General features: G+C 71.0%; 53 protein-coding genes and 1 pseudogene (1 of these 54 running past the window's edge). 36 read left to right on the forward strand and 18 right to left on the reverse strand.

The genetic code is table 11. The features are described from left to right. Nucleotides 1-239: 239 nt before the first annotated feature. A complete protein-coding gene (locus tag QIT00_RS17375) occupies nt 240-971 on the forward strand; it encodes an FkbM family methyltransferase (protein ID WP_282536190.1) in 732 nt (243 codons plus the stop codon). A gap of 4 nt (nt 972-975) precedes the next feature. On the opposite strand, the gene QIT00_RS17380 is transcribed toward QIT00_RS17375, so the two are convergent. After that, nucleotides 976-1,731, reverse strand: a complete 756-nt coding sequence (locus tag QIT00_RS17380; RefSeq protein ID WP_282536191.1) for a glycosyltransferase family 2 protein — start codon at nt 1,729-1,731, stop codon at nt 976-978. Between the two features lie 269 nt (nt 1,732-2,000). Between QIT00_RS17380 and dnaK the strand changes: the two genes are divergently transcribed. The 5 genes from dnaK (at nt 2,001) to QIT00_RS17405 (ending at nt 7,576) form a co-directional block, all read left to right on the forward strand. After that, on the forward strand, nt 2,001-3,872 hold the full coding sequence (dnaK, locus tag QIT00_RS17385; protein WP_282536192.1) for a molecular chaperone DnaK: 1,872 nt from the start codon (nt 2,001-2,003) through the stop codon (nt 3,870-3,872). Further along, entirely contained in the window at nt 3,869-4,570 is a 702-nt protein-coding gene (gene grpE / locus QIT00_RS17390) for a nucleotide exchange factor GrpE (RefSeq protein ID WP_282536193.1), read from the forward strand. The genes dnaK and grpE overlap by 4 nt, the downstream gene beginning before the upstream one ends. A 33-nt stretch (nt 4,571-4,603) precedes the next feature. Next, nucleotides 4,604-5,785, forward strand: a complete 1,182-nt coding sequence (dnaJ, locus tag QIT00_RS17395) for a molecular chaperone DnaJ (RefSeq protein WP_282536194.1) — start codon at nt 4,604-4,606, stop codon at nt 5,783-5,785. Nucleotides 5,786-5,789: 4 nt separating this feature from the next. Further along, nucleotides 5,790-6,233, forward strand: coding sequence for a heat shock protein transcriptional repressor HspR (locus QIT00_RS17400; protein ID WP_282536195.1), 444 nt, complete (start codon nt 5,790-5,792; stop codon nt 6,231-6,233). 347 nt (nt 6,234-6,580) lie between these two features. Continuing rightward, on the forward strand, nt 6,581-7,576 hold the full coding sequence (locus tag QIT00_RS17405) for a helix-turn-helix transcriptional regulator (RefSeq protein WP_282536196.1): 996 nt from the start codon (nt 6,581-6,583) through the stop codon (nt 7,574-7,576). Here the strand turns inward: QIT00_RS17405 and QIT00_RS17410 are convergent. Next, complete coding sequence (locus tag QIT00_RS17410; RefSeq protein ID WP_282536197.1) at nt 7,545-8,528, reverse strand: helix-turn-helix transcriptional regulator; 984 nt, start codon at nt 8,526-8,528, stop codon at nt 7,545-7,547. The two genes, QIT00_RS17405 and QIT00_RS17410, sit on opposite strands and share 32 nt — an antisense overlap. Nucleotides 8,529-8,854: 326 nt before the next feature. Here QIT00_RS17410 and QIT00_RS17415 point away from each other — a divergent pair, with 326 nt between their 5' ends. Continuing rightward, nucleotides 8,855-9,175 (forward strand): (2Fe-2S)-binding protein, encoded by a 321-nt coding sequence (locus QIT00_RS17415; RefSeq protein ID WP_282536198.1) that lies wholly within the window; start codon nt 8,855-8,857, stop codon nt 9,173-9,175. A gap of 101 nt (nt 9,176-9,276) precedes the next feature. Here the strand turns inward: QIT00_RS17415 and QIT00_RS17420 are convergent, their stop codons facing one another. Continuing rightward, nucleotides 9,277-9,708: a pyridoxamine 5'-phosphate oxidase family protein gene (locus tag QIT00_RS17420; protein WP_282536199.1), complete on the reverse strand. Its 432-nt coding sequence runs from the start codon at nt 9,706-9,708 to the stop codon at nt 9,277-9,279. Nucleotides 9,709-9,868: 160 nt separating this feature from the next. On the opposite strand from QIT00_RS17420, the gene clpB reads away from it, so the two are divergent. Both clpB and QIT00_RS17430 read left to right on the forward strand, forming a co-directional pair. After that, nucleotides 9,869-12,475, forward strand: a complete 2,607-nt coding sequence (gene clpB / locus QIT00_RS17425) for an ATP-dependent chaperone ClpB (RefSeq protein WP_282536200.1) — start codon at nt 9,869-9,871, stop codon at nt 12,473-12,475. Nucleotides 12,476-12,608: 133 nt separating this feature from the next. Continuing rightward, complete coding sequence (locus tag QIT00_RS17430) at nt 12,609-13,145, forward strand: type III secretion system chaperone family protein (protein WP_282536201.1); 537 nt, start codon at nt 12,609-12,611, stop codon at nt 13,143-13,145. A gap of 188 nt (nt 13,146-13,333) precedes the next feature. Here the strand turns inward: QIT00_RS17430 and QIT00_RS17435 are convergent, their stop codons facing one another. Further along, complete coding sequence (locus QIT00_RS17435) at nt 13,334-14,494, reverse strand: pyridoxal phosphate-dependent aminotransferase (protein ID WP_282536202.1); 1,161 nt, start codon at nt 14,492-14,494, stop codon at nt 13,334-13,336. 130 nt (nt 14,495-14,624) lie between these two features. Between QIT00_RS17435 and QIT00_RS17440 the strand changes: the two genes are divergently transcribed. Further along, nucleotides 14,625-15,536: a nucleotidyltransferase family protein gene (locus QIT00_RS17440; protein WP_282536203.1), complete on the forward strand. Its 912-nt coding sequence runs from the start codon at nt 14,625-14,627 to the stop codon at nt 15,534-15,536. A gap of 132 nt (nt 15,537-15,668) precedes the next feature. After that, complete coding sequence (locus tag QIT00_RS17445) at nt 15,669-16,190, forward strand: Cap15 family cyclic dinucleotide receptor domain-containing protein (protein ID WP_456316488.1); 522 nt, start codon at nt 15,669-15,671, stop codon at nt 16,188-16,190. A gap of 157 nt (nt 16,191-16,347) precedes the next feature. Here QIT00_RS17445 and QIT00_RS17450 read toward each other — a convergent pair whose 3' ends face one another. The 4 genes and pseudogenes from QIT00_RS17450 to QIT00_RS17465 all read right to left on the reverse strand — a co-directional run. After that, nucleotides 16,348-17,631, reverse strand: coding sequence for a restriction endonuclease subunit S domain-containing protein (locus QIT00_RS17450; RefSeq protein ID WP_282536205.1), 1,284 nt, complete (start codon nt 17,629-17,631; stop codon nt 16,348-16,350). Next, the gene (locus tag QIT00_RS17455; RefSeq protein ID WP_349017184.1) at nt 17,631-18,821 is read right to left on the reverse strand and encodes an N-6 DNA methylase; all 1,191 of its coding nucleotides are present in this window, start codon (nt 18,819-18,821) and stop codon (nt 17,631-17,633) included. Before QIT00_RS17455 ends, QIT00_RS17450 begins: the two co-directional genes overlap by 1 nt. A gap of 305 nt (nt 18,822-19,126) precedes the next feature. Further along, complete coding sequence (locus tag QIT00_RS17460; protein WP_282536207.1) at nt 19,127-19,318, reverse strand: hypothetical protein; 192 nt, start codon at nt 19,316-19,318, stop codon at nt 19,127-19,129. A gap of 247 nt (nt 19,319-19,565) precedes the next feature. Then, a pseudogene (locus QIT00_RS17465) lies at nt 19,566-20,411 on the reverse strand (aminotransferase class I/II-fold pyridoxal phosphate-dependent enzyme); the annotation flags it as partial. A 172-nt stretch (nt 20,412-20,583) separates the two neighbouring features. Here QIT00_RS17465 and QIT00_RS17470 point away from each other — a divergent pair. The 18 genes from QIT00_RS17470 to QIT00_RS17555 all read left to right on the forward strand — a co-directional run bounded on the left by QIT00_RS17470 (nt 20,584) and on the right by QIT00_RS17555 (nt 38,598). Next, nucleotides 20,584-20,847 (forward strand): hypothetical protein, encoded by a 264-nt coding sequence (locus QIT00_RS17470; protein WP_282536208.1) that lies wholly within the window; start codon nt 20,584-20,586, stop codon nt 20,845-20,847. A gap of 368 nt (nt 20,848-21,215) precedes the next feature. Then, complete coding sequence (locus QIT00_RS17475) at nt 21,216-21,740, forward strand: DUF2617 family protein (protein ID WP_282536209.1); 525 nt, start codon at nt 21,216-21,218, stop codon at nt 21,738-21,740. Between the two features lie 263 nt (nt 21,741-22,003). Then, nucleotides 22,004-23,638, forward strand: coding sequence for a polyamine aminopropyltransferase (locus tag QIT00_RS17480; RefSeq protein WP_282536210.1), 1,635 nt, complete (start codon nt 22,004-22,006; stop codon nt 23,636-23,638). Nucleotides 23,639-23,732: 94 nt separating this feature from the next. Further along, nucleotides 23,733-24,764, forward strand: a complete 1,032-nt coding sequence (locus QIT00_RS17485; protein WP_349017185.1) for an SRPBCC domain-containing protein — start codon at nt 23,733-23,735, stop codon at nt 24,762-24,764. A gap of 24 nt (nt 24,765-24,788) precedes the next feature. Continuing rightward, complete coding sequence (locus QIT00_RS17490; protein WP_282536332.1) at nt 24,789-25,577, forward strand: aldose epimerase family protein; 789 nt, start codon at nt 24,789-24,791, stop codon at nt 25,575-25,577. Between the two features lie 317 nt (nt 25,578-25,894). Then, entirely contained in the window at nt 25,895-26,443 is a 549-nt protein-coding gene (gene pyrE / locus QIT00_RS17495) for an orotate phosphoribosyltransferase (protein ID WP_282536212.1), read from the forward strand. A gap of 143 nt (nt 26,444-26,586) precedes the next feature. Beyond that, nucleotides 26,587-27,609, forward strand: coding sequence for a class II fructose-bisphosphate aldolase (gene fbaA, locus QIT00_RS17500; RefSeq protein ID WP_282536213.1), 1,023 nt, complete (start codon nt 26,587-26,589; stop codon nt 27,607-27,609). A 192-nt stretch (nt 27,610-27,801) separates the two neighbouring features. Beyond that, the gene (locus QIT00_RS17505; protein WP_282536214.1) at nt 27,802-28,215 is read left to right on the forward strand and encodes a DUF3151 domain-containing protein; all 414 of its coding nucleotides are present in this window, start codon (nt 27,802-27,804) and stop codon (nt 28,213-28,215) included. A 160-nt stretch (nt 28,216-28,375) separates the two neighbouring features. Then, nucleotides 28,376-29,221: a tryptophan 2,3-dioxygenase family protein gene (locus QIT00_RS17510; protein ID WP_282536215.1), complete on the forward strand. Its 846-nt coding sequence runs from the start codon at nt 28,376-28,378 to the stop codon at nt 29,219-29,221. After that, nucleotides 29,214-30,425 carry a kynureninase gene (gene kynU, locus QIT00_RS17515; protein ID WP_282536216.1) on the forward strand — a complete coding sequence of 404 codons (1,212 nt, stop codon included), beginning with the start codon at nt 29,214-29,216 and terminating at the stop codon, nt 30,423-30,425. The genes QIT00_RS17510 and kynU overlap by 8 nt, the downstream gene beginning before the upstream one ends. A 172-nt stretch (nt 30,426-30,597) precedes the next feature. Then, nucleotides 30,598-31,479 (forward strand): alpha/beta hydrolase family protein, encoded by an 882-nt coding sequence (locus tag QIT00_RS17520; protein ID WP_282536217.1) that lies wholly within the window; start codon nt 30,598-30,600, stop codon nt 31,477-31,479. A 187-nt stretch (nt 31,480-31,666) separates the two neighbouring features. Then, nucleotides 31,667-32,647, forward strand: coding sequence for an alpha/beta hydrolase (locus tag QIT00_RS17525; RefSeq protein WP_282536218.1), 981 nt, complete (start codon nt 31,667-31,669; stop codon nt 32,645-32,647). Then, nucleotides 32,640-33,917, forward strand: a complete 1,278-nt coding sequence (locus tag QIT00_RS17530) for an acyltransferase family protein (protein ID WP_408909791.1) — start codon at nt 32,640-32,642, stop codon at nt 33,915-33,917. Before QIT00_RS17525 ends, QIT00_RS17530 begins: the two co-directional genes overlap by 8 nt. Next, nucleotides 33,910-35,190, forward strand: coding sequence for a sensor histidine kinase (locus tag QIT00_RS17535; RefSeq protein WP_282536219.1), 1,281 nt, complete (start codon nt 33,910-33,912; stop codon nt 35,188-35,190). Before QIT00_RS17530 ends, QIT00_RS17535 begins: the two co-directional genes overlap by 8 nt. A gap of 14 nt (nt 35,191-35,204) precedes the next feature. Next, nucleotides 35,205-35,867 carry a response regulator gene (locus QIT00_RS17540; protein ID WP_282536220.1) on the forward strand — a complete coding sequence of 221 codons (663 nt, stop codon included), beginning with the start codon at nt 35,205-35,207 and terminating at the stop codon, nt 35,865-35,867. A 336-nt stretch (nt 35,868-36,203) separates the two neighbouring features. Further along, nucleotides 36,204-36,809 carry a hypothetical protein gene (locus tag QIT00_RS17545; protein WP_282536221.1) on the forward strand — a complete coding sequence of 202 codons (606 nt, stop codon included), beginning with the start codon at nt 36,204-36,206 and terminating at the stop codon, nt 36,807-36,809. Continuing rightward, the gene (locus QIT00_RS17550) at nt 36,809-38,134 is read left to right on the forward strand and encodes a hypothetical protein (RefSeq protein ID WP_282536222.1); all 1,326 of its coding nucleotides are present in this window, start codon (nt 36,809-36,811) and stop codon (nt 38,132-38,134) included. Before QIT00_RS17545 ends, QIT00_RS17550 begins: the two co-directional genes overlap by 1 nt. Further along, entirely contained in the window at nt 38,122-38,598 is a 477-nt protein-coding gene (locus QIT00_RS17555; RefSeq protein ID WP_282536223.1) for a hypothetical protein, read from the forward strand. The genes QIT00_RS17550 and QIT00_RS17555 overlap by 13 nt, the downstream gene beginning before the upstream one ends. On the opposite strand, the gene QIT00_RS17560 is transcribed toward QIT00_RS17555, so the two are convergent. Continuing rightward, nucleotides 38,595-38,738, reverse strand: a complete 144-nt coding sequence (locus tag QIT00_RS17560; RefSeq protein WP_282536224.1) for a hypothetical protein — start codon at nt 38,736-38,738, stop codon at nt 38,595-38,597. The genes QIT00_RS17555 and QIT00_RS17560 overlap by 4 nt on opposite strands. Nucleotides 38,739-38,797: 59 nt before the next feature. On the opposite strand from QIT00_RS17560, the gene QIT00_RS17565 reads away from it, so the two are divergent. The 4 genes from QIT00_RS17565 (at nt 38,798) to QIT00_RS17580 (ending at nt 42,918) form a co-directional block, all read left to right on the forward strand. After that, nucleotides 38,798-40,006 carry a cytochrome P450 gene (locus QIT00_RS17565; protein ID WP_282536225.1) on the forward strand — a complete coding sequence of 403 codons (1,209 nt, stop codon included), beginning with the start codon at nt 38,798-38,800 and terminating at the stop codon, nt 40,004-40,006. A 107-nt stretch (nt 40,007-40,113) separates the two neighbouring features. After that, nucleotides 40,114-41,442, forward strand: coding sequence for a sensor histidine kinase (locus QIT00_RS17570; protein WP_282536226.1), 1,329 nt, complete (start codon nt 40,114-40,116; stop codon nt 41,440-41,442). Between the two features lie 59 nt (nt 41,443-41,501). Next, nucleotides 41,502-42,194 carry a response regulator gene (locus QIT00_RS17575; protein WP_282536334.1) on the forward strand — a complete coding sequence of 231 codons (693 nt, stop codon included), beginning with the start codon at nt 41,502-41,504 and terminating at the stop codon, nt 42,192-42,194. 127 nt (nt 42,195-42,321) lie between these two features. Beyond that, entirely contained in the window at nt 42,322-42,918 is a 597-nt protein-coding gene (locus tag QIT00_RS17580) for a Uma2 family endonuclease (RefSeq protein ID WP_282536227.1), read from the forward strand. Between the two features lie 62 nt (nt 42,919-42,980). On the opposite strand, the gene QIT00_RS17585 is transcribed toward QIT00_RS17580, so the two are convergent. Both QIT00_RS17585 and QIT00_RS17590 read right to left on the reverse strand, forming a co-directional pair. Then, nucleotides 42,981-44,597, reverse strand: a complete 1,617-nt coding sequence (locus tag QIT00_RS17585; protein WP_282536228.1) for an ABC transporter permease — start codon at nt 44,595-44,597, stop codon at nt 42,981-42,983. Further along, nucleotides 44,594-45,553 carry an ABC transporter ATP-binding protein gene (locus QIT00_RS17590; RefSeq protein WP_282536229.1) on the reverse strand — a complete coding sequence of 320 codons (960 nt, stop codon included), beginning with the start codon at nt 45,551-45,553 and terminating at the stop codon, nt 44,594-44,596. The genes QIT00_RS17585 and QIT00_RS17590 overlap by 4 nt, the downstream gene beginning before the upstream one ends. A 92-nt stretch (nt 45,554-45,645) precedes the next feature. Between QIT00_RS17590 and QIT00_RS17595 the strand changes: the two genes are divergently transcribed. Further along, nucleotides 45,646-46,143, forward strand: coding sequence for a GbsR/MarR family transcriptional regulator (locus QIT00_RS17595; protein ID WP_282536230.1), 498 nt, complete (start codon nt 45,646-45,648; stop codon nt 46,141-46,143). A 59-nt stretch (nt 46,144-46,202) separates the two neighbouring features. On the opposite strand, the gene QIT00_RS17600 is transcribed toward QIT00_RS17595, so the two are convergent. Next, a complete protein-coding gene (locus tag QIT00_RS17600) occupies nt 46,203-47,267 on the reverse strand; it encodes a diacylglycerol kinase family protein (protein ID WP_282536231.1) in 1,065 nt (354 codons plus the stop codon). A gap of 186 nt (nt 47,268-47,453) precedes the next feature. On the opposite strand from QIT00_RS17600, the gene QIT00_RS17605 reads away from it, so the two are divergent. Together QIT00_RS17605 and QIT00_RS17610 are read left to right on the forward strand one after the other, a co-directional pair. Then, the gene (locus QIT00_RS17605; RefSeq protein WP_282536232.1) at nt 47,454-48,737 is read left to right on the forward strand and encodes an adenylosuccinate synthase; all 1,284 of its coding nucleotides are present in this window, start codon (nt 47,454-47,456) and stop codon (nt 48,735-48,737) included. 108 nt (nt 48,738-48,845) lie between these two features. Then, the gene (locus QIT00_RS17610) at nt 48,846-49,421 is read left to right on the forward strand and encodes a Uma2 family endonuclease (RefSeq protein WP_282536233.1); all 576 of its coding nucleotides are present in this window, start codon (nt 48,846-48,848) and stop codon (nt 49,419-49,421) included. A 1-nt stretch (nt 49,422) separates the two neighbouring features. On the opposite strand, the gene QIT00_RS17615 is transcribed toward QIT00_RS17610, so the two are convergent. The 6 genes from QIT00_RS17615 to QIT00_RS17640 form a co-directional block, all read right to left on the reverse strand. Further along, nucleotides 49,423-51,150: a serine/threonine-protein kinase gene (locus QIT00_RS17615; RefSeq protein WP_282536234.1), complete on the reverse strand. Its 1,728-nt coding sequence runs from the start codon at nt 51,148-51,150 to the stop codon at nt 49,423-49,425. 129 nt (nt 51,151-51,279) lie between these two features. Then, a complete protein-coding gene (locus tag QIT00_RS17620) occupies nt 51,280-51,657 on the reverse strand; it encodes a hypothetical protein (protein ID WP_282536235.1) in 378 nt (125 codons plus the stop codon). Between the two features lie 143 nt (nt 51,658-51,800). Beyond that, nucleotides 51,801-53,342 (reverse strand): PstS family phosphate ABC transporter substrate-binding protein, encoded by a 1,542-nt coding sequence (locus tag QIT00_RS17625; protein WP_282536236.1) that lies wholly within the window; start codon nt 53,340-53,342, stop codon nt 51,801-51,803. A gap of 63 nt (nt 53,343-53,405) precedes the next feature. After that, complete coding sequence (locus tag QIT00_RS17630) at nt 53,406-55,208, reverse strand: serine/threonine-protein kinase (RefSeq protein WP_282536237.1); 1,803 nt, start codon at nt 55,206-55,208, stop codon at nt 53,406-53,408. A 103-nt stretch (nt 55,209-55,311) separates the two neighbouring features. After that, nucleotides 55,312-55,761 carry a MarR family winged helix-turn-helix transcriptional regulator gene (locus tag QIT00_RS17635; RefSeq protein ID WP_282536238.1) on the reverse strand — a complete coding sequence of 150 codons (450 nt, stop codon included), beginning with the start codon at nt 55,759-55,761 and terminating at the stop codon, nt 55,312-55,314. Next, nucleotides 55,758-55,985, reverse strand: the end of a protein-coding gene (locus tag QIT00_RS17640) for a DJ-1/PfpI family protein (protein ID WP_282536239.1). The gene runs 417 nt beyond the window's last position; 228 of the gene's 645 nt are visible here — the last part of the coding sequence; its start codon lies beyond the right edge, outside the window; it ends in the stop codon at nt 55,758-55,760. The genes QIT00_RS17635 and QIT00_RS17640 overlap by 4 nt, the downstream gene beginning before the upstream one ends.

A 55,985-nucleotide genomic window follows, 5' to 3' on the forward strand; every position in this document is an offset into this window, starting at 1 on the left:
GTGCGCGTGGCCCACCCGCGCAGCCCGCGGACCGCGTCCAGACGCACCCGTACCGCCGCGGTCCTGGCGCGCGGGCAGGCGACGGCGACCGCGAGCGGGCCCCGCCCGGCGCCCCGGCCGCCTCAGCCTCAGCCCCGGCCCCAGCCCCAGCCTCAGCCCCAGCCCCAGCCCCCGAGCCGACCCCAGGGCCAGGCCCGCACCCCCACTCGCACCCGTACCGCCGTTCCCGGAGCGCGCTCATGACCAGTCTTCTCGACCGAGTGCGGGGCACCGTGCAGCGCTTCGGCCGCGACGCCACGCGACGCTCCCCCGACCCCACCGCGTACGAGTCCCAACTGGTCCGGCTCATCGAGGAGTTCGAGGTCGACCTGGTGGTGGACGCGGGTGCGTACGACGGGCGGTACGCGGGCGCGCTCCGGCGGGCCGGGTACCGCGGGCGGATCGTGTCGTTCGAGCCGCTCGACGGGGCGCGCCGCAGGGCGGAGCGGGCGGCCGCGCAGGACGACGCGTGGAGCGTGCTGCCGTACGCGCTCGGCGAGGAGAGCGGCCGCGCGGTCCTGAACGTCGCGGGGGACGGCGGCGCCGCCAGCTCGGTCCTGCCGATGCTGCCCCGCCACCGCGAGGCCCACCCGGGCTCGGCGTACGTGGCCCGGCAGCCGGTCGAGATGCGGCGCCTGGACGAGCTGTGGGAGCAGGTCGTGGCGCCCGGCGAGCGGGTCTTCCTCAAGCTCGACGTGCGCGGCTCCGAGTCCCGGGTGCTGCGCGGCGCGGGCGAGCACGCCGACGACCTCACGGGACTCCAGCTGCGGACCTCGTTCGTACCGCAGTACGCGGACGGGCCGCTGTTCGCCGAGGCGCTCGACTTCGCGCGGGCGTCCCTCGGGCTGTCGCTGAAGTCCCTGGTGCCGGGGGCCGCCGACCCGCGCTCGGGCGAGCTGCTCCAGTGCGGCCTGGTCCTCTTCCGGGGCTGAGCCGTCAGCGGGCGGTCGCCCAGGCAAGCGCGAACCGGACGCGCAGGCAGTAGACGCGCAGGCAGTACACGCACCAGGCGGCGGCGGGGAGTTCGGGCGGGCGGGCCGGGGGCGGGGTGTCCGGGGCGGTGCCCACATGGTGCGGCGCCACATAGAGCGGGGCGCCGGCCTTGTGGGCGCGCAGCCCATGGTCGTGATCGCCGAGGCCGTACGGGAAGCGCCGGTCGATGTCGCCGACGCGGGCCCGCACGGCCCGCGGCAGCAGCACCGCGCCCCCGTCGTACGTGTCGCAGGGCTCGGCCCGACCGGTCGGTTCGACGAGGGCCAGGCGCCGGCCGCGGCGGCCGGAACGGGTGGTGCGGGTGCCGTCGGGGGAGCGGAGCGCGCCGGTGACGACGGCGTCCGGGTGCTCCTGAGCGACCGTCAGGAGGTGGCGTACGGCGTTCTCGTGGAGCTCGGTGTCGGGGTGGAGCCACAACTGGTGTGTGAACGGGGCGCTGTCGGCGCCGCGGCTGTTGCGGCTCGCGATGCGCATGCCGTGACCCCACGGGACCTCGGCGTCGAGACGCATCAGCCGCACCTTGGGGTGCGCGAACGCGACGGCCTCCGCGGTGCCGTCGGTGCTTCCCGCGTCGACGAAGTACGTGTGGAGTACGGCCTTTTCGGGGGAGGCGCGCTGGCGGTCGAGGGCGTCGAGGGCGCGGAGCACGGCGTCGCGGCGGTTGTGACCGGTCATCAGGACGGCGAGCTGAGGCTGCACCGCATCGGCTCCTCGGGTCGGTGGCGCCCCGGCCCGGGACCGTCGGTTGCACGTCCCTGGGGGTGGGGAGGGCGGTGGGGCAGGCGTCCGTGATGCCCTGGTTCGAGGGTCTACGGTGGTGGGTCGGGCCGCCACTCAAGGCGCAGGCGCATCACTGTTGCCCGTAAGGGCTGGATAAAAGTTGAGTCGGCCTGACTCAGGTCTGTTGACCGGTGCGGATCCGTCATGCATCCTTGAGCCTGTTCCACTCAAGTCATGGAGGAATTGAAATGGCACGTGCGGTCGGCATCGACCTGGGCACGACTAACTCCGTCGTCAGCGTTCTCGAAGGCGGCGAGCCCACCGTCATCACCAACGCCGAGGGCGCCAGGACCACGCCGTCCGTCGTCGCCTTCGCGAAGAACGGTGAGGTGCTCGTCGGCGAGGTCGCGAAGCGTCAGGCGGTCACGAACGTCGACAGGACCATCCGGTCGGTCAAGCGCCACATGGGCACTGACTGGAAGGTCACCATCGATGACAAGGACTTCAACCCGCAGCAGATGAGCGCCTTCATCCTGCAGAAGCTGAAGCGCGACGCGGAGTCCTACCTGGGCGAGAAGGTCCAGGACGCGGTCATCACCGTCCCCGCCTACTTCAACGACTCCGAGCGTCAGGCCACCAAGGAGGCCGGCGAGATCGCGGGCCTGAACGTCCTGCGCATCGTCAACGAGCCCACCTCCGCCGCCCTGGCCTACGGCCTGGACAAGGACGACCAGACGATCCTCGTCTTCGACCTCGGTGGCGGCACCTTCGACGTCTCGCTCCTGGAGATCGGTGACGGCGTCGTCGAGGTGAAGGCCACCAACGGCGACAACCACCTCGGTGGTGACGACTGGGACCAGCGCGTCGTCGACTACCTGGTCAAGCAGTTCAACAGCGGCCACGGCGTGGACCTCTCCAAGGACAAGATGGCGCTCCAGCGCCTGCGCGAGGCCGCCGAGAAGGCGAAGATCGAGCTGTCCTCCTCCACGGAGACCACGATCAACCTGCCGTACATCACGGCCTCCGCCGAGGGCCCGCTGCACCTGGACGAGAAGCTCTCCCGCGCCCAGTTCCAGCAGCTCACCCAGGACCTGATCGAGCGCTGCAAGACCCCGTTCCACAACGTCATCAAGGACGCCGGCATCCAGCTGTCCGAGATCGACCACGTGGTCCTGGTCGGTGGCTCCACCCGCATGCCCGCCGTCGCCGAGCTCGTCAAGGAGCTGACCGGCGGCAAGGAGGCCAACAAGGGCGTCAACCCGGACGAGGTCGTCGCCATCGGCGCCGCCCTGCAGGCCGGTGTGCTCAAGGGTGAGGTCAAGGACGTCCTGCTCCTCGACGTGACCCCGCTGTCCCTCGGTATCGAGACCAAGGGCGGCATCATGACCAAGCTGATCGAGCGCAACACCACGATCCCGACGAAGCGCTCCGAGATCTTCACGACGGCCGAGGACAACCAGCCGTCCGTGCAGATCCAGGTCTACCAGGGCGAGCGCGAGATCGCGGCGTACAACAAGAAGCTCGGGATGTTCGAGCTGACCGGTCTGCCGCCGGCCCCGCGTGGCGTCCCGCAGATCGAGGTCTCCTTCGACATCGACGCCAACGGCATCATGCACGTGACCGCGAAGGACCTGGGCACGGGCAAGGAGCAGAAGATGACCGTCACCGGCGGCTCCTCGCTGCCGAAGGACGAGGTCGACCGCATGCGCCAGGAGGCCGAGCAGTACGCGGACGAGGACCAGAAGCGCCGCGAGGCCGCCGAGTCCCGCAACCAGGGCGAGCAGCTCGTCTACCAGACGGAGAAGTTCCTCAAGGACAACGAGGAGAAGGTCCCGGGCGAGGTGAAGACCGAGGTCGAGGAGTCGCTCACCGAGCTGAAGGAGAAGCTCAAGGGCGACGACACCGCCGAGATCCGCACCGCGACCGAGAAGGTCCAGGCCGTCGCGCAGAAGCTGGGCCAGGCGATGTACGCCGACGCCCAGGCCGCGCAGGCCGCCGGCGGCGAGGCCCCGGGCGCCGACGCTCCGGGTGCCGAGCAGGCCAAGCCGGAGGACGACGTCGTGGACGCCGAGATCGTCGACGACGAGAAGCCCGGTAACGCGAAGGGCGGCGCCGCATGACGGAGGAGACCCCGGGCTTCGACGAGCAGAACGAGCCCGCTGACGTCTCCTCCGGCGACACCCCTGAGGCCGCCGAGTCGAAGGCCGCTCCCTCCGCTGAGGAGGGGGCGGCCCCGGCCGGAGACAATGCAGCAGCGGACGTAGGTCTGACGGCGCAGCTGGACCAGGCGCGCGCGGCGCTTGGCGAGCGCACCGCCGACCTCCAGCGGCTCCAGGCCGAGTTCCAGAACTACCGCCGCCGGGTCGAGCGCGACCGGGTCGCGGTCAAGGAGATCGCCGTGGCGAGCCTCCTGACCGAGCTCCTGCCCACGCTCGACGACATCGGCCGCGCCCGTGAGCACGGCGAACTGGTCGGCGGCTTCAAGTCGGTGGCCGAATCCCTGGAGACGGTCGCCGCGAAGATGGGCTTGATGCAGTTCGGCAAGGAGGGCGAGCCCTTCGACCCGACCGTGCACGAGGCCCTCATGCACAGCTACGCGCCGGACGTCACGGAGACGACCTGCGTCGCGATCCTGCAGCCGGGGTATCGCATCGGCGAGCGCACCATCCGCCCCGCGCGGGTGGCCGTCGCCGAGCCGCAGCCCGGCGCGCAGCCCGCCAAGGGCGAGAGCGACGCCGAGGGCAAGGACAAGAGCAAGAAGGCCGAGACCGCCGAAGCGGCGGACGACAAGGAGAGCGGTGGCCCGGACGAGGGCTGACGTGACCGGCAACGGGAAGGAGGGACGCCGGGGATGAGCACCAAGGACTTCATCGAGAAGGACTACTACAAGGTCCTCGGTGTCCCGAAGGACGCCACCGACGCCGAGATCAAGAAGGCGTACCGCAAGCTCGCGCGCGAGAACCACCCCGACGCCAACAAGAACAACCCCAAGGCGGAGGAGCGGTTCAAGGAGATCTCCGAGGCGAACGACATCCTCGGCGACCCCAAGAAGCGCAAGGAGTACGACGAGGCGCGCACCCTCTTCGGCAACGGCGGGTTCAGGCCAGGCCCGGGCGCCGGCGGGGGCGGCAACTTCAACTTCGACCTGGGCGACCTCTTCGGGGGCGGCCAGGGCGCGGGCGGCGCCGGCGGCTTCGGCGGCGGCGGGATCGGGGACGTCTTCGGCGGGCTCTTCAACCGGGGCGGCGCCGCGGGCACGCGGACGCAGCCCCGGCGCGGCCAGGACATCGAGTCCGAGGTCACGCTGAGCTTCACCGAGGCGGTGGACGGGGCCACGGTCCCGCTCCGCATGTCCAGCCAGCAGCCCTGCAAGGCCTGTTCGGGCACCGGCGACAAGAACGGCACGCCGCGCGTGTGCCCGACCTGCGTCGGTACGGGCCAGGTCTCGCGCGGCGGCGGCGGAGGGTTCTCCCTCACCGACCCGTGCGTGGACTGCAAGGGGCGCGGCCTCATCGCCGAGACCCCCTGCGAGGTCTGCAAGGGCTCGGGCCGCGCCAAGTCGTCCCGCACGATGCAGGTCCGCATCCCGGCGGGCGTCTCGGACGGCCAGCGCATCCGCCTGCGCGGCAAGGGCGCACCGGGCGAACGCGGCGGCCCCGCAGGCGACTTGTACGTCGTGGTGCACGTGGACGCCCACCCGGTCTTCGGCCGCAAGGGCGACAACCTCACCGTCACGGTGCCGGTCTCCTTCACGGAGGCGGCGCTCGGCGGCGAGGTGAAGGTGCCGACGCTCGGCGGTCCCACGGTCACGCTGAAACTGCCCGCGGGTACGCCGGGCGGCCGTACGATGCGCGCCCGGGGCAAGGGCGCGGTGCGCAAGGACGGCACGCGGGGCGATCTGCTCGTGACGGTCGAGGTGGCGGTCCCCAAGGACCTGAGCCCCAAGGCCCAGGAGGCCCTGGAGACGTACCGCAAGGCGACTGCGGACGACGATCCGCGGGCAGAACTGTTCCAGGCTGCGAAGGGAGCTTGAGCAGATGGACGGCCGTCGACGTAACCCGTATCAACTGACCGACGAGACGCCGGTGTACGTCATCTCGGTGGCTGCCCAGCTTTCCGGACTCCACCCGCAGACCCTGCGGCAGTACGACCGTCTCGGCCTGGTCTCCCCGGACCGTACGGCCGGACGGGGCCGCCGCTACTCCGCCCGCGACATCGACCTGCTGCGCACCGTCCAGCACTTGTCGCAGGAGGAGGGCATCAACCTCGCCGGGATCAAGCGCATCATCGAGCTGGAGAACCAGGTCGCGGCGCTGCAGTCCCGGGTCGCCGAGCTGTCGGCGGCGGTCGAGGGCGCGGCGGCCGCGATGCAGCAGCGCGAGGCACAGGTGCACGCCTCGTACCGCCGGGACCTGGTCCCGTACCAGGAGGCCCACCCCACCAGCGCGCTGGTGGTCTGGCGCCCCAAGCGCCCGGAGTGACCGACGGCCGTCCACGCCGACGCCCGATCAACGCAGTAGGCCCGCCCCCCTCGACGAGGGGAGCGGGCCTACTGCGTTGGGGGTGTGGGGGGATGGGGTTCGGGTCAATGGGGGTGTGTACGTGGACTGCGCCCCGGCCGGAGGGGACCGACCGGGACACTGAGGTTCGCCCTTCAACCATGCGCGACACCGAGGGCACCCGGAAGCCTCATGTTGTTGCGGGGGCAGGGAGATGAGGGGGGATAAAGGGGGCGTACGGCGCGCTGGAGTGGTCCACTGTTCCCTACGCGAGATCGGTGGCCACGGTGACGGCGAACACATGGGGGTGGGATGTGAGCGGACCGGACGTGTCATTCGCTCATGGGCACGGTGTGGAGGACCTCTGCGCGGCGGGCGACAGGGTCTACGTCCGCGCCCTCGGCGAGGGACGGATCGCCAGGGCGGAGGTGGCCGAAGCGCCCTGTCTGATCGAGCTCGGGCTGCTGAGTCCCGACCCACAGGACATGAGTTGGCTGCTGCCCGAAACGCCGGGCGGGGTCGTGTCGGAACTGCTGCGGGACGTGGCGGCGGGCGCGGCCGAGGTGCGGCGGCGAGCGGCGGCGGCAGCGGACATGGCCGAGCATCTGATGGGCCTGGAGGGCAAGGCTGTGTCCGCCGGAGCGGGGGTGCGGGTGCTGGAGGGAAAGGCCCGTATCCGGCCGGTCGTCGACGCGGCGTTGGCCGAGTGCGAGAAGGAGTTCCGCTCGGTCGAGGCCGGGGGAGTCCGCTCCGAGAGGGAACTCGCGTACTCCTTGCCGCGCGCTCTCGAACTGCAGCGGCGAGGCGTGCGTACGCGAACGCTCTACAACCACACGGCCCGCCACGGACCCGGCTTGTCCGTCTATCTGGAGCAAGTGACGCGGTCGGTGGAGGTCCGCACCCTCGACGAGGTGCCGGACCGCCTGCACCTGTGCGACCAGAGCGTCGCGTTCCTCTCCTGCAATGCGGCCAACACGGTTGCCCTGGAGGTGCGTCAGCCTGAGCTCGTGCGCTACCTGGCCATGGTCTTCGACCGCCTCTGGCGGGTGGCCGTGCCGCTCGGTGATGCGCTGCCGGTCATGAGTGACATGGACGGCATCACCTATCGCGAGCGGGCGATCGCGGCCCTTCTCGCCGAGGGCCACGCCGATATCGAGATCGCCCGCAGGATCGGCATCAACGTGCGGACCTGCCGCCATCACATCAGCAAATTGGCCGAGGCCCTGGGGAGTTCGAGCCGGGCGCAGCTCGGGGTGCGGATCGCACAAGCCGGTCTCGACGTGCTTCCCGGCGCTACTGGTGTTCCTCCAGCAGGCCCGACTTAGCGATGAGATAGCCGAGTTGAGTGCGGCTGCCGCTGCCCAGGGCGGCCGCCAGCTTGGCGACGTGGGCGCGGCAGGTGCGTACGTTCATGCCGAGGCGGCGGGCGATGGCCTCGTCGACATGGCCTTCCACGAGCAGCTTCGCGATGGACCGCTGGACACCGGTGACCCCGTCGGTTCGGGGGTCGTACGCGGGGATCTCCTCGTTGATGGGCACGGCCAGCCTCCAGAACTGGTCGAAGACGCCCACCAGGTACTCGACGAGTCCGGGATGCCTGAGTTCCAGGGCGACCTGGCGATCGCTGCGGGCCGGGATGAAAGCCACCTCGCGGTCGACGATGATCAGCCGGTCGATGATCTCTTCCAGGGTGCGCACCTCGACCTCGGGGCCGACCTGTTCGAGATAGTGCAGGGTCAACTCCGTGTGACGGGCGGTGTGTTGGTAGAGCGTGCGCATCTGGATGCCCCGGTTGAGCAGAGGTTGCACCCGGCTCAGCGCCTCTTTCAGGGTCTGGGCGGGCCGGCCGCCGCCGGGCTGGACCGTCAGCAGCTCCTTCGAGCATCCGGCCACGACGCGGTCCAGGGTGGCATTGATCAAGCTGACGCCCTCCAGCACGGTGATGGCGTGCGTGGTCGGAGGGGCGAGGGCGCTGATGGCCATGAATGGCTCAAAAGCATCGGAGAGAGCAACCGTCAGGCGTCGCCGTTCCTGTATCTCTCGCTCGACAGGTTGCAGCAATTGCGCGAGAGCGGCAGAGGGAGGGACCGGGCGCAGCCATTGCGGGTCGTCGGGGTCGGGATGGACCAGGGCCAGATCGATCAGGCAGGGTGCGACACCGAGTTCTGACCGGGCTATTCGCCCTGTGCGCAGAGCGCTTGCGTACAGGCGTGAACCTGCTTCGCACAGCTCCGTGTGCGAATGGGGGTGGTCCGTTTTGTACTCGTCTTTTCCCATATGTGCACCCCCAGGCTCCTGCATATCAGGAACATGATGCCTGGCCTCTGTGGTGCTGGGGGCCGAGTGTGGGTCATCTTCTAGCTGCGGGGGCTAGGAAGCGACATCTTCAAGTGAGGTTGCTCAGTAATGGCCAAGAGACTGATACGTGCAGTGGTTGCTGCCGCCGTTATTGCTGCTGCCGCAGTGGGGGCTGTGGAGTCGACCGGGGGTAGCGGGGCGTCGGAGCTGTCGTCCCGCAACAGCGCCGCGTCCACCGATCCAGGCTGGGTGGCCCCCGCTGCGTCAGCTGACGACAGTGCCCTCGACCCGGGTTGGAACTGAGTATGACTGTTCCGGAGGACACACGCTTCCGGCGTGAGATGGCGTCCGCCTATCGATCCGGGTGGCACTTCATCGACCTCGTCACGGCCCTTCCGGGTCCCGGCGATTCGTTGATGGTCACCCTCTTCGGTGAGCCGATCCTGGTCGTCCGGGACGACGAGGACGACGACGTGCGGGCCTTCCGCTGTCTGCGCAAGCCACGCGGGGCCCCGCAGCCGGTGCGGTGTGCCATCCGTTACGGAATGATCTTCGTCAACCTGGACCAGCGCGACCACGAGCTGGTCGAACCGGAAACCATCCCGGCCACCCCCCGCAGTGCCTGACGCGATTCCCCCGTCGTCAAAAGATCGCCCAGGCGCTTCCCCCCGCAGCGGCGTCATCGTGAACCTGGATCACGGTGGCGCCGCTGTGCGTTTCCCTGCGCCTACGGGCTCTCCGGGGCCTCGCGCAGCGCCCTGCTGCCCAGCGCCTTCGTGAGCGTGATCTCGATGAGCACCCGGTTCGGGTTCGGCGAGGGTGTCCGCTCGTACCGCTCCGCGTAGCGGCGCTCCGCGTCGGCGATCGCCTCCGGTTCCGTACGGATACGGGCCCGGCCCTCCAGCGTCGCCCACAGGCGCCCCGCGAACTGGCAGGCGGCGGCCGGAGTGCCGTCCGCGCCCCCCGCCAGGATGTTGCGGACCTTCTTGCTGGACTTGCTGCTGATGACGCGGGCGACCCCCGCCTCCGGGTCGTACGTGACGCCCACCGGGGCGACGTGCGGAGTGCCGTCGGGGCGCAGGGTCGTCAAGGTGCACACATGCCGTTCCCGCCAGAAGCTGAGGTAGGCGGAACCGGGGTCGCGGGGGTCTATGGCCATGCGTGGAAATCTATCCCCCGCCGCACGCCTCCGGAGTTGAGTGGAATAGACTCAACTTTATGCACGTTGGCGAAGTCAGTATGAAGTCAGTATGAAGTCAGTATGAAGTCAGCGTGCTGGAGTGGTACGAGCTGGTCGGAGCCAAGGAGGTAGCGCGCACGTGGATGCAGAGCTGACGAACCGGAGCCGGGATGCGCTCAACGCGGCGACGAGCCGGGCCGTGTCCGGAGGGCACGCCGACCTGACGCCGGTGCATCTGCTGCTCGCCCTCCTCGAAGGGCGCGACAACGAGAACATCACCGACCTGCTCGCCGCCGTCAACGCCGACCAGGCCGCCGTACGCTCCGGGGCCGAGCGCCTCCTCGCCGGACTGCCGAGCGTGACCGGGTCCACCGTGGCACCGCCGCAGCCGGGCCGGGAGCTGCTCGCCGTGATCGCGGACGCCGGCCGGCGCGCCAAGGAGCTGGGCGACGACTACCTCTCCACCGAGCATCTGCTCATCGGCATCGCCGCGAAGGGCGGCCGGGCCGCGGACGTACTGAAGGAACAGGGCGCCAGTGACAAGAAGCTGCTTGACGCGTTCGGCGAGGCCAGGGGAGGCCGCCGCGTGACGACCCCCGACCCCGAGGGGCAGTACAAGGCCCTGGAGAAGTTCGGCACCGACTTCACCGCCGCCGCCCGAGAGGGCAAGCTCGACCCGGTCATCGGCCGGGACCAGGAGATCCGCCGCGTCGTGCAGGTCCTGTCGCGGCGTACGAAGAACAACCCGGTGCTCATCGGCGAGCCCGGCGTCGGCAAGACCGCCGTCGTCGAGGGGCTCGCGCAGCGCATCGTGAAGGGCGACGTCCCGGAGAGCCTGCGCGACAAGCGCCTCGTCTCGCTCGACCTGGGCGCGATGGTCGCGGGCGCGAAGTACCGCGGTGAGTTCGAGGAGCGCCTGAAGACCGTCCTCTCCGAGATCAAGGAGAGCGACGGGCAGATCATCACGTTCATCGACGAGCTGCACACCGTCGTCGGCGCGGGCGCGGGCGGCGACTCCGCCATGGACGCCGGCAACATGCTCAAGCCGATGCTGGCCCGCGGCGAACTGCGCATGGTCGGCGCCACGACGCTCGACGAGTACCGCGAGCGGATCGAGAAGGACCCGGCCCTGGAGCGCCGCTTCCAGCAGGTCCTGGTCGCCGAGCCGTCCGTCGAGGACACCATCGCGATCCTGCGCGGACTCAAGGGGCGGTACGAGGCCCACCACAAGGTCGTGATCGCCGACTCCGCCCTGGTGGCCGCCGCGAGCCTCTCCGACCGGTACATCACGTCCCGCTTCCTGCCCGACAAGGCCATCGACCTGGTCGACGAGGCCGCGTCCCGGCTGCGGATGGAGATCGACTCCTCGCCCGTCGAGATCGACGAACTCCAGCGCTCCGTCGACCGCCTGCGCATGGAGGAGCTGGCGATCGGCAAGGAGACCGACGCCGCGAGCAAGGAGCGCCTCGACAAGCTGCGCCGCGACCTCGCCGACAAGGAGGAGGAGCTGCGCGGCCTCACCGCACGCTGGGAGAAGGAGAAGACCTCCCTCAACCGCGTCGGCGAACTCAAGGAGAAGCTCGACGAGCTGCGCGGCCAGGCCGAACGCGCCCAGCGCGACGGCGACTTCGACACCGCGTCCAAGCTGCTCTACGGCGAGATCCCGGGCCTGGAACGGGAGTTGGCGGAGGCCAGCGAGGCCGAGGCCGAGCAGGAGGCCGCCAAGACTGGTGACATCAAAAGCTCGATGGTGAAGGAGGAGGTCGGCCCGGACGACATCGCGGACGTGGTCGGCTCCTGGACCGGCATCCCCGCGGGCCGCCTCCTGGAGGGCGAGACGCAGAAGCTCCTGCGCATGGAGGACGAGCTGGGCAAGCGCCTCATCGGCCAGACCGAGGCCGTCCGCGCGGTGTCCGACGCCGTCCGGCGCACCCGCGCGGGCATCGCCGACCCGGACCGCCCCACCGGCTCGTTCCTCTTCCTCGGCCCGACCGGCGTCGGCAAGACCGAACTCGCCAAGGCGCTCGCGGACTTCCTCTTCGACGACGAGCGCGCCATGGTCCGCATCGACATGTCGGAGTACGGCGAGAAGCACTCCGTCGCCCGCCTGGTCGGCGCCCCGCCCGGCTATGTCGGGTACGAGGAGGGCGGCCAGCTCACCGAGGCGGTGCGGCGGCGCCCGTACAGCGTCGTGCTCCTGGACGAGGTGGAGAAGGCGCACCCGGAGGTCTTCGACATCCTGCTCCAGGTCCTCGACGACGGCCGCCTCACCGACGGCCAGGGCCGGACCGTGGACTTCCGCAACACCATCCTGATCCTGACGTCCAACCTCGGCAGTCAGTACCTCGTAGAGCCCCTCACCTCCGAGGAGGAGAAGAAGCAGCAGGTCCTGGAGGTCGTACGCGCCTCCTTCAAGCCGGAGTTCCTGAACCGGCTCGACGACCTGGTGGTGTTCTCCGCCCTCGGCAGGGACGAGCTCGCGCACATCGCCCGGCTGCAGCTCGACCGCCTCGCGGCGCGCCTCGCCGAGCGCCGGCTCAGCCTCGACGTCACGCCCGAGGCCCTGGCCTGGCTGGCGGACGAGGGCAACGACCCGGCGTACGGCGCGCGCCCGCTGCGCCGCCTCGTGCAGACCGCGATCGGGGACCGGCTGGCCCGGGAGATCCTCTCCGGCGAGGTCAAGGACGGCGACACCGTCCGGGTGGACCGGGTCGGGGACGAGCTGCTCGTGGGGCCCGCGCGGTAAGGGGCTCGGAGTAAACGGAGTAAGGGGCGCGGACCCCGAAGTTCGGCTCGTGGCGGATCGCCGTCGCCAAGGGTTGCGGCGACCCGCCGTCGATGGTGGAGGATGGGCGAATCCGTACGAAGGGAAATACACGGTGAGCATCGACCCGTCCTCGATTCCGAACTTCGGGGGCCAGCAGGAACCGCAGGCCGAAGGACCGGCGGGCCCCGTCGTCCCCGATCAGGACCTGGTGAAGCAGCTCCTGGACCAGATGGAGCTCAAGCACGTCGTCGACGACGAGGGCGACCTCGCGGCGCCGTGGGAGAACTTCCGCACGTACTTCATGTTCCGCGGCGAGGGCGACCAGCAGGTCTTCTCGGTGCGGACGTTCTACGACCGGCCGCACCCGATCGAGTCCAAGGCGCAGATCCTCGACGCCGTGGACGAGTGGAACCGCCGCACCCTGTGGCCCAAGGTCTACACCCACACCCACGAGGAGGAGGGCGGCCCGACCACCGTCCGCATCGTGGGCGAGGCGCAGATGCTGATCGGCACCGGCGTCAGCCTGGAGCACTTCGTGTCCTCCACGGTCAGCTGGGTGCGGGCCGCGATCGAGTTCGAGCGCTGGCTCGTCGAGCACCTCGGCCTGGTCGAGGATGTCGACTCGGCGGAGAAGCCGGACGACGAGTAGCGCTCGGACCACCGCCACGGTCACAGCGGCATACGGGCCGGAGCCGGAGTCACCGGATACGTCCCGTACGCCAGAGAGAGCCCGGCCAGGGCCGCCACCACCAGGGTGGCGTGCACCGGCCGGGCTCTCGCCGTTTCCGCCGCGCCCGCACCCGCGCCCGCGCCCGAGGCCGTGACCGGCCCCGGCCCTCAGAGCCGCTTCAGACGGGACACCGCGTCCTCCAGCACCGGGATGCGCTTGCAGAAGGCGAAGCGGACCTGGCTTTGCCCGGCCTCCGGGGCGTCGTAGAAGACGGAGTTGGGGACGGCCACCACGCCGCAGCGCTCCGGGAGTGCGCGGCAGAAGGCGAGGGCGTCCTTCTCGCCGAGGGCGGCGACATCCGTGGTGATGAAGTACGTCCCCTGAGGGCGGTAGACGTCGAAGCCCGCTTCCGCGAGCCCACCCGCGAGCAGGTCGCGCTTGGCGCCCAGGTCGTCGCGGAACTCGGTGAAGTAGCTGTTCGGCAGCCGCAGTGCCTCGGCCACCGCGTACTGGAACGGTCCCGCAGAGACGTACGTCAGGAACTGCTTGGCCGTACGGACTGCCGTCAGCAAGGGAGCGACAGCTGTTACCCAGCCAACCTTCCACCCCGTGAACGAGAAGGTCTTGCCGGACGAGGAGATCGAGACCGTGCGCTCGCGCATCCCGGGGAGGGAGATGAGCGGGATGTGCTCGCCGTCGAAGACCAGGTGCTCGTAGACCTCGTCGGTGACGACGATCAGGTCCCGCTCGACCGCGAGCTCGGCGATGGCCGTGAGCTCGTCGCGAGTCAGGACCATGCCGGTCGGGTTGTGCGGGGAGTTGAGGAGGAGCAGGCGGGTGCGGTCGGTGACGGCGTCGCGCAGCGCGTCGAGGTCGGGGCGGAAGTCGGGGGCGCGCAGGGTCAGCGGGACGCGCTTGCCGCCGGCCATCGCGATGCCCGCGGCGTACGAGTCGTAGTACGGCTCGAAGGCGATGACCTCGTCGCCCGGTTCGAGCAGCGCCAGCATCGTGGCCGCGAGGGCCTCGGTCGCGCCCGCGGTGACCAGGACCTCGGTGTCGGGGTCGAAGGTCAGGCCGTAGAAGCGCTGCTGGTGCTCGGCGATCGCGGTGCGCAGTTCCGGAATGCCGGGGCCCGGCGGGTACTGGTTGCCGCGGCCGTCGCGCAGGGCTCGCACTGCCGCTTCCCTGACCTCCTCCGGGCCGTCGGTGTCCGGAAAGCCTTGCCCAAGGTTGATCGCCCCGGTCTTCACCGCCAGCGCCGACATCTCCGCGAAGATCGTCGTGCCGAATCCGTCCAGCCTGCGGTTCAGCAGCGGCCTGTCGCCCATGACCCACCAGTCCTCGTTGTCGGTGCCGATTGCGTGGGGTTCATCTTCCCGGATGTGCCCTCGGTCCCGAAGATCGAGTCCATCGAGCACGGAGGGTAACTATCTGATGGCGTGACCAGTTGATATCAGCATGAACGCGGAACTAGTAGTAACGGACCGTGAAGGGCTTCTGTCGCGTTGGATCAAGCCGTCCAGCGACACGGAGGACGAACAGCAGAAGCGTGCGGAGCGCATGGTGAAGGCTGCGGTGGATCGTTCACCGGTGGCAGCGAAGGCAAAGGTGTACGCGAAGGGCTCGTACCCCAACAGCACCAATGTCCGGCGTGACAGCGACGTCGACATCGTCGTCGAGTGCTGCGAGGTCTACTTTCACGATGGAGCTGCGCCGTCGTCCTCAACCCCGAAGCAGCGTCGGCCGAAGAGTCTGTGGTGGCCACCCGAGGAGTGGCGTAGCACCGTGCATTCACTTCTGCAGGACCACTTCGGGCGTCAGCAAGTCGACGCTGACCACAACGTCGCCTTCAACATCCCGGCTGTCGACGGCAGCCGTCCGAGCATCGACGTGGTGCCGAGCTACGAGTACCGCGCCTACCGTCGCCTCGATGGGGCGGGTGATCCGGCGATCGGAAGTCTGGTCTGGTGCAAGGACGGCAAGAAGATCGTCAACTGGCCGAAGCAGCAGCTCGTTAATGGCCGGAACAAGAACACCAGCACTGGGCACCGATACAAGAACATGGTGCGTGCCTTGAAGAACGCCGAGAACGAGCTGGTCCGGCTGGGGCGGGTGACGGAGCAGCCCTCGTACCTCATGGAGTGCCTCGTCTATAACGTCCCCGATCCCATCTTGAAGAGGGGGCACTCGCTGGACGACACCTTCCGCGCCGCGCTGACGCACCTGATCGAGGGCACGCTCAACGACGTGCACAAGTCATGGGCTGAGCCCAATGAGATCAAGCCGCTGTTCGGCGCCGGACAGAAGTGGAGCGTTGATGACGCGCACAAGCTGGTGGTTGAGACGTTCTATCTCCTCAACTACGTGTAGCCGCGCATGAAGCCGGCCAGTCTCATACGCGGAGGGGCCACCGCGGCTGCGGTCGCTTACGCCCTGGTCCTCGTGCTCATCGGGATACGTCCCGATGAGCAGATCCGGTACATCACCGCGTACCTCCCCGTCGTGATTGGCCTCGCCGTGGTGGTGTTCGACCGGTGGATGTGGCGTTGGCCCGGCATCCATCGGCTGGTCGGTCGGCCCCGCCTCGACGGAACCTGGCATGTCGAACTGCGGCCGCACCCGGACAGCCGTATCCCGCGCGGCGGTAATCGCGGGCCGATCCACGCCTACATGCTCATTGAGCAGACCTACTGGTCGCTGCATGCGGTGCTCATGACGGCCGAAAGCTCTTCTTCGTCCCGGACGGCAGCGGTCCGCGGGAACCAGGGGTCTCAGCGGCACGTCCTGGAGTTCGTCTACGGCAATGAGCCGCGCTTGGAGCACCAGCCGCGGAGCCGGAGCCACACCGGGACCTGCCTGCTCACGATTACCGAGCGCATCCCGCAGACGCTGTCCGGACGCTACTGGACCGACCGCCTCACCATGGGTGACATGGACCTGACTTATCTGGACAGGGCAACGACGTACGCGTCGTTCTCCGCGGTGCAGCAGGTTCACCCTGACGTCGGTGTCCCGCCCGAGTGACGGGTTCAGGTGGCCGAGGAGCCGTTGAAGGGCTCGAAGGCGATTGACCTCGCCAGCCCCGTTCGGAGATGCCGCGGCTCAGTGGGTTGTTGCCGCGCCCGTCTGGAGTCCGTCCAGCCTTCGATTCAGCAATGGCCTGGCGTTCCTCACAGAGTTCTCATGGATTCTGCGGGGACCATCCCGACGTGTGACCGTTCGTGGACTCGCGCGGCTGCGGGATCTCAGGGGGCTGCAGGTATTCCTCGTTGAGCTCCGGCTCCCGATCCAGGACAACATCGGCCTTCGCCGAGATGTCGCGTAGGAGCGCTCCCTTCAGGTCATGCAGGGTCGCAATCTTGGAGACGAGCTGCCTTGCGACGGAGTGCAGCGGGTCGGCAATTGTGTGGAAGTGGGCGCGGGTTGTGGAGTCGGGCCAGGTGACGCTCAGAGAAGAGACAGCACGCGCGGAGATCTCCCGGGCGTTTCGTCCCTGAGCCGCCTGCGCGATGTCGCTGCTCCGGCTCCTCAGCTCGTGGAGCAGCCACCAGACGTCTGCTTCCTCAACAGGCCGCACCGCCAGTACACCTCTGGTGGGTGTCGCGGGGTGCTGAGTCACGGCGATGTGCGCGCCGTCGGGGCGGGTGCTCAACATGAAGGTGCCGGGTGGCCACACTTCGGGGGCGTCAGCTGGACTGCTCAGACGAAACCGCTCCACATGGGGCACCGTGAGGTCGAGTAGGTCGGTCGGGGTGATCGCGTCGACGCCGAGTTCATTCGAGCGGGGGGCGAGCGAACGCGCCGAACCTGTACCCGTCCTCGCCTTGGCGACTTCGCGAAGCGGCTTCTCCCACGCCGCAATTGAGGACCAGTCGTCGTGGATCGCGTCGGCCAGTTCCATTGCGTCGCGCGCGGTCTCCCCGTAGATGTTGATCAACTTCTCCAGGCGGCCGAAAGTCCGGTGGTACGTGGCGATCACGTCTGGCGGAGGGAGCGGGAACCGCATGCGGCGGAGCGTATCCAGGCTCACGGTGGGCTCGACGTGTGCCGTCACATCCTCGTCGATCCGCGCCTTCGCCGCGGGAGTCTGCAGCCAGATCTGAAGCCATCTCACGACGTGTGGGTCCGAGCGGATGATGCCGATGGACCTGGACGCGGTCCACCCTGCGTACTCTGCGGGGACGATTGCCGCGTGGCCTGCCCGTCTGACGAGTACGACGGCCAGGTCGCCCTCCTTGAGGGCCGCCCGGTTGGGACTAGTGTCCTTTGGGCCTCGCTCGCCGGTTCGAGGCGAGTGGATCCTTCCGCCTCTGACATGCGTCGAGCTCACGATGCCTGCCTGTCCGGGGGCGTCGTCGTCGAGAGCGCCGGACGTGGTGTACATGTCCTTCGGGTGGAAGTCAGCGATGGCGGTTGCTTGCCAGGCTTCCGTATTGATGCTGTAGCTGTGGGCAGGCGAGGCCATCAAATCTCCTCCAATGCGTCCAGCAACTGCGACTCGAGTTCGTGCCCGCGGCTGAGCTTTTTGACCAGCTCGTGCTTGAGCTGGTCGATCCGCCTCAGCGTGTCGTGTTCGGGGCCGGGGGACTCCGTGGCGTACGTGGTGGGCATGAGTTCGTGCCGGCGCTGGGTGATCTCCTCGATCAAGCACCCGCGAGACCAGCCGGGCTGGTCGACGTAGGACATTCCCGGGGCTCTCTCCACCTCAGTGCCACGCCAAGCCGCCAGGGTGTTCAGGATTCGTGCTGTGTGTGCGTCGCCCAGCCGCCGCGCGCTTGACTTCGAGACACGCTCGAAGGACCGCCGCGCGTTGATGAATAGCACTTGTCCGCGGCGGTCTACGGCGCCCCAGCCGGGTCGCGCGCGCTTGTCCTTGTTCAGCACCCACAGGCAGGCGGTGGCATCGGTATGGCCGAACACGCGCGGCGGCAGCGCGATCACGCACTCAACGAGGTCGGCACGCAGCAACCGTTCGCGCAGCCTTCGTGTGGCGGGCTGGGGGCTCTTGGCCACGCTGTCGGCCATCAGGAAGGCTGCTCGGCCGGCTGGAGCGAGAGCATGCGCGATGTGCATGATCCATGCGGCGTTGCCGGATCCCCTGGGCGGGGGTTCCTCCGGCCACCGGGGGTCGAAGGGGATGGGGCGATTCTGGCCTATGCCCTCGCCCTTCTCGCTCTCCGACGCCCAGTCCTGCTGATTGAACGGCAGGTTGGCAAGGATGACGTCGTAGCGATCGGCTTCCGGCTTCGCGAGGCTGTCCGCGGGAGGGAAGATGTGCGCCTCGACCCCCCGCACAGCGAGGTTCATGCGGGCGACCTGTGCGGTAGGGGCGTGCTGCTCCTTTCCCCGCAAGGACATGGCCGGGCTCAGCCCGACGCGTTCGTGGACGTAACGGTGACTCTCGACCAGCAGCCCGCCTGAACCACATACGGGGTCCAGCACGCTGTGCCCGTCCTGTGGCGCGGCGGCTTCCACCATGAGACGGGCCATGTCGCCCGGCGTGAAGTAGTGGCTTCCACGGGCTTGCTCGGCCGAGAGCTCGCTCAAGCACAAGTCGAGCAGGGCTCCGACTTGTTGGGCGGAGCTGATCGCCAGGATGAGACCACGGAGGGAGGGGTCGGCGCCGGGAGGTGGAGGGGGTAGCGAGTCGCTCATACCCGTGTCGTCGCGACCAGTTCCGGGCGCGGCGAGCCAATGGGCGAGGCACTCGCTCACAGCAACGCCGATTCGAGGGCTGCTCTCCGCGGCCTTGCCCTGCAGCCACGACCACGTGGGAACCCCAGACCGCGGGGCGGCATGTGCGGTCCGGCTCAAGTAGAGCAGTCCGAGGACGAGGCGGGCCGCGTCATGAGCGTTCATCAAACGGGAGAGCCGTGCCCGGTGGTGGCGTACCTCCGTGAAGACCTTGAGTGCGGCATCGTCCTCAGTACGCGTACCTCTGCCATGGGACCCCATGTCGCTCACGAGCCCACCACGCCCAAGCAGACCATGACTCCCAGAACGAGGGTTAGGGTGCCCCCGAAGGTTGCCACTCCGGTCTTGAAGACCACAGTGGGTCCACCTCCTTCGACGACGGTCACAAGGCTGCCGACAAGGGCGGCCACTAGCGCCGCGAGAACCGCGATGATCACGTACGTCAACCTCTGCTGCACGTGCTTCCTTCCTGAGGTCGGGGGGATCTCCAGCGATGTGAGCGAGTCACGCGATCCCCGGCGTCAGGTAGGACAGTAGAAGACGTAGCCCACCCGCCGCTTGGTGCACGGCATTTGGGATTTCCTAAGGCGCGCGCCCGGCGTTGGAGCCCTGCAGCCAAGTGCACGCAGTTTGGGATTTAGTGAGCGAAGTCGCGAGGGGCTGTGATCGGCGACCCGGGTCACTTCCTGAATAGGTAGGTCAGCAAGCCTTGACCCAGCCGACCTTCCAGCCGGTGAACGAGAACGTCTTGCCCGCCGACGAGATCGTGACCGTGTGCTCGCGCATGCCCGGGAAGGAGGCGAGGGGCAGATGCTCGCCGTCGAAGACCAGGTGCTCGTACACCTCGTCCGTGACCACGAGCAGGTCCCGCTCCACGGCGAGTTCGGCGATCCCGGCGAGCTCTTCGCGGGTCAGGACCGTGCCGGTCGGGTTGTGCGGGGTGTTGAGGAGGAGCAGCCGGGTGCGGTCGGTGACGGCGCGGCGCAGCTCGTCCAGGTCCAGGTGGAAGCCGCCAGTCCCGCCAGTGCCGCCAGTGCCGCCCGTACCGCCAGTGCCGCCCGTACCGCCCGTACCGCCCGTACCGCCCGTGCCGCTCGGCCGCAGCGTCACGGGCACGCGCGCAGCGCCCGCGAGCGCGATGCTCGCCGCGTACGAGTCGTAGTACGGCTCCAGGGCGATCACCTCGTCGCCCGGCTCGACCAGGGCGAGCAGCGAGGCCGCGATCGCCTCGGTCGCGCCCGCGGTGACGAGGACCTCGGTGTCCGGGTCGTACGACAGCCCGTAACGGCGCTCCTGGTGCGCGGAGATCGCCGTCCGCAGCTCGGGGACGCCGGGGCCCGGCGGGTACTGGTTGCCGCGGCCGTCCCGCAGCGCCCGCACCGCCGCCTCCCTGACCTCCTCGGGCCCGTCGGTGTCGGGGAAGCCCTGACCGAGGTTGATGGCACCCGTGCGCAGCGCGAGGGCGGACATCTCGGCGAAGATCGTGGTACCGAACTCGGCCAGGCGGCGGTTGAGGAGCGGGCGGGGCGCGGGTGAGGTCATGGGCGCAATCCTGCGCCGAACCTCTGGAGTTCCTCAACTCTGCTTTGGGGATACGAGGCGCCGGGGATCTGTCCTGCACACAGGAGCGTCCGATCGCTTCGGGGGAAGCCCTGCGGGGGAAGCCCTTCGGGGGAAACCCTTCGGCGGAGGCCTTCGGGGGAACGAAGGAAGGGAGAGGATCATGGCGGTCTTCTTTTTCGTGGTGTTCGTGGTGGTGGTCATCGCCTGTATCGCGGCGGGGCGCGGCTCGGGTTCCGGCCGTGGCTCCTCGCGGCGCGGCGGCGGTAGCAGCAGCGGCGGCTGGTGGGCCGGAGGCGCGGGCGGCAGCACCGGCGCCTCGTGCAGCGGGGGCTCGTCCTCCTGCGGCGGCAGCTCGTCCTCCTGCGGGGGCGGCGGAGGCGGCGGCGGTGGCTGCGGCGGAGGCGGTGGCGGTGGCGGCTGCTGAGGCGGTACGCGCACCGCGGCGGCGCCCGACGGCGACAACTCCCGTCGGGCGCCGCCGCGTTGGTCTGCTTCGGTCCGCGGAGGTCTGCTTCGGTCCGCCGCACGCGGCACTCGCAGGCCTGGTCGAAGACGGCAGAACAGTTGAACAGTGAGACCACCCGAGGGGATGGAAACCCTACGAAGTTGGGTAAAAACGCTGTGGCGGTACTGCCGTTCATGATTCCCTCTTACTCATCCACGCAGCCCTCGGCCGCGCAGCCCTGGCCGACTCGTGGGCAGTAAGCCGGCGAACCCTTCTCCCCGCGCCCTCCCGGCGCAGCGCCCTGGGCGCACGGCCCAGACCTCCACGCATGCCCCGGAGCCCTCCCCATGCTCACGACTCTGCAGACCTCCTACACCGACACGCGCGCCGACGACCTCGCCTGGGCCCTGGGCCGCGAACCGCTGCCCGCCCTGGCCGCGCTCGACCTCGAACTCCAGGACGTAAAAGTGCAGTTGAGGCTCCTGGGCGCCTCACACCAAGTCATCATCGAGCAGGGCGAGTCCCGCTGCTCCGAGACCGTCGCCTGCATCGCGGGCAGCAGCACCCCCCTCCCGCTCGGCGTCGCCAAGCGCGTGGGCGACTGGGAGTACGAGTTCGCCGCCCGTGTCGAGACCATGTCGAGCGGCTCCTTCGCGGGCCGCGCCCAGGAGTTGCTCGCCCTGGTCTCCGACCATCCCAACGGGCTCGCGGGCGTCTTCCCGGGCAGCCCGCACGCGTTCACCGCACTCCTCGTGCAGCGCCAGGAGGGCCAGGTGCACTGGCGCACCTGGCACGCCTACCCGCAGGAAGGCCAGCTCGTCGCCACCCGCACCCGCGTGGGGGCTCGCCTGCCCGCGCCGCAGCCCGCCTGAGCTCCCGTCTCTCCGAACCTCCGTGCGCGCGACCTCCGTGCGCGCGGGGCGAGTTGAGCTCCGGCGCGCCCGCCCGCGCCCGCGCTCGTACGCGCCCGCCCCATGCTCGTACGCGCCCGCGCCCATGCTCGTACGCGCCCGCCCCGCGCTACCGCACAACCGCCCGCGCACCGGTGACGCGCCGCCGCACGCCCGCCGTTCGCCGCGGTTCTCACACGTGTGGGTGACAGGGTGCGCACGAGTGGTGACGTAGCGTTCCCATCGTGATCGAGTCGCCGCTGTCCGCGCCGCCCGGAGCCCCACCGTCCGGGGGGCCCGAGGACACGGCTGTGCTGCCCGTGTCACCGCGGGCCGGGCGCCTGCTCGTCCTCGTCGCCGTCTTCATCAGCGCCGCCTGCGGCCTCGTGTACGAACTCGAACTCGTCGCCCTCGCCTCGTACTTGATCGGTGACTCCGTCACGCAGGCCTCCGTCGTGCTCTCCGTGATGGTCTTCGCGATGGGCATCGGCTCCCTGCTCGCCAAGCACCTGCGCTGCCGGGCCGCCGCCGCGTTCGGCGCCGTCGAGGCCGCGCTCGCCCTGGTCGGCGGCTGCAGCGCCCTCGCGCTCTACGCCGGGTTCGTCTGGGGCGCGGGCACGCGCGTGCTGCTCGTCGCGTTCTCCCTCGCCATCGGCGTGCTCATCGGCGCCGAAGTGCCGCTCCTGATGACCCTCATCCAGCGCATCCGCCGCCAGGACGCGGGCGGCGCCGTCGCCGACCTCTTCGCCGCGGACTACGTGGGCGCGCTCGTCGGCGGACTCGCCTTTCCGTTCCTGCTGCTGCCGCTCCTCGGTCAGTTGACGGGCGCGCTCCTCACCGGCGCGGTCAACGCGATCGCGGGCGGCGCCCTCGTCCTGTGGCTGTTCCGGCACGACCTGAGCGCCCGCACGCGCCGCCGCCTGCTCGCCGCCAACCTCGCCGTGCTCGTGCTGCTCGCCACCCTCGCCGCGGGCGTCGGCGACTTCGAACGCGCCGCCCGGCGCACGATGTACGGCGCGGACGTCCGCGTGGCCCTGCGGACCGACGTGCGGGAGATCGTCCTCACCGGCGGCGAGGAGTCCACGCCCGGCTCCTTCGGCCTCTACCTCGACGGGCGGCTGCGCGCCGGCGGACGCGACGCCCACCGGTACCACGAGGCGCTCGTGCACCCCGCGATGCGCGGCCCGCACGCGCGCGTGCTGATCCTCGGCGGCGGGGACGGCCTCGCCGCCCGCGAAGTGCTCCGCCACCCCGGCGTGGACCGCGTCGACGTCGTCGTACGCGACGCCGAGCTGGTCGACCTGGCCCGCACCGACCCCGCCCTCAGCGCCCTCAACGCGCACGCGTACGACAACCCCCGGCTGCACGTCGTGCACGGCGACGCCTTCCAGTGGCTCCGCGAGCCGCGTACGGGCGGCGCGTCGCGCCCGTACGACGTCGTGATCGCCGATCTGCCCGAGCCCGGCGGCACCGAGTCCGCCAAGCTCTACTCCCAGGAGTTCTTCGGCCTCGCCACCCGCGCCCTCGCCCCCGGCGGCCGGCTCGCCGTGCACGCCGGAGCGGCGGGGCGGCCGCGGGTGTTCTGGACCGTGGAGGCCGGCGTGCGCGCGGCGGGCCTGCGCACCGCGCCGTACCGCGTCGGAGGCCGCCGCGAGCAGCCCGGCACCGGCCGCGAGCGCGCACCGCGCGACTGGGCGTTCCTGCTCGCCTCGCGCACCCCGCCCCGGCTCGGCCTGGACGCGAGACCCGCCCGCCGCTCCCTCACGCCGAAGATGCTCAGGGACGGCGCCCGCGCGATCGAACGCACCCGCGTCCCCGGCCTGCCGCCCTCCACTCTGGTGCACCCGAGATACGCGGAGGCGGCGACCCCGGTCGGCTGAGCGCGGCCTCGGGGCCGAATGTGGGGATACGGGGGTGCGGCTCGTACGCGCGTGGGTAGGCTCGGCTGACATGGAGCATGAGGTGTTCGTTCCCGTGGAGACAGAGCCCCTGCGACAAGCGCTCGGTGACGCCGCCCGCGTCGCCCGCGGCATCCAGGGTCTCCAGCGCGATGCGGGCGGAGAGGCGGAACCCGTGTCGGGCCGCCTCAAAGTCCGGATCGCGGGGCACACGATCACGTACCGGGGCAGCCTCCGCATCACCGAGGACACCTCGGCCGCCACCCCGTCCTTCACGGTCAGCGGCGAGGCGACGGAGGTACGCGGCTCCGGCTCGGTCGAACTCTCCCTCGGCGTCAGCCTGTTGACCACGGACAAGGGCACGCGCTTGGTGTACAACGGCACGGGCAAGGGCGACGGCCGGGTCGCGGAGCTGGAGAAGTCCGCGGTGGAGGCGGCCGTACGGCGGCTGCTGAACCGTTTCTCGGAGAGCCTGGCGGGAGCGGTCGCGCCGACGTCGCCCGAGCCCGAGCCCGAGCCGGGGTCGTCCGAGCCCCGGCCCCAGTCCCGGTCGGTGGACGCGCGGAAGAACGCCGACGCGGACCTGCTTGACGACGGCGACCCGGCGGACGAGCCCGATGCGGCGGACGAGCCCGATGCGGCGGACCAGGCGGAGGCGGCGGTCGAGCCCGAGGCGGCGGACGAGCCGGATGCTGCGGACCAGGCCGAGGCTCCCGGTGCCGCGGAGCCTTCCGGTGCCGCGGAGCAGGCCGGTGCCGCGGAGCAGGCTGATGCCGCCGATCAGGCTGATGCCGCCGAGCAGGCCGGTGCGAGTGACGAGTCCGGCGCGGAGGAAGCCGTGCCGCCCTCCGCCCTCGACCCCTTCCACCAGGACGCCGGCGACGAGTCGTTCATCGCCCCGCCCGCCGAAGCCGCGCACGCCCGGCGCACGATGATCGGCCGCAGCGCCGAGGAGGTCGACCACGCGCCGCCGCGCGGACGGTACGCACCGGTGCCCGCGCCGCAGGCCTCCACCGCGGGCGACACCCTGCGCTGGGCCGCCCCCGCCGCGGCGCTGGTCGTCGCGTCGGCGATCGTCGTCGGCCGGGTGCTGCGGCGGCGCCGATAGCCAGGGCCTAGGGTCGGGTCCGTGATGACTCAGGACACGGCGACCCTCGTCGCGGGCGATGCGGAACTGACGGTGCAGAGCGGCAACGGCTGCCGTATCGGGAGCCTCCGCATCGGCGGCACCGAAGTGCTCAGGCAGGGTGACCACTTCGGCTCCTTTCCCATGGTCCCCTGGTGCGGCCGCACCGAGAACGGCCGGTTCCGCAACGGCGGGCGAGTGCACGAGCTGCCGATCAACAACCCGCCGCACGCCATCCACGGCACCGTCCGCGACCAGCCCTGGCGCCGGGCGCGCGGCGCCGAGAACTCCGCGGTCTTCACGTACGACCTGGTCGAGCCGTGGCCGTACGGCGGGCGGGTCACGCAGGTCTTCGAGCTGGAGCCGAACGCCCTGACGGTCCGGATGGGCCTGGAGACGTACGGCGACTCCTTCCCGGCGCAGCTCGGCTGGCATCCGTGGTTCCTGCGCAACCTCGGCGGAGAGGACGTGCGGCTGGACTTCGACGCGGCCTGGCAGGAGGAGCGCGGCGCGGACCACCTGCCCACCGGCAAGCGCGTCGACCCGCGCCCAGGACCGTGGGACGACTGCTTCGGCATGCCGGACGGGGTGGGGGTCACCCTGCGGTGGGCGGAACAGCTGGAGCTGAAGGTCACGAGTCCCTCGGAGTGGGTCGTGATCTACGACGAGCAGCCGGAGGCGGTCTGCGTCGAGCCCCAGACGGGCCCGCCCAACGGCCTCAACACGCACCCGCGCCTGGTCACGCCGATCGAACCGCTGGAGGCGGAGATGCGCTGGGAGTGGCGGACCCTCTAGCCCGCCTGCCCTGCTGGGGCGCCGCCCCAGACCCCGCTCCTCAAACGCCGGAGGGGCTGAATTTTGCCCCGGAGGGGCGGGTTCTTAAGGGGCGCGGGGAACTGCGCGACCAGCCACAACGGCGCCGCAGCTGACCGACAGCAAGAGAGCCCCTCCGGCGTTTGAGGAGCGGGGGTCCGGGGGCTGGCCCCCGAAGCGCCGCAGGCTTTCGGGAAGGGGCGGGTAGGGGAACGAAGCGCGCAGCGCGGGCAGGGGGTCCGGGGGCGGAGCACCCGTGGCGGTACGGGCACCCCGGCGGCCCACTTAAGCTGACAACCATGAGTTACGTACGCGGCGAGCTGCTGCAGCAGATCAAGGACAAGGCCGTGGTGCACGGCAAGGTGACGCTCTCCTCGGGCATCGAGGCCGACTACTACGTGGACCTGCGCCGCATCACCCTCGACGGCGAGGCCGCCCCCCGGGTCGGCCAGGTGCTCCTGGACCTCACCGCCGAGCTGGACTTCGACGCCGTCGGCGGTCTGACCATGGGCGCCGACCCCGTCGCCGCGTCGATGCTGCACGCCGCCGCCGCGCGCGGAAAGCGCCTGGACGCGTTCGTGGTCCGCAAGGCCGCCAAGGCGCACGGCCTGCAGCGCCGCGTCGAGGGCCCGGACATCAAGGGCCGCCGCGTCCTCGTCGTCGAGGACACCTCGACGACCGGCGGCTCCCCGCTGGCCGCCGTCGAGGCCGTGCGCGAGGCCGGCGCCGAGGTCGTGGGCGTCGCGACGATCGTGGACCGGGCCACCGGCGCCGCCGAGAAGATCACCGAGGGCGCCGGTGTCCCGTACCTCTTCGCGTACTCGAAGGACGAGCTCGGCCTCGACTGACGGGTGTACCGGGCGGTCGCATCGAGCCGGGCGGCGAGTCTGGAAAGATGGGGGCGACGATGACGTCGCCCCCTCAATGAACCTCCGTGAGGGGCCCTCCGGTCAGGGCCACACTTACACCGCACATCACAAGGAGCGGCCAGATGCCCATCGCAACCCCCGAGGTCTACGGCGAGATGCTGGACCGGGCGAAGGCAGGCAAGTTCGCCTACCCCGCCATCAACGTGACCTCCTCCCAGACCCTCCACGCCGCCCTGCGAGGCTTCGCGGAGGCCGAGAGCGACGGCATCATCCAGATCTCCACCGGTGGTGCGGAGTTCCTGGGCGGTCAGTACAACAAGGACATGGTGACCGGCGCGGTCGCCCTCGCGGAGTACGCGCACATCGTCGCCAAGAAGTACGACATCACCGTCGCGCTGCACACCGACCACTGCCCGAAGGACAAGCTCGACGGGTACGTCCGCCCGCTGCTCGACGTCTCCGCCGAGCGCGTGGCCAAGGGTGACAACCCGCTGTTCCAGTCGCACATGTGGGACGGCTCCGCCGAGACCCTCGCCGACAACCTGGCCATCGGCCAGGAGCTGCTCGAGAAGGCCCGCGCCGCCAAGATCATCCTTGAGGTCGAGATCACTCCGACCGGCGGCGAGGAGGACGGCGTCACGCACGAGATCAACGACGAGCTGTACACGACCGTCGACGACGCGCTGCGCACCGCCGAGGCCCTCGGCCTGGGCGAGAAGGGCCGGTACCTGCTCGCCGCGTCCTTCGGCAACGTCCACGGCGTCTACAAGCCGGGCAACGTCGTGCTCCGCCCCGAGCTCCTGAAGGACCTGCAGCAGGGCGTCGGCGAGAAGTACGGCAAGAACTCCCCGTTCGACTTCGTCTTCCACGGCGGCTCCGGCTCCACGGCCGAGGAGATCGCCACCGCCCTGGAGAACGGCGTCGTGAAGATGAACCTCGACACCGACACCCAGTACGCCTTCACGCGTCCCGTCGCGGACCACATGTTCAAGAACTACGACGGCGTCCTGAAGGTCGACGGCGAGGTCGGCAACAAGAAGACGTACGACCCGCGCACCTGGGGCAAGCTCGCCGAGGCCGGCATGGCGGCGCGCGTGGGCGAGGCCTGTGCCGCGCTGCGCTCGGCGGGCACGAAGCTGAAGTAGGCAGCACCAGGTCCCACCAGGCGGTGACGGAGGGCCCGGCTTCCCAAAAGGGAGGCCGGGCCCTCCGTCGTACGTGCCGCCCGGCTTCCCTCCGACGTACCGGAGGCAGGGAGCCAGGGTTATCCACAGGCTCGGGGTCAGGGTTATCCACAGGCTCAGCGGCGCGGCGGGCGGACAAGGCAGACTTGGGGCATGTCCATTCACGAGAACCTGCTCGGGGGCCCGCCCCCGACCCACCTGCCCGACGACCCGGAGCCCCGCGAACTCCTCGCGGGCGGTACGGCAGCCGCGGACGTCGCCGCCAAGTACCCGTCGTCCTCGCTGGCCTGGGCCCGCCTCGCCGACGAGGCCTTCGAGCGCGGCAGCACCGTCGAGTCGTACGCCTACGCCCGTACGGGATACCACCGCGGTCTCGACGCCCTGCGCCGCGCCGGCTGGAAGGGCCACGGCCCGGTGCCGTGGGAGCACGAGCCGAACCGCGGCTTCCTGCGCGCCCTGCACGCCCTCGCGCGCGCCGCCCAGTCCATCGGCGAGCAGGAGGAGTACGAGCGCTGCGCGACCTTCCTGCGGGAGTCGTCCGAGACGGCCGCGGAGACGCTGGGCTGACATCCGGCGGGCCGGTGTCAAGACCTGCCTGGTCGCTGTGACCAGGCAGGTCTTGCCGGACCGGGGGAGGATTGCGGAGGATGCCGGTGGGGACCGGGGCCCCCGTGCCGGCATCGGCAGGGGCGGACCGCTACCCGGAGCAGGCACCAAGGAGACAGCGATGTCCCACGAGGCGGAAGCAACGGCCGGGGAGATCCCCGAGGCCCCGCATCTCGACTTCGCAGGCACCACGCCGTACGAGGACTATGTACAGGCGGATGTCCTCACCCATCTGCAGCACCCCCTCTCCGACGACCCCGGTGAGATGGTCTTCCTCGTCACCACGCAGGTGATGGAGCTGTGGTTCACCGTGATCGTGCACGAGTGGGAGACCGCCGCGGCGGCCCTGCGCCAGGACGACCTGGGCACGGCGGTGGCCGCGCTCAGGCGCAGCGTCCGTGAGCTGGAGGCGCTCAACGCCTCCTGGAAGCCGCTCGGGCAGCTCACGCCCGCGCAGTTCAACTCGTACCGCAGCGCGCTCGGCGACGGCTCCGGATTCCAGTCGGCGATGTACCGGCGGATGGAGTTCCTCCTCGCCGAGAAGTCCGCGTCGATGCTCGTCCCGCACCGCGGCGCCCCGCGCGTGCACGCGGAGCTGGAGAAGGCGCTGCACGAGCCGAGCCTGTACGACGAGGTCATCCGGCTCCTCGGGCGCCGCGGCTTCGACATCCCGGAGGCCGTACGGAACCGCGACGTGTCGCAGCGGTACGACCCGTCGCCCGAGGTGGAGGCGGTGTGGACGGCGGTGTACGCCGGGGACCAGGACGGTGAACTGGTGCGCCTGGGCGAGGCGTTGACGGATGTCGGCGAGCTGGTGTGGCGCTGGCGCAACGACCATCTGGTGGCGACCCGCCGGGCCATGGGCTCCAAGGCCGGTACGGGCGGTTCCGCCGGAGTGGCCTGGCTGGAGAAGCGGGCCCGCAAGAACGTGTTCCCCGAGCTCTGGACGGCGCGCAGTCATGTCTGAGACCGAGGCCCTGCTGGACAGGGCGGCCAAGCTGGACAAGGCCGATGAACTGGCCCGGCTGCGGGAGCATTTCGTGCTCGACGAGGTGGTGTACCTCGACGGGAACTCCCTCGGCGCGCTGCCGCGTTCCGTGCCCGGCCGGGTCGCGGACGTCGTGCAGCGCGAGTGGGGGCGGCTGCGGATCCGTTCCTGGACCGAGTCGGGCTGGTGGACCGCGCCCGAGCGGATCGGTGACCTGATCGCCCCGCTCGTCGGGGCGGCGGCCGGGCAGATCGTGGTCGGAGACTCCACAAGTGTCAATGTCTTCAAGGCGGTTGTGGGAGCCGTCCGGCTGTCGGGAGGGCCCGAGGCGGGGCGGGACGAGATCCTGGTGGACGAGTCCACGTTCCCCACCGACGGGTACATCGCGGAGTCGGCGGCCCGCTTGACGGGCTGCGCACTGCGCCCGCTCGCCCCGGCGGACGTGCCCGCCGCGGTCGGCCCGCGCACCGCGGCCGTCCTCGTCAACCACGTCGACTACCGCACCGGGCGCCTGCACGACCTGCCCGGCATCACGGCCGCCGTGCACGCCGCGGGCGCCCCGGTCGTCTGGGACCTGTGCCACAGCGCGGGCGCCCTGCCGGTGGGCCTGGACGAGCACGGCGTCGACCTGGCCGTCGGCTGCACGTACAAGTACTTGAACGGCGGCCCGGGTTCGCCCGCGTACCTGTACGTCGCGGAGCGCCACCAGGGCGACTTCGACTCGCCGCTGCCCGGCTGGAACTCGCACGCCGAGCCCTTCGGTATGCGCCCCGGCTACGCCCCGGCGGACGGCGCGCTGCGCGGCCGCGTGGGCACCCCGGACATCCTGTCGATGCTGGCCCTGGAGGAGTCCCTGAAGGTCTGGGAGGGCGTCTCGGTCGAGGCGGTACGGGAGAAGTCCCTGGCGCTCACGGACTTCTTCCTGGAGTGCGTCGCGGCGTACGTCCCGGCCGGTCTTGTCGCCTCGATCACCCCTGAGGTGCACGCCGAGCGCGGCAGCCAGGTCGCACTTCGGTGTGACGGTGCGGCCGCCGTGATGGACGACCTGATCGCCCGTGGCGTGGTCGGCGACTTCCGCGCACCGGACGTCCTCCGCTTCGGCTTCACCCCGCTGTACGTGGGCTTCGCGGAGGTCGAGCGGGCGGCCCGGGTGCTGGGCGAGGTGCTGCGCGGCCGGTCGTAGGGGAGCCCGCGCCCTCTGTTCCGGCGAGGGGCGGGTCTGGGGAAAGATCACCCCCGGACCCGCCCCCCACCGCCGGGGCCCGCCCCGGGCCTGCGGAACCGGCCCCGGGCCTGCGGAACCGGCCCCGGGCCTGCGGAATAGGCCCTGCCCTCACCGAAAGGCTGCACCAACCATGTCGGACGACGCCGAAGAAGAGTCGGCCTTCTCGCACCCCACCGTCGCCCCCGACGCCACCGCGTCCTACGGCGAACACCCCGACCAGGTCGTCGACTTCTACGCTCCCCGCGTCGGCGACGGCCGGCCCGCGCCGCTCGTCGTCGTCCTGCACGGCGGCGCCTGGCGCGCCCCGTACGACCGGCGGCACCTCACGCCGTTCGCGGACTTCCTGGCGCGACGCGGCTTCGCGGTCGCCAACGTCGAGTACCGCAGAGGGCCGGGGGACATCCCCCCGCAGGGCACGGCCGGGCCGCACCAGGGTGCTCAGGGGCCGGTGGCGGGGCGCTGGCCGGAGACCTTCGACGACGTGGCGGCCGCGGTCGACGCGCTCCCCGCCCTCGTACCGTCGCACCTGCCGCAGGCCGACCCGCGCCGCGTCGTCCTCACCGGCCACTCCGCGGGCGGGCACCTCGCGCTGTGGGCGGCGGCGCGGCACGTGCTGCCCGCGGACTCGCCGTGGCACCTGGCACGCCCCACGCCCCTGCGCGGAGTCGTCGCGCTCGCCCCGATCGTGGGCTTCGAGCGGGCGGCGGAGCTCGACGTGTGCGGCGGCGCCCCGGTCCAACTCCTGGGCGGGAGGGCTAAGTTCGCGGACCGCGTCCCGTTCGCCGACCCGGCGGCCCTGCTCCCCACCGGCATCGCGACCACGCTCGTGCAGGGCCGCACGGACACGACGGTCCCGTACGAACTGGCCGAGGAGTACGCGGACGCCGCGGCCAAGTCCGGCGAGCTCGTGGGCTGCACGCTCCTTGAGGACGTCGGCCACTTCCCGCTGATCGATCCGGCGGCGGACGCGTGCGCGGTGGTGGCGGAGGAGATCGCTCAACTCGCGTTCTGAGCTGAGAAAGCCATTGCCCGCCGCTCCCTGGGGCGGCGTAGCCCGCGTCATACCTGAGAGCTACCCGGCAGGTCACCTCGGTGGAGGGACGCCGGTCACCCGGTCCGGTTTCTAACTTTTCCTGTGTCAGGCGGCGCGATGGCGCGGCCGAGGGGGACCGGGGCGGGCGAGCGGGGGGACGCGGGCGATGAGGTTCGGACGAGGGAGAGGCCTCTTGAGGCGGGGGCGGCGGGCCGTACTCGCCTTGCTGATCACCGCGTGCGTGGTGCTTCCACTCTCCGGCGCCGTGCGCCCCGGCGTCCCGGCGCCCCCGCCCGCCCGCGTCGCTGCCGACGCCCCGCTCGCCGAGCGGTTCGCGGCGCATCGCGCGAACGCGGCGGAGGCCGCCCGCCTCGCACACGCGGCGGGCGCGGAGCGGCGAGCGACGGCCTTGCGTGAACTTGCCGCCCCGGACCGGCACTTCCTGGAGTTCGACGCCCGCGGCCCCGGTAGGACCGCCGAGGTGCTCGGCGACCTGCGCAGCGCCGACCGCGTCGCGATCCTGGTGCCGGGCTCCGACACGGGCATCGACACGTACGCCCGCTTCCGGCGCGGTGCGCTCGCCCTGCACGAGCGTCTCGGCCCGCGCGTGGCGGTGATCGCCTGGCTCGGTTACGCGACACCCGGCACGGTCAGCCCGGAGGCGATCACACCGGGCCGCGCCGATACCGGGGCCGCCGAACTCCGCTCCTTCCTCGACCGGTTGAGGGCGTACGGAGCACCCGCAGGCACTCCCGTGGCGCTGCTCTGCCACTCCTACGGCTCCGTGGTGTGCGCCCGCGCCGCAGACGGACTCGGGACGCCCGCCTCAGGCACCCGGGTCACCGACATCGTCCTGTACGGCAGCCCCGGGACCGGCTTCGACCGCGCCGCCGAGCTGCGGACCCGGGCCCGCGTCTGGGCGGGGCGTGGCGCGCACGACTGGATCGCCGAGGTCCCGCATGCACGGCTGGAACTCTTCGGCACCACCGTCGGGTTCGGCCCCGACCCGGTGACCGAGGCCTTCGGCGCCCGCCGCTTCGACGCGGGCGACGGCGGCCACAGCGACTACCTGGAGCCCGGCTCCACCGCCCTCGACAACCTGGCCCGCATCGCAGTCGGGCAGACCCCGGAGGTGCCGCATGTCTGACATTCGTGGGCCGGGCCGTGCGCCGGGCCGTGTGCCAGGCCGTGTGGCCGCCTTGGTGCGCCGGGTCGCCGCCGCCACACCGGCCGGCCGGGACCGGGGCATGGACGCGCTGCGGGCCGCCGCGATCCTCGGCGTGGTGCTGGGGCACTGGCTGGTCACCGCCCTGGTGAGTGAGGGCGGTGCGCTGCACGGCGCCAGCCCGCTGACCCACCAGCCGTGGCTCGCCCCGGTGTCCTGGGTGTTCCAGACGCTCGCCGTGTTCTTCCTGGTCGGCGGGTACGTGGCGGCGAGAGGGCTAGGGCCTGTCTCGGGGAGACGGCCCCTGGGGGAGGGACTGTGTGGACCCGGCTCGGGTCGGGGCTCTGTCCCCTCGTACGGGCCGTGGCTGCGGGCCCGCCTCGTGCGGCTGTTCCGGCCGGTCGCGGCGGTGCTCGCCCTGTGGTCGGTGGCGACGCTCGGGCTGCTCGCCGGCGGCACGGACCTGGGCACGGTCCGCACGCTGCTGAAACTCGTGCTCTCGCCGCTGTGGTTCCTGCTCGTCTTCGGGGCTCTGACGGCCCTGACGCCGCTGGTGGCACGGCTGCATCCGCTCTGGCCGCTCGCGGTCGTGGTCCACGTCGACCTGTGGCGGTTCGGACTCGACGGGCCCGAGTGGCTGGGCTGGATCAACCTGGTGGCGGGCTGGCTCGTGCCGTACTGCCTGGGCGCGGCCTGGGCCCGTGGCCGGCTGGGCGACCCCGCGGGTGTCCGTGCCACCGGCGTCGTCCTCCTCGCCGGGGGTGCCGTCACGACGGCCGTGCTCGTCGTCCTCGGCGGCTACCCGGCGTCGATGGTGGGCGTGCCCGGCACGGCCGTGTCCAACCTCAACCCGCCCACCCTGGCCGCCGTCACCTTCGGCCTCGCCCAGTGCGGCCTGGCACTGCTCCTGCACGGGCCGTTGAACCGCGCGATGCGCCGGCCGCTGCTGTGGACGGGGGTCACGCTCGGCAACCTGTCCGCCCTCACCGTCTTCCTCTGGCACCAGACCGCACTCCTCGCCGTCACCGCCTGCGGCCTGCTCGCCGACACCACTCTGCCCGGTCTGCACACCGTTCCGGACGGGCCGGGCTGGATCCTCGCCCGCCTCGCCTGGCTCCCGGTGTTCGCGCTGGCGCTCGCCGTCTGCTGGACCGCGTTCCACGGCATCGAGCACGGCCGCGGCAGCCGCGGGACCACCGCGGTCGTCCGCGTCCACCGGCCCGCGCGGGAGGGGGCGAAGCGCCATGTCTAGGGTGACCGCTGTGACGATGGCCGAGCGGTACCTGCGCCAGGGCCTGCGAGCGCTGCGCGAGGACCTGTTGACGCTCGACCGGGACCCGCTGCTCTCCCCCTCACGCCCGGGCTGGCTGCGAGCCCTGCTCTACCTGCCGTTCGTGTACGCGGCCGCCGCTCTGGGCGCGGCCGCCCTGGGGAACCTGTCGGACACCTTCGGGGCTTCTCCGGTCGGCTCCCGACTGCTTCAGGCGCTGATCGTGCTGCAGGCGGCGGCGCTGGTCCTGGTCGTGTCCCGGCCCGTCGCCGGGTGGTGGCTGATCACCGGCGCGGCCGTCGCCCAGGCGCTCGCGGTGCAGGGGGTGCGCGACGACACGTTCTGGCCGTGGCCGGTGTGGAGCCTCGTCCTCGAGGTCCTCGTCCTGATCCTGGTGGCGGTACGGGTCCGTACGCGCGCGACGTTGACGATGCTGGCGATCACAGTCGGCTGCACGCTGCTCCTGCCGTACGTGCGGACCCCGGCGGGAGCCGAGCAGCGGCTGGACGCGATAGCCGTCGTCGTGTTCGCCCTGGCCGTCTTCTTCAGCGCCCCGCTGCGCGGGCTGCGCCAGGCCCGTACGCAACTCATCGAGCAGGCGACGCTCACCGCCGAGGAGCGGGCCCGACGCACCCTCCTGGAGGAGCGCAGCCGCATCGCCCGAGAGCTGCACGACGTGGTCGCCCACCACATGTCGGTGATCTCCATCCAGGCGCAGGTAGCCCCGCATCTCGTCGAGAACCCCTCGGACGAGCTCAAGGAGAATCTCGCGGGGATCAGGAACAACGCGGTCGAGGCGCTCACCGAACTCCGCCGCGTCCTGGGCGTGCTGCGCTCCGAGCAGGGCGAGCAGTCACCGGACACGCCCCAGCCGACCCTGGACCGGCTCGATACGCTGCTCGACAACGCGCGCTCGGCCGGCCTGACCGTCACGGCTCAACTGGACGGCACACGCCGCCCGTTGCCGCCGGGCGTGGAGCTGTCCGCGTTCCGTATCGTGCAGGAGGCGCTGAGCAACGCGATGCGGCACGCTCCCGCCACCGAGGTGCAGGTCGAGGTCGTGCGCGTGGGGCGGCAGACCCTGCGCATACGCGTGCTGAACAGCAGACCGGGCCTGCCCGTGACGCCTTCGCCGGGTGCGGGGCTCGGGTTGCTCGGAATGCGGGAGCGTACCGCGATGCTCGGAGGAGAGCTGTTCGCGGGTCCGACGCCGACGGGTGGGTACGAAGTGACGGCGCTGCTGCCGTTGAACTGAGGGGGGCGGGGCGTATGACGATCCGGGTGCTGATCGCCGACGACCAGATGATGGTCCGGCAGGGATTCACGGTGCTGCTGAACGCGGAGCCGGACATCGAGGTGGTCGGCCAGGCTGTCGACGGCCGGGACGCGGTGGCGAAAGTCGCCGAACTGGCCCCCGATGTGGTGTTGATGGACATCCGTATGCCGGAGCTCAGCGGCATCGAGGCGACCCGCCACGTCGTCGAGTCGGGTGCGTCCGTGAAGGTCCTGGTGCTCACCACGTTCGATCTCGACGACTACGTCTACGAGGCGCTGCGCGCGGGTGCCTCCGGCTTCCTCCTCAAGGACGCCTCGTCGGACCAGCTGGCCGAGGCCGTCCGGGTCGTGGCCGCCGGGGACGCGCTGCTCGCCCCCGGGGTGACCCGTCGCCTGATCACGGAGTTCGCCCGCCTCGGCGCTCCCAAGGCCCCTACGAGGAGCAGCCTGGACGGCCTCACGGAACGCGAGACGGAGGTTCTCGCGCTGATCGCCCAAGGCCTCTCCAATGCGGAGATCGCGGCGCAGTTGGTGGTGGCCGAGCAGACGGTGAAGACCCACGTGGGGCGCATCCTGGTCAAACTCGGCCTCCGCGACCGGACCCAGGCGGCGGTCTTCGCGTACGAGTCGGGGCTGGTGAGGCCGACTGGCTACTAGGCGCGCCTCCCCTCTGCGGGAATCGGTTGGGGCTTTTCGGTGCGTAGGTCTGCCGGCCGCAGTTCGCCGAGGGCCGCCCCCAGCGGCGTACTCCAGGATCATCGTGCCGGAAGCGGCCGGCGCACCGTCGGCGAGGAAGGGCCGCAGGCCGGTGTGAGCGGGTGGGCGGCCTTGCGTGAGGTGGACGTGTCAAACAGTGCTGCCTCCCGTGGCACACTCCTCGCAGTGTGAAGTGCCCGCACAGGACAGGGGGATGTCGTGGGTTCAGCTTCGGGCGGCGGGGTGAAAGGTTCGGGTTCGGGTTCCGATCCGGGCCGGCACGGCGGCCTTCAGCCGATGACCGCGGCGGACGCCGCCGACCCGGGCGACCGCTTCCGCCCTGTCTCAGCCGAGGCCGAGCCGGGAGCCGAAGCCGACTCCGAAGCCGACTCCGGAGCCGAGTCCGGAGCTGCGTCCGCGTCCGAGTCCGGAGCCGAGGCCACGACCGACGCCCCGGCCGACGCCTCGACCCACGCCCCGGCCCAGCCGGACAGGCACGCGGACGTACGCGACCTGGACCCGGCGCCAGCGCCCGCCCCCGCCCCCGCCGCAGGGGTCACGACGATGCAGAGCGGCGGCGGTGCCGGAGGCGGATACGGCGTCAGCACGACCGAACTCGGCAAGATGGCCGACGAGTTGGACGAGGCCGCCAGGCTCCTGGAGCAGGCCGACAAGGGCCTGTCGGAGTCGGAGAACACCGCCCGTATCCACAGCATGCTGGCCGCCGGACGCATGCTGAGCGGGACCACGAGCGCCTGGGCCAAGGAGGTCGCCCGCCTGGCGAAGCAGTGCCGGTCGCTGGCCGACAAGATGCGGGACACGCACACCGCCTACACCACACAGGAACAGCGCACGGCGCAGGAGTTCGAGGCGATCCTCGCCGGGTTCGAGAGGGGTGCCTGATGGCGACGCTGGAAGAACGCCCGGACCCGACGGAACGCCCGGACAAGGATCCGCACAAGCACCCGGACGCGGTCCGCCGCGAGGACATCACCGTCTCGGAACTCGACGACGTACGTCCCCAGACCTGGGAGCGGGCGGGCGACGAGTGGGACGACCTTGCGGTGGCGGCCAGGAAGGCGCGTACGCACGTCGAGAACGTCCTCGACAAGCTGCCGCTCGTCTGGCAGAGCGAGGCATCGATGCAGGCACGCGTCCAACTCCTTTCCCTCTACCAGGAGTTGACGATCGCTAAGCACGAGTCGAAGGCGGCAGCGGACACGCTCTCCGCCGCCAGACACGGCTTCAAGCTCGCCTCCACCTGGCTCGACGAGGCCAAGGACCTGGCCAAGGAGAAGCGCCTCACACTGCACGACGACGGCAGCGTCTCCGTACCCGACCGGGACTATCCGCCCAACGACCCCGACAGCGCGGGCGCGGCCCGGCTCGACCAGGAGAACGCGGAGAGCCTGCGCACGCGCGCGGCGGCGGCGCTGGGCTACGCGGGCGACGTCAACGAGCACGTCGGGTACGAACTGGAGCGCGTCAAGAAGGCGGTCGAGTTCTCCGTCCTGGACGAGCGGACCCGCGAGGCCCTCAAGCAGGACACGGCGGGCGCCAAGGACCTGAACCGGGTCTTCTCCGGCCGAGGCGGCGTGCTGCTGCCGCCACCGCTGCGGGACGAGGGCGCCGGGGACTACGACACCCGTGAGGCCACCGACGAGGACCGTGCCATCAAGAACAAGATGGGCTTCTTCGCGATGGGCTCACCCGGGGTGCTCGGCGGCCCGATCTCGGCGAAGCACATGCTCCACTACCTGTCGAACACCGGCGAACCGCTGGACATCGACGTGGACTCCATGATGGACGACCTGCCGGACATGAACCGGAACGTCGAGGCGCAGTTGAAGGAGAACACCCCGGCCTGGGAGGCGCAGGCACTCGCCGAGTACGAGCGGACCGGCAAGCCGGTGAAGATGGTCCAGCAGACCGGCTGGCAGGGCTGGACCGCGACGCAGGACCCCGACTGGTACCACGCGGTGGGCTCCTTCCACTACAACACCGTCGCACAGGTGGAGGTCGTGCCCGGCCCGGACGGCGAGCCGAAGACCACGATCAAGTACCAGACGCATGTGTACGACCGCTACAACTGGGACGCGGAGAAGACGACTCCGGTACCGGCGATGGGCAACGTCTCCGACGCCGAGATGGCCCGACTCCACCAGTCGGGCCAGGCCAAGGAGTACGACATGGGCGGCCAGAGCGAAGTGCGCACATGGAACGGCTGAGGCGGGGCTCATGGCAGCGGCGCGCGCTGTTCGGGTTCCTGGCGTTGTGCGTGCTGTGGATCGTGGGCGTGGCCGTGTGGCTCGTCGTCGCCCTCGTCACCCCGCCACCGCCCGAGCCCTGGGAGGACGAGGAGCGGGCGGCGGGGCTGCACCACGAGCAGGTGGACGCGGGGCGCTTCTACATACCGGAGTTCTCGAGGACCGAGAAGAACGGCACCGTCGTACTCCGGTACAAGCTCGGCGGAGGCATCGATTCCAACGTGTCCGACTTCCGCCGTACGTACGACATCACCGCCGAGCGGAAGCGGACGGGCCCGACCGAGGTGACGTTCACGGACCGCTTCGGTGACATGCGGCGCACGTTCACGGTCGTCTACGGGAGCGCGCAGGGCCCGCCGGACCTGTCCGAGTCGGACGAGTCGCCCGCCCGGATCACGGTCAGAGCGGTCCCGCTCCCGGACTAGACGGACGCGTTCAGCTCCGTCAGCATCGTGAGCAGCAGCAGCAGCAGCAGCAGCAGCAGCAGTGTGTGGACGACTTCACCGCTCGGGCACGGCCTGCAGTGCCAACTGAGCGGCCGGGTCCAGCCGCCCACGGCAGGCACGGGGAGGTACGAGATCAGCCCGGGCCCGTAGAAACCGCCAACTGGAAGAACCTCCTGGCATGGGCGAACCCCAATTCCTGAGCGCCGCCGACCCGGCGAACCCGTACCCGACCTACGCCGCGCTGCGCGCGCAAGGCCGGGCCCTCTGGTACGAACCGTCGGGCCAGTGGCTCATCCCGCACCACCGGGACGTCACCACGCTCCTGCGGGACCGCCGCCTCGGGCGGACGTATCTGCACCGGTTCACGCACAAGGGGTTCGGCCGCACCCCGCCGCCCGCCGCGCACGAACCGTTCCACGTGCTGAACGACAACGGCCTCCTCGACCTGGAGGCGCCCCGGCACACGCGGATCAGACGGCTGGTGTCGAAGGCGTTCACGCCGCGCAGGGTGGCGGAACTCCAGCCGTACATCGAGGAGTTGGCGGGCGAACGCGTCGCGGGCCTGGTCGCGGACGGCGGCGGAGACCTGGTGTCACGGCTGGCCGAACCGCTCCCCGTGGCCGTCATCGCGCAGATGCTCGGCATACCGGAGCCGGACCGGCACCTGCTGCGTCCCTGGTCGGCCGCGATCTGCGGGATGTACGAGCTGAACCCGTCGGAGGAGACGGCGCGGGCGGCGGTCGAGGCGAGCGTCGAATTCACGGCGTACCTGAGGGACTTGATCAAGGAACGCCGCAAGAGCCTCGGCGACGACCTGATCTCGGCCTTGATCGCCTTGCACGACGAGGACGGAACTCGCCTCACCGAACAGGAGATGATCTCCACAGCGGTACTGCTCCTGAACGCCGGCCACGAGGCCACGGTGAACTCGACGGGCAACGGCTGGTGGGCCCTGTTCCGCCACCCCGACCAGCTCGCGGCACTCCGCTCCGGCGACGTACCGCTGTCCACAGCTGTGGAGGAACTGCTGCGGTACGACTCACCGCTGCACCTCTTCGAGCGGTGGGTGCTTGAGGACATCGAGGTCGACGGGGTGGCGATCCCGCGCGGCTCGGAGGTGGCCCTCCTCTTCGGCTCGGCCAACCGCGACCCGGAGGCCTTCGCGGACCCGGACCGCCTGGACCTGTCCCGAACGGACAACCCCCACGTCAGCCTGGGCGGAGGCATCCACTACTGCCTGGGCGCCCCGCTGGCCCGCCTGGAACTGGCCGCGTCCTACAGTCAGTTGCTGAGACAGGCCCCGGGCCTGCGGTTGGCGGCCGAGCCGCGGTGGAAGGAGGGGCTTGTGATCCGGGGGCTGCGGGAGCTGCTGGTGGAGGCAGGGTGAACGAGGCTGGAGTGGGACCAGGACCGACCCGTAGTCCTTGAGAGGGACTCCCACAGATCCGCACCTTAGGTGACGACCGGGCGGGTGGGCGCGCCTACCGTTGCAGCGTGACCGAGACGACCACACCCCTGCGCACCGAAGCCAGCCTCATACGGACCGCGCTACAGACGATCCGTACCGACCTGATGACCGGCGTGTTCGCGTTCCGGCCGGTGGAGCCGCTGGCCGAGGAGGGCGACCGAGCCTCCCGGCTGCTGCGGCGGATACCGGAGAAGAGCCGGGCCCGCGCCCGCTGGCTGCCGCATGCCACGGTGGTCGCGATGGCGGTGTTCGTCTACCTCGTCGGCGCCACCCTGCCCCACATGTTCCTGGAGGGCTCCGTCAGCGGCGTGCTCGCCGCCCTGCCGGTGCTGCTCACGCTGTTCCGGCCGGTCGCCTCCTTCTGGCTGTCGCTCGCGGTGACCGTGCTCATGGTGCCGCTCTCCCTCGAACCGATCTTCCCGTGGACGGCGCCCGGCTTCGCGGCGCATCTCTTCGTGCTCGTCCTGGTGACCTGCCGGTCCCGGCCGCGTGTGGCCCTGGAGATGTGGCTGCTCACCGTCGCGTTCGCCGCGGTCCTCGGGCTGTTCATCGGCGAATCGGGGCCGACCCTCGTGATGACCGTGCTCTCCGGCCTGGCACTCGCCGTCGCCGCCTCCGTACGCGGCTGGTCCTCCGCCCGCCGCGAGGTCGTCGCGAAGGAGCGCGAGGTCGTCGCCAAAGAGGAGGTGACGCTCTTCGAGCGGTCCAAGCGGACGCTGCTCGAAGAGCGCACGACCATCGCCCGCGAGCTGCACGATGTGGTGGCCCACCACATGTCCGTCGTGGCGATCCAGGCGGAGGCCGCCCCGTACCGGGTGGAGAACCCGCCGCCGGAGCTGGCCCAGGCCTTCGCCACGATCCGGGAGAACGCGGTCGCCGCGCTCACCGAACTCCGCCGCGTCCTCGGCGTCGTCCGCGCGGAGGACTACGAGGCCCCCGACGCACCCCAGCCCACCCTCGGCGACCTCGGCGCCCTCCTCGACAACGTCCGCGAGGCCGGCCTGACCGTCGACCAGGCCGTCACCGGGGCCGCCCGCGCGCTGCCGCAGGGCGTGGAGCTGTCCGCGTACCGCATCGTGCAGGAGGCCCTCAGCAACGCGCTGCGGCACGCACCCGGCGCCACCGCCAAGGTGGAGGTCTCGTACGTCCTCGGCGGCCTCGGCCTGCGCATAGTCAACGGTCCGCCCACCGGCCTGGTGAAGGCCTCGCCCGGGGCCGGGCACGGGCTGACCGGCATGGGGGAGCGGGTCGCGATGCTCGACGGCGAGATGACGACGGGGGCGACGCAGGACGGCGGCTACGAGGTGGCGGTCTTCCTGCCGGTACGGGCCGAGGCCGAGGAGCGTTCCGTATGACCGGCACCGGAGACGGCGTGACCGGCACCGGAGACGGCGTGACCGGCACCGAAGACGGCATGACCGGCACCGGAGACGGCACGGGCACGGACCCCATCCGCGTGCTGATCGCCGACGACCAGATGATGGTCCGCGAGGGATTCTCCGTGCTGCTCGGCGCGATGCCGGGGATCGAGGTCGCCGGGGAGGCGGTGAACGGCCGCGAGGCGGTCGCGAAGGTCGCCGGACTGCGGCCCGACGTCGTCCTGATGGACATCCGGATGCCCGAGCTGAACGGCATCGAGGCCACCCGCGAGATCGTCGCCGCCGACACCGACACCCGCGTCCTGGTCCTGACCACCTTCGACCTCGACGAATACGTCTACGAGGCGCTGCGCGCCGGCGCCTCCGGCTTCCTCCTCAAGGACGCCTCGGCCCGCCAACTCGCCGACGGCGTACGGGTCGTGGCCTCCGGCGAGGCCCTGCTCGCGCCGACGGTCACCAAGCGGCTGATCTCCGAGTTCGCGAAGCTCGGCGCGGCGGCTTCGAAGGCCCCGGCGGTCACGCAGCTCGGCGATCTCACGGAACGCGAGACGGAGGTCCTGGTCCTGATCGCCCAGGGCCGCTCCAACGCGGAGATCGCCGAACATCTCGTCGTCGCCGAGTCGACGATCAAGACCCATGTCAGCCGGATCCTGGTCAAGTTGGGCCTGCGAGACCGCACACAAGCAGCGGTGTTCGCGTACGAGGCCCGCCTGGTGACGCCTTCGTAGGTCCTTCGTCGGTCCTTCGTGGGTCCTTCGCAGGTTCGATCACTCGTTCGGGTGGCGCGCTCGCGGAACTGTCGCCTCCGCCCCTGCGACCTCGACAGACTGGTGCATGCCTGAGAAGGGGGGGACCATGGCGGTCATGACAGGGCACACGTCCCAGGTGACGATCGAGGAATTCGAGCGCATCGCCAAGATTGCGGCCAAGGAATCCGATGCCGTCAGGCTGGAGTTCATCGGCGGACGGATCGAGGACAAGGGCGTGCCTGACGGCGACCACAACGAGATCTACATGTGGCTGCAGAGCATCTGTATGCAGCACCGTCCGGAGCTGGGGCTCTATCCCAGCGACCAAGGCCTGGCCATCGAGCGGTACAGATCGGGGCGCGCCCGGCCCGACGCCTCACTCGCACCGCGAGGCACCTTCGCCGGGCAAGGAGAGTGGGCCGACCCTGCGGGGGTGCTGATGGTGGTCGAGGTCACCTCGTACGACGCGGACCCCGATCGCAGGGACCGAGTGGAGAAGCCCACCGGCTATGCGAGCGCGGGAATCCCGGTGTACCTCCTGATCGACCGCGACGACGGCACGGTGGTGGTGCACAGCGATCCGGACCCGGAGAGCAGTCGGTACCGGGACGCGCGCACGACGAAATTCGGTGAGCCGGTGCACCTGCCCACCCCGGTGGGATTCAGGGTCGACACGGAGATCCTGAAGAACTACGTGCGCTGAAGCACGGCACCCCGGACTCCGCTACAGGCCCGGAGTACCGCGCGACCAAGAGGCGGCCGGGCTCAACCCGTCTGAATGTCACGGCGGCGCAGCCCCGCGAGGCCGACCGCCGTGGCAGCCGCCGCCAGCGCGAGGAGGACGCCGAACGGCCCCCACTCCATCGCGTTGCCCGGCAACCGGGGCAGATGCTCGAACGGCGAGACGTCCATCGCCCGCTCCGGCAGGTCGAACGCCGCGCCCAGCCAGCCGAGCCCGAGGCACAGGCCCGCGTACGCCCAGCCGAGGACGGCCGCCCGCGGCACCAGTCCGTACACCAGCACCGCGACCGCGCCGATCAGCCAGATCGCCGGAACAAGCACGAGGCAGCCGCCGAGGATCGCCCCGGCACGCTCGCCGTAGCCGAGGGCCAGACCGAGGCCCGCGAGAACCATGAGGAGGGCCGCACCACCGAAAGCGATCAGCAGATGTCCCGCCGCCCAGCGCACCCGGCCGACCGCGCCCGCCAGCACCGGCTCACCGCGCTGCGAGGTCTCCTCGCCGTTCAGCCGGAGCACCGACTGCACCACGTACACCGCGGCGATCATGCCGAGCATCGAGACCATCGCGGCTAGGAAGGAGTCGGTGATCCCGGACTGGCCGCCCATGCGGGCCAGCAACTCCTTGGTCTGCTCGTTGTCCCCGACCAGATCGGCGACCCCCTCGGTGATCCCGCCGAACATCACACCCGTGACGAGGAATCCGATGCCCCAGCCCATCAGGCTGCCCCGCTGCAGCCGCCACGCGAGCCCGCCCGCCGTGGAGATCCGCCCCCCGGCCGGCCCCGGCCTGGCCGGCATGAAGCTCATGCCGATGTCCCGCCGCCCGGTCAGTCCGTACGCGAGCACGGCCTGCGCCGTGACCGCACCGACGAACAGCAGCAGCACCCACCACCGCTCGCCGCCGAAGGCCCGCAGATTCTCGGCCCAGCCGACCGGCGAAAGCCACGTCAGCGCGTGCGAACCGTCGTCCGCGGCCGCGTCGCCCGCCGCCTTCAGGACCCAGGCGAGGCCGAGCCCGGCGGCCGTCAGGCCCTTGGCGAGCCGTGCGGTCTCGGTGAGCTGGGCGCACACCGCCGCCAGCGTCGCGAAGACCATGCCCACGCCGCCGATACCGAGGCCGAGTGCCACCGCACCGCGGAGACCCTCCCCGGCCAGACCGAGGACGACGAGCAGCGCGATACCCGTGTTGGCGATCAGCGCGACGAGCAGCGACGCGGTCAGCGGAGCCCGGCGGCCGACCATGGCAGCGGAGAGCATCTCCTGCCGACCGGTCTCCTCCTCCTCGCGGGTGTGGCGCACGACCACGAGCAGGCTCATCAGCGCGGCGAACGCGGCCATGAACGCGAGATAGCGCCAGCTCACCAGCGCGCCGAGGGAGTCGTCGAAGACCGGCCCGTACAAGGAGCGAAGGGAGCTGTTGGCGGCCATCGACGTGACGACTCCGGCGCGCTCGGCGGGGGTGTCGTAGATCTGGCCGAGGGTGTTCGTGGCGCTCGCCGTGGTGCCGCCGATGAGCAGCACCCACAGCGGCACCATCACCCGGTCCCGGCGCAGCGCGAGCCGCAACAGGGCACCGGTGCCCGCGAGTTGACGCGATCCGCGCACCCTCGGCGGGACGGCGACAGAGGTCACGGCGGTCATCGCGCCATCGCCTTCTCGGAGTTACGCCCGGCGCGGGCACCGGGCACGTCGTCCTGGTAGTGCCGCATGAACAGCTCCTCCAGGGTGGGCGGCGTGCTGGTCAGCGACCGCACGCCGGACTCGGTCAGCGCGCGCAGCACCGCGTCCAGCTTGTCCGAGTCGACCTGCAGCTTGACCCGGTGGCCCCGGCCCCCGTCGATCGGACCGCCGGCGAGGTCGTGCACGCCGGGCAGCCGGCTCAACCCGCCTGGCGGCCCCGCGAGTTCGGCGGTGACGCTGGTGCGGGTCAGGTGCCGCAGGTCGGCCAGGGAGCCGGTCTCGACGGTGGCGCCCTTGCGGATGATCGAGACGCGGTCGCAGAGCGTCTCGACCTCGCTGAGGATGTGGCTGGACAGCAGGACGGTGCGGCCCCGGTCGCGCTCCTCGGCGACACAGCCCTGGAAGACCTCCTCCATCAGCGGGTCGAGCCCACTGGTCGGCTCGTCCAGGATCAGCAGGTCGACGTCCGAGGCGAAGGCCGCGACCAGGGCGACCTTCTGCCGGTTGCCCTTGGAGTAGGTGCGGCCCTTTTTGGTCGGGTCCAGCTCGAACCGCTCGATCAGGTCGGCCCGCCGCGCCTTGTCGAGGCCTCCGCGCAGCCGCCCGTACAGGTCGATGACCTCCCCGCCGCTGAGGTTGCGCCACAGGGTGACGTCGCCGGGAACGTACGCGATCCGCCGGTGCAGCTCGACGGCGTCGCTCCACGGGTCCTTGCCGAGGAGCTGGGCGGCGCCCGAATCGGCGCGCAGCAGGCCGAGCAGTACGCGGATGGTGGTGGACTTCCCGGAGCCGTTGGGCCCGAGGAAGCCGTGAACCTCACCGGTCTCGACGTCCAGGTCGAGGCCGTCGAGCGCGTGTGTCCGTCCGAAGGACTTGTGCAGTCCGGATACTTCAATAGCGCGGTTTGCCTTCGTCATGCTTTTGAACGTACGGTAGTTTCACAAACTTGTGAAGTTAAGGAAGCGTATAAACTCGGCCGCACGCGACGAGCAGGGGAGATGATCGGGGCATGGGCCAGCCGGCCGGTACGGAACGGGACGAAGAGGCGGTCGCACGCTTCGTGGAGAACTTCGCGGCCGTGTTCGTCGACGCGGGCATCCAGCGCATGCCGGCCCGCGTCTTCGCCGCCCTGCTCTCCTCCGACGCCGGCGCCATGTCATCGGCGGAGCTGGGCGAGCAGCTCCAGGTCAGCCCGGCCGCCGTGTCGGGCGCGGTGCGCTATCTCAGCCAGCAGCACATGGTCTCCCGCGAACGCGAACCCGGCACCCGCCGCGAGCGTTACCGCGTCCACAACAACCAGTGGTACGAGGCGCTCGCCAACCGAGACCAGATCATGAAGCGCTGGGAAGAGGCGCTGCGCGAAGGCGTCAACAGCCTCGGCTCCGAAACACCGGCCGGGCGGCGGATGGCGGAGACGCAGGCGTTCTTCGAGTTCGTGGGCCAGGAACTGCCCCTCCTCCTCGAGCGCTGGCGCGAACGGCGCGAGGAGCTGTACGGGGACCGCTGAGGGTCCGCAGGCGCTGCAGGGGCTGCAGGGCTGCAGGGGCTGCAGGGACCGCAGCGCCCTCAGGGCAGCGTCAGCGCCCACGCCTCCGGCCGTACCGTCCACGTCCTGGCCCTGACCGGCCCGGAGGTCACCGCGTCCGCGCGGTAGCGGAAGTCCGGGCCCGAGACCGTCACCGCCCGCGCGTGCGCCCGCACCGGCGACTCCGCGCCCACGGCCCATACCTCGACCCGCGCGAACCCGCCCCGCAGCGGCCGCACCGAGACCCCCACGACCGGCTGGTCCAGGTCGACGAGTGTCACCCCGTCCGCCTCCACCCGCAGCCGAGCGGGACCCGGCGTCGCACGCGCCGAGGGCGAGGGTCGTACGAGCGTCCGCATCAGCGACTGGCACGTACGCAACAACGCCCCCGGACCGGAACCGGAACCCGAGCCGGTACCTGATCGGGAACCCGAGCCGGAACCCGAGCCCGCCGCCGCCCCCGCACCGGAACCCGCACCAGACGCCCCGCCCGACCCCGCACCCGAGCCCCCCGCCCCGCCGGAACCGGAACCGGAGCCGGAACCAGAACTAGAACCGGAACCAGAACCGGAACCAGAACCGGAACCGGAGCCGGAACCAGAACCGTTCAGGGAGGCGTGCCCCGGAGGTACCGCCGCCGGGATCGCGAGGCGGCCGAGCACCACCCCGTCGCTGTCGTCCACCAGCAGGTCGAGCCGCCGGGGCGAGCCGTCGAGGACCGCGCGGGCCGCGGCCACCGTGCCCAACGGCACCCCGAGCGCGTGCGCGAGCCCCGTCGCCGTACCCACCGGGACCAGGGAGAGCGCCGCGGCCGACAGCTCGCGCTCGCGGTGCAGCGCACCCACCGCGCGGAGCAGCGCCCGGTCGTCGCCCACGACCACAGGCCTGCGGGAGCCGCGCCTGGTCAGGGCACGTGTGAACTCCTCCGGGCCGTCCGGCAGACAGACCTTGACCGGGCCACCGGAAGCGCCCGCGCAGAGCACGTCCTTCGCGATCCGGACCGACTCCCCGTCGACCGCGCGGGCCGTCGGATCGATCACCACCAGGAGCGGATTGGGCGGCTGAAGCGGCTGCGCGCTCTGCCCGGCGGGCTCTGGAGCCGACACCTCGGTCCTTCCTCGGGTAGCATCTTTGTGCAAGAGCCCCTTGCGCTATTGCGCCAGGGGCTTCGTCTATTCCGGGGCACCGGTCCGACGGGTGCGGCCAACGAGGGTCGCCGGTGTGCGCGTACGACAAGCGTTCGTGCACGCCCCTGACCTTGGACATGCCCCGCCCGGAAGGGGTGTACGCCTGTGCCCGCACTTGTGCTGCTCGGTGCTCAGTGGGGTGACGAGGGCAAGGGAAAGGCCACCGACCTGCTCGGTGGCTCCGTTGACTATGTGGTGCGCTACCAGGGCGGCAACAACGCCGGCCACACGGTTGTCGTAGGCGACCAGAAGTACGCGCTCCACCTCCTCCCCTCCGGAATCCTCTCGCCGGGGTGCACGCCCGTCATCGGCAACGGTGTCGTGGTGGACCCGGCGGTGCTGCTCTCCGAGCTGAGCGGCCTCAACGAGCGCGGTGTCGACACCTCGAAGCTCCTGATCAGCGGCAACGCCCACCTGATCACGCCGTACAACGTCACCGTCGACAAGGTGACGGAACGCTTCCTCGGCAAGCGGAAGATCGGCACGACCGGCCGGGGCATCGGCCCGACCTACGCGGACAAGATCAACCGCGTGGGCATCCGCGTCCAGGACCTCTACGACGAGTCGATCCTGGAGCAGAAGGTCGAGGCGGCCCTCGACACGAAGAACCAGCTCCTCACCAAGGTCTTCAACCGTCGCGCGATCGAGACGGACAAGATCGTCGAGGAGATGCTGACCTTCGCGGACCAGCTGAAGCCGTATGTCGCGGACACCACGCTGATCCTCAACAACGCCATCGACGAGGGCAAGGTCGTCCTCTTCGAGGGCGGCCAGGGCACGCTGCTCGACGTGGACCACGGCACGTACCCCTTCGTCACGTCCTCCAACCCGACCTCGGGTGGCGCGTGCACGGGTGCGGGCGTCGGCCCCACGAAGATCAGCCGGGTCATCGGCATCCTGAAGGCGTACACGACCCGCGTCGGCGCCGGACCGTTCCCGACCGAGCTGTTCGACCAGGACGGCGAGGACCTGCGCCGCATCGGCGGCGAGCGCGGTGTCACCACCGGCCGTGACCGCCGCTGCGGCTGGTTCGACGCGGTCATCGCCCGCTACGCGACCCGCGTGAACGGCCTGACGGACTTCTTCCTCACGAAGCTCGACGTCCTCACCGGCTGGGAGCAGATCCCGGTCTGCGTGGCGTACGAGATCGACGGCAAGCGCGTCGAGGAACTCCCGTACAGCCAGACCGACTTCCACCACGCGAAGCCGGTGTACGAGTACCTGCCGGGCTGGTCCGAGGACATCACCAAGGCCAAGTCCTTCTCGGACCTGCCGAAGAACGCGCAGGCGTACGTGAAGGCCCTGGAGGAGATGTCCGGGGCGCCGATCTCGGCGATCGGCGTGGGCCCGGGCCGCGACGAGACGATCGAGATCAACTCGTTCCTCTGAGCCCCGCTGAGCCGTACTCGGTTCGTACGGTTCGTACATTCACTCGAAGGGGTGGAGCTGCTTCCGAAGCGGCCCACCCCTTCGCCATGTTCGGCAACGCTTCTGCTCATGACCGAGCAGAGCCGCCACATGCTGGTGGAGGACTTCGAGGAGATCGCCGCCTCCGCGCCTGAGACAGTCACCCTGGAGTTCATCAGCTGGCGTATCCGCGAGAAGTGCGTGGGAGGCGGTTCCCACGCATCCGCCATCGCCTGGCTGGTCAGGAGGATGTACGAGGCCAGGCCCGATCTGTACCTGTGTGCACGCCTAGGGCTTGTCGTGGAGAAGCACCGCAAGGGGCGGGCTGTTCCCGACGCCGTGCTGGCACCCGCCCGCTATTTCCTCGGTGACGGCGCCTGGTCCGAAGCCGAAGGCATCCTGATGGCTGTGGAGGTCACCGCGTACGATCACCACGCCCTGCACAGCGATCGCGAGGAAAGGCCGGTTGCTTACGCGGGGGTGGGTATCCCGGTGTACCTGCTCGTGGACCGGGACGCGGGCGCAGTCGTCGTGCACTCCGGTCCGGAGTCCGAGCACGGCTACTACCGCCACCGAAGGATCCACCGGTTCGGCGAGAAGATCACCCTCCCGGAGCCTGTCGGCATCCCCCTCGACACCGAACCCCTGAAGAAGTACGTCCGCTGACTCACCCCGCCCGTGTCAACCGCACCGCGATCGACTCCGGGTAGCGGAGCTCCAACTCGTTCTCCGACTTCCAGGTGAGGGTCTCCGGGACGCTGTGCGGGCAGCCGATGTTCCGGGGCGTGGACGGGTCCAGCTCAAGAGGGCTCAGGGTGACCGTGTTCCGCGTGGCGGTGACCAGTTCCGCGCTGCCGTTGCAGCGGTAGTCGATCGACCAGCCCTTGTACGTGGCGACCTTCGTGCCCGCCGCGCCCTGCTCGATCCTCAGGGTGCCGGACACCTCCGACTTCCAGGTGCCGAGGAACTTGTCCGGGATTGGGCGCGGCGTGGTGCGGGTCCGCTCCAGCTCGGCGGACTTGTCGCCGGTCGTCCAACTCAGCTTTCCGGAGGTCAACTTGAGGCGCCTGGCCCGGTTCAGGTCGCACGCGCGAGTGGAGTCCCGGTGCCGTACGGATTTCACCGTACGGAACGAGGAGAGCGTGACCGTGTCCCCGCGCTGCCCGTCGACCTTCGACGTGACCTTGCAGTAGGAGTCCGGTGTCAGATACGCGAGGTCGGCCTGCCGCGCGGAGCGGTCGAAGGTGACGCGCAGGTATTCGTGCTCGTCGGTGACGGAGCTCTCGGCGTGCCGGACGAGGCCCTGCCAGGAGCCGCCGATCCGCGCCGCAGCGGGTTCCGTACGACCGGAGTCCTGACTCTCCTCGCCCGTCGGCTGCCTGCCGTCGTCCGGGGCCTGCTCCGCGCGCAGGGTGAGCACGGCCCCGGACGCGGCGAGGACGGCCGCGACCGTGCCGAGCGCCACCCACGCCACCCGCGCACGCGACTTGGGGGCCCGGGTCGGGACGGCGGACCCCGGTGGTGGGGTGGGCGGCAGGGTCGGGGGCGGGTCCAGCTGGGTGGGCGGGGCGTCGGCGTCGAGGAGTTCGGCGGCGCGTCGGCCCAACTGGGCGAGGAGCGGGCCCGGCAGCCAGGCGCTGCCAGGGCCGATGGCCGCACCCCGGGTGCGCGCCAACAGGTCGTTCACGGTGGGCCGTTGCTCCGGCGCCTTGGCCAGGCAGTCGCGTACGAGAGGGAGGATCCTGGCGGGAACGCCGCTGAGGTCGGGCTCCTCCTCAGCGATCCGGAACATCACGGCGTGCATCCCGCTGTCGGCCGTGCCGAAGGGCATCCGCCCGGTCGCCGCGTACGCGAGGACCGAGCCGAGGCAGAACACGTCCGACGCGGGCGTGAGCCGCTGCCCGCGCACTTGCTCGGGCGACATGAAGCCGGGCGAGCCGATGACGGCACCGGTGTGTGTCCTGATCCCGTCGACCGCCGGGTCGAGGGCGCGGGCGATGCCGAAGTCGATGACGCGCGGCCCGTCGATGGTGAGCAGGACGTTGGACGGCTTGAGGTCGCGGTGCACGAGCGCGGCGCCGTGGATGGCCTGGAGCGCGTGCGCGAGGCCTCCTGCCAGGGCGAGGACGGAGGGCTCGGGCAGCGGCCCGTGGTTCCGCGAGACGACGGTGTGCAGATCGGGGCCGGGTACGTAACCGGTCGCGACCCAGGGCGTCTCGGCCTCGGTGTCCGCGTCCAGGACGGGAGCGGTCCACTGCCCGCCCACGCGCCGGGCGGCGGACACCTCGCGGGTGAATCTCCGGCGGAACTCGGGATGCCCGGCGAACTCGGCGTGCACGACCTTCACGGCGACCGTGCGCCCGCCCTCGGAGCGCGCGAGATACACCCGCCCCATGCCGCCCGCACCGAGCCGCGCGAGCAGCCGGTAGGGACCGATGCGGGGCGGATCTTCAGCGGACGGCCTTCCCGATTCGGCCTGGGATCAAGGAAGTTGGGGCAGATCCTTCAGTGCGGCCGACGATTCTCAGTGCGGGCGGCCCTCGCCGTTCATGCCGTCGCCGAGGCTGAGCGTGGGGGACGGCGTGACGCTGCGCGTCGGCGTCGATGTCTGTGTCTGTGTCTGCGTCGGGCTCGGGATGTCCGAAGGGGACGGGGACGGCGACGGAGACGCGGACTCCGTGGCGTCGTCCTCCGGGGGCGGGCCGAAGTCGTACGTCGGGTGGTCGTCGACGGGCGGGCTCCACGGCGTCTGCTTCGGGGGTTCGAAGGGACCGGAGTCCGTCTCCATCAGCACCACCATGACCCCGGCGAACACCAGGCTCGCCAGGGCGAGGAAGAGCCCGACGGGGTTGTTGAGGTTGTAGACGTACCGGCTCGTGCCCCAGGGGCTCTTCTTGAACACCGGCTCGTGGACGTCGTCCCCCTGCGGACTGTCCCCTCGCGTGCTGTCCCCTCGCGGACTGTCCCCTCGCGTGCTGTCCCCTCGCGGACTGCCCCCTCGCGTGCTGTCCCCCTGCGTCATACCCGCAGCGTAAGGACCCCGGGTCACGGATCGATCGCCGGGCCGTCACCGCATGCCCGCAGACCCTCCGGCGAGGCGCACGGGACGTGGCCGTGGGTGCGGATCACGTCCTGGCCGCTGCCGCGCAGGGTGTAGTTGAGGAAGCTGGAGACGAGGGAGTCCGCGGGCGGCTGCCCGTACGTGTAGGCGTGCTCGATCTCCCGGAACGGGTACGGGGAGTCCGCGAGCCCCTCGGTCGTCGGCGCCACCCCGTCCAGGCTGAGTTGGTGCAGCCCCTTCGGTACGGAGCTGGAGCGCAGCTCGGCGTACCCGATGGCGCCGGGGATGTCCGCGACGGCGGCGAGGAGTTGTTCCGTGCTGTCGACCTCGCAGCGCACGAGCGGGACCTTCGGGTTGTCCTTGGTGCGGCAGTCGGCGGACGACCAGGCGCCTTCGAAGCCGCGCAGGATGCGGCGCTGGAACACCGCGCGCGTACCGGAGTTGGCGTTGCGGCTGACCAGGACGACCGGCAGGCCCGGCAGCTTCGGGTCGAGGTCGCGCCAGGTGCGGGCCTCGCCGCGGTAGAGGCGGCGCAGATCGGTGAGGGAGAGGTTCTTCAGCGGCACGCGGTCGTTGAGGACCATCGCGAACGCCGAGACGGCGACCCGGTTCTCCCGCAGCCGCGGGTGGCCGCTGGGCTTCGGCCCGTCGGAGAACGCGACCAGGGCGGGCGACGCGTCCGCCTTCGCGCCCGCCTCGGCGAGTTCGTTGATGCCGGGTGCGCTGCCGTGCGCGTCGACGGTGATGTCCGAACCGGGGCAGTCCTTCTCGTACTTGTCGGCCAGTTCCTCGGCGACCGGCTTGAACGCGGTGGACCCGACGACCGTCAACTCGCCCTGGGCGCAGCCCATCGGCGGCCGGTTTCCGCCGACGACGATCAGCGTGGAGAGCGCGATCACGGAGAGCGTGAGCAGCCCGGCGAGCAGCTTCGCGGGGCGGCTGAGCAGGGGCGGGGTGTCGTCGGGCGTCGTACTGCGGTTGGGTCGGACTTTGCCGTCGCGGATGCCGCCGGTGATCGTGATGCCGTCGCCGACATGGCCTCCGGTGAGCAGCACGAGCAGCTTGAAGTGCTCGCCGGGGTTGAGCGGTACGCGCGGGATGCGCAGCGTGGACTCGTGGTGCACCATGCCGAGCGCGGGCGCGAAGTGCTCCATGAGGTGCCCGGACTCGCCGGGCTGGGTGACCGCTATGCCGCGGATGGCGCGGTCGCTGAACTCGGCGGTGAGTCCGTGCAGTTCGCGTCCGGTGTAGTCGTCCCCGGCGATGCTCTGCGAGCCGTCGTTCTCGACCCGGAGGAGTACGAGGGTGGCGTCCGTCATCTGGCCCTCGTTGAACACGCCGAACCGCACGTTCGCGCGGCCCGCGCCCTCGTCGCTGCCGATCGGGGTGTCCATCTGCACGCGGTAGCCGATCCTCTTGCGGCGCGGCACTCGGCGTTCGATCCAGAGGGCGACGAGCGTCGCGACGACACCGAGGAGGGCGGTGCCGACGGCGATCACGTTCTCGGTGCTGAGCCAGTCATCCACGTGGGCACGCTACGAGCGCGATGGGCGCCTCGGGCGATCAACTGCCGTGGTTTCGCCCGCTGTTCACCGCCCGGTCGTACGGGAGTACGTCTCGCCGCGTCCGTCCTCGCCGTCGAGTCGGCGGACGACGAGAGTGCGCTCGTCCGGCATCGTGAGTTCGCGGGCCGGGCCCGGCCCGCAGCCCTGCCCCTTCTCGGACGTGAGCGTGGCCGGGCCGAGCGTCACGGTGGTGGGGTCGGCGGAGCGCAGGCGCGCCGTCCAGCCGCAGTCGTGGTCCGGGCCCTCGCTGGACAGGCGCATGACCCGCTCGCCGCGCGCTCCCCGGGTGAGGGTCAACGTGCGGGTGACCGGGCCGCCGGTCGCCTGGGCCTCGTCCCGCCAGGTCCCCAGGAACGCCTGCGGGATCGCGCTGGACGCGGTCGGCGCGGGCCTCTCGTGATGTTCCGTACGGCCGAGCTCCTCGCCGTTCATCACCCCGTACACCGAACCGCCCGCACCGACCGCGACGGCCACGGCGACCGTGATGAGGAACGCCGTGGTCCGCCCACTGCGCTGGGCCGGCGGCTCGGGCTCGTGGTCGGCGCCCGTGCCGGTGTGGCTCTCGGTGTCGGGCGACGGATGCCCGAAGCCGAGGGGCTGGGGCGGGCCGGGCACGGCCTGTGCGTGCGGTTCGTCGAGGGGCTGGGTGTCTGCGCCTGCCTCTGTGCGGGGGCCGGGTATCGGGGGGTGCGAGGGAGAGAGCGTGTCCGTTCCCTCGTCCCGCGCGCCGCCCTCGTCTCCCGTACGGCCCTCGTCTCCCGTACGCCCCTCGACTCCCGTACGGCCCTCGTCTCCCGTACGGCCCGCGTCTCCCGTACCGCCCTCGACTCCCGTACCGCCCTCGTCTCCCGTACCGCCCTCGTCCTCCACCGGCGACCGCGGTTCCGGTACGCGTACGTCCAGGGCGGCCGGGTCCTCCACGGCGAGCAACCGCACCGCGTGCCGCCCGAGTTGGGCGATCAGCGTGCCGGGGAGCCAGGGTTCGCGGGCGCGCCCGTCGGCCACCGTGTCGTGCGCCCCGGTGCGCAGCAGCAGCGCGTCCAGGGACGGCCGGTCCTCGGGCGCCTTGGCGAGGCAGGACCGGATCAGCTCGCGCAGCGCCCTCGGCAGCGACCGCAGGTCCGGCTCCTCCTGGGCGATCCGGAACATCAGCGCGTGCACCCCGCTGCTCTCCGCGCCGAAGGGCAGCCTGCCGGTGGCGGCGTACGCGAGCACGGAGCCGAGGCAGAACACGTCGCAGGCCGGGGTGATCCGGTCGCCGCGCACCTGCTCGGGCGCCATGAACCCGGGCGAGCCGACGAGCGCGCCCGTACGCGTGAGCCCGGCGTCGGTCACCGTCTCCAGGGCGCGGGCGATGCCGAAGTCGATGACGCGCGGTCCGTCGATGGTGAGCAGGACGTTGGACGGCTTGAGGTCGCGGTGCACGACACCGGCGGCGTGGATGTCCCGCAGCGCGAGCGCGAGCCCGGCGGCGAGGATGCGCACGGAGCGTTCCGGCAGCGGCCCGTGCTCGTGGGCCACCACGCTGTGCAGCGAGGGTCCGGCGACGTACCCGGTGGCGAGCCAGGGCCGGGCCGCCTCGGTGTCGGCGTCCAGGAGGGGCGCGGTCCACGCCCCGCCGACCTGCCGTGCGGTCTCGACCTCCTGGCGGAAGCGGCCGCGGAACTCCTCCTGCTCGGCCAGCTCCGCGCGGACCAGCTTCACGGCGACGATGCGCCCGGACGCCGACCTGGCGAGGAACACCTGCCCCATCCCGCCCGAGCCGAGGCGCCCGATGAGCCGGTACGCGCCGATCGTCCGCGGATCCGAAGCGGCAAGCTCGTCCATGGCCCGTGCCCTCCCCGTACCGGCTTCACCGGCTCGCAGCAGCCCGACGGTTCGAGGATAGGTTCCGCTGCGGCGACCGGACCCGGCGTTTGCCGGACACCCCTCAGGCTTCAGGAACCGTTTCCAGCCCGTCCATCACCTCGGACAGCCGCTCCAACACCCGTACGGTCTCGGCGAGTTCGGCAGCACCGAGCTCCTCGGCGAGCTGTGCGGCGAGGCGGGCGTGGCCGGGGCGGATCCGGTCGACGGCGGCCCGGCCCTGCTCGGTGGGCGTGACGAGCTTGGCCCTGCGGTGGGCCGGGTTGGGCTCGTACCGCGCGAGGCCGTCCGCGACGAGCCGGTCGGCGACCCGCTGCACGCTCTGCCGGGTGATGCCCATGCGGCGGGCGATCGCGGCGACCGGAAGCGGCTCCTCCAGGACGGCGCCGAGCACCTGCCACCAGGCGGCGGTGAGCCCGGCGGGCCGCGCCAACCGCTCGGACACGGCGAGAAACTGGCCGTTGAGCCGGAACACGCCGAGGGCCGTCCGGCTGAGCGCCTCCGTCTCCTTCACTTCCCCTCGCCCGCCCCTTCTGCCGCCGCGAGCACCTCGTACGCCGCCGGGTCGGAGTGCCGGAACAGCCGGTACCAGGCGTCGAGTCGCTCGCCCTCGTACACCCCGAGGCGGCCGAGGATCTCGCGCGCGAAGGCTTCCGGGTCGGTGCTGTTGGCGGTGATCAGGTCGCCGTCGGTGACGGCGGTGACGGCCGGGCCGTCGACGTAGTGCTCGGCGCCCCT

Origin of the sequence: Streptomyces luteolus (assembly GCF_029968015.1) — a bacterium.
GTDB lineage: Bacteria > Actinomycetota > Actinomycetes > Streptomycetales > Streptomycetaceae > Streptomyces > Streptomyces luteolus.

Excerpts from the sequence above, each read along its gene's own strand:
- QIT00_RS17475 (WP_282536209.1), top strand. The coding sequence starts at position 21,216 with ATGCTCACGACTCTGCAGACCTCCTACACCGACACGCGCGCCGACGAC.
- QIT00_RS17415 (WP_282536198.1), top strand. The coding sequence starts at position 8,855 with ATGACTGTTCCGGAGGACACACGCTTCCGGCGTGAGATGGCGTCCGCC.
- QIT00_RS17420 (WP_282536199.1), bottom strand. The coding sequence starts at position 9,708 with ATGGCCATAGACCCCCGCGACCCCGGTTCCGCCTACCTCAGCTTCTGG.
- QIT00_RS17615 (WP_282536234.1), bottom strand. The coding sequence starts at position 51,150 with ATGGGGCGGGTGTATCTCGCGCGCTCCGAGGGCGGGCGCACGGTCGCC.
- QIT00_RS17595 (WP_282536230.1), top strand. The coding sequence starts at position 45,646 with ATGGGCCAGCCGGCCGGTACGGAACGGGACGAAGAGGCGGTCGCACGC.
- QIT00_RS17440 (WP_282536203.1), top strand. The coding sequence starts at position 14,625 with ATGAACGCGGAACTAGTAGTAACGGACCGTGAAGGGCTTCTGTCGCGT.
- QIT00_RS17575 (WP_282536334.1), top strand. The coding sequence starts at position 41,502 with ATGACCGGCACCGGAGACGGCACGGGCACGGACCCCATCCGCGTGCTG.
- QIT00_RS17565 (WP_282536225.1), top strand. The coding sequence starts at position 38,798 with ATGGGCGAACCCCAATTCCTGAGCGCCGCCGACCCGGCGAACCCGTAC.
- QIT00_RS17400 (WP_282536195.1), top strand. The coding sequence starts at position 5,790 with ATGGACGGCCGTCGACGTAACCCGTATCAACTGACCGACGAGACGCCG.
- QIT00_RS17610 (WP_282536233.1), top strand. The coding sequence starts at position 48,846 with ATGACCGAGCAGAGCCGCCACATGCTGGTGGAGGACTTCGAGGAGATC.
- dnaJ (WP_282536194.1), top strand. The coding sequence starts at position 4,604 with ATGAGCACCAAGGACTTCATCGAGAAGGACTACTACAAGGTCCTCGGT.
- QIT00_RS17435 (WP_282536202.1), bottom strand. The coding sequence starts at position 14,494 with ATGGGCGACAGGCCGCTGCTGAACCGCAGGCTGGACGGATTCGGCACG.
- kynU (WP_282536216.1), top strand. The coding sequence starts at position 29,214 with ATGTCTGAGACCGAGGCCCTGCTGGACAGGGCGGCCAAGCTGGACAAG.
- QIT00_RS17505 (WP_282536214.1), top strand. The coding sequence starts at position 27,802 with ATGTCCATTCACGAGAACCTGCTCGGGGGCCCGCCCCCGACCCACCTG.
- QIT00_RS17490 (WP_282536332.1), top strand. The coding sequence starts at position 24,789 with ATGACTCAGGACACGGCGACCCTCGTCGCGGGCGATGCGGAACTGACG.
- QIT00_RS17450 (WP_282536205.1), bottom strand. The coding sequence starts at position 17,631 with ATGGCCTCGCCTGCCCACAGCTACAGCATCAATACGGAAGCCTGGCAA.
- QIT00_RS17410 (WP_282536197.1), bottom strand. The coding sequence starts at position 8,528 with ATGGGAAAAGACGAGTACAAAACGGACCACCCCCATTCGCACACGGAG.
- fbaA (WP_282536213.1), top strand. The coding sequence starts at position 26,587 with ATGCCCATCGCAACCCCCGAGGTCTACGGCGAGATGCTGGACCGGGCG.
- pyrE (WP_282536212.1), top strand. The coding sequence starts at position 25,895 with ATGAGTTACGTACGCGGCGAGCTGCTGCAGCAGATCAAGGACAAGGCC.
- QIT00_RS17590 (WP_282536229.1), bottom strand. The coding sequence starts at position 45,553 with ATGACGAAGGCAAACCGCGCTATTGAAGTATCCGGACTGCACAAGTCC.
- QIT00_RS17580 (WP_282536227.1), top strand. The coding sequence starts at position 42,322 with ATGGCGGTCATGACAGGGCACACGTCCCAGGTGACGATCGAGGAATTC.
- QIT00_RS17630 (WP_282536237.1), bottom strand. The coding sequence starts at position 55,208 with ATGGACGAGCTTGCCGCTTCGGATCCGCGGACGATCGGCGCGTACCGG.
- QIT00_RS17540 (WP_282536220.1), top strand. The coding sequence starts at position 35,205 with ATGACGATCCGGGTGCTGATCGCCGACGACCAGATGATGGTCCGGCAG.
- QIT00_RS17525 (WP_282536218.1), top strand. The coding sequence starts at position 31,667 with ATGAGGTTCGGACGAGGGAGAGGCCTCTTGAGGCGGGGGCGGCGGGCC.
- QIT00_RS17550 (WP_282536222.1), top strand. The coding sequence starts at position 36,809 with ATGGCGACGCTGGAAGAACGCCCGGACCCGACGGAACGCCCGGACAAG.
- QIT00_RS17510 (WP_282536215.1), top strand. The coding sequence starts at position 28,376 with ATGTCCCACGAGGCGGAAGCAACGGCCGGGGAGATCCCCGAGGCCCCG.
- QIT00_RS17530 (WP_408909791.1), top strand. The coding sequence starts at position 32,640 with ATGTCTGACATTCGTGGGCCGGGCCGTGCGCCGGGCCGTGTGCCAGGC.
- QIT00_RS17545 (WP_282536221.1), top strand. The coding sequence starts at position 36,204 with ATGACCGCGGCGGACGCCGCCGACCCGGGCGACCGCTTCCGCCCTGTC.
- dnaK (WP_282536192.1), top strand. The coding sequence starts at position 2,001 with ATGGCACGTGCGGTCGGCATCGACCTGGGCACGACTAACTCCGTCGTC.
- grpE (WP_282536193.1), top strand. The coding sequence starts at position 3,869 with ATGACGGAGGAGACCCCGGGCTTCGACGAGCAGAACGAGCCCGCTGAC.
- QIT00_RS17585 (WP_282536228.1), bottom strand. The coding sequence starts at position 44,597 with ATGACCGCCGTGACCTCTGTCGCCGTCCCGCCGAGGGTGCGCGGATCG.
- QIT00_RS17555 (WP_282536223.1), top strand. The coding sequence starts at position 38,122 with ATGGAACGGCTGAGGCGGGGCTCATGGCAGCGGCGCGCGCTGTTCGGG.
- QIT00_RS17520 (WP_282536217.1), top strand. The coding sequence starts at position 30,598 with ATGTCGGACGACGCCGAAGAAGAGTCGGCCTTCTCGCACCCCACCGTC.
- QIT00_RS17470 (WP_282536208.1), top strand. The coding sequence starts at position 20,584 with ATGGCGGTCTTCTTTTTCGTGGTGTTCGTGGTGGTGGTCATCGCCTGT.
- QIT00_RS17455 (WP_349017184.1), bottom strand. The coding sequence starts at position 18,821 with ATGAGCGACTCGCTACCCCCTCCACCTCCCGGCGCCGACCCCTCCCTC.
- QIT00_RS17375 (WP_282536190.1), top strand. The coding sequence starts at position 240 with ATGACCAGTCTTCTCGACCGAGTGCGGGGCACCGTGCAGCGCTTCGGC.
- QIT00_RS17535 (WP_282536219.1), top strand. The coding sequence starts at position 33,910 with ATGTCTAGGGTGACCGCTGTGACGATGGCCGAGCGGTACCTGCGCCAG.